The sequence below is a fragment of the Phocaeicola paurosaccharolyticus JCM 15092 genome, from assembly GCF_000613805.1.
Lineage (GTDB): Bacteria > Bacteroidota > Bacteroidia > Bacteroidales > Bacteroidaceae > Phocaeicola > Phocaeicola paurosaccharolyticus.
Genome location: NZ_BAJR01000003.1, coordinates 115,343 through 164,023 on the forward strand (window position 1 = coordinate 115,343; position 48,681 = coordinate 164,023).

Here is a 48,681-nt window from a genome sequence, read left to right on the forward strand (position 1 = left end):
TCCTATCTTTTCAACATTATATCCGGCAGTAGCTGATCCCTTATAATCATATCCATTTACATGGGCAGTGACCTCACATCTTACAAATCCAGGTTTGTTTAATTTGCTATTTACAACAGCTGTTCCGTCTTTCAATACAATATTATCTCTTTTTTCAGAAGTGTTCGTTTCCTGTTGTATAGTGTAATCTATTACAGCGTCCTTTAAAAGATTTTCTGCCTTGTATACACTTATAGTAAATTTGCAGCTCTCTCCTGTCTTGTATTGCCAGTTATCATGATTCAAACTTACCGACACTCTAATCTCATTACCTCTTATCTGAGATGAAATAGGTGAACAGATAAGTGCAATAAGTAATAATAGAATAATTTCTCTTCTCATATTATATATATTTTATACAAAAATAGATTTAATGATTTGCTTAAGATGATACTAATTTATCTATCTATCTCAAATTAAATTGATTGATGTCAGTAAAATAGTTTATGTAAATAAAGATTATAGTAATATATAATCATTATATTTGTATATACAATAAAGCACTATGAAGAAGACAAATAACATAATAAGAGAGATAACTCCATTATCAGATCGTGATTGTTTTTATATAGCAGATAGGTTTAAGAATGAGTTTACTTATCCTATTCATAGTCATCCGGAATTTGAACTAAATTTTACAGCCCATGCTAATGGTGTAAGAAGAATCGTTGGCGACTCCTCAGAGATAATTGGTGAGTATGATATGGTACTAATAACCGGCAAGGATCTTGAACATGTTTGGGAACAGGGGGACTGCACTTCAGATAAAATTAGGGAGATTACCATTCAATTCTCTCCAGACCTCTTCTTTAACAACTTTATTAAGAAGAGTCAATTCGATAGTATTAGTAAAATGCTTGAAAAGGCACAGAGAGGAATATGTTTCCCTACTGAGGCAATCATGAAGGTTTACTCCACACTTGATACACTCTCTTCTGAGAAAGATGGATTTTATGCGGTAATAAAATTTCTATCCATCCTACATGAACTTTCTCTCTACGATGATGTGCGTGAATTGTCAAGTTCTTCTTTTGCTAGGATAGAAAGTTCAAGTGACAGCAGAAGAGTTTCTAAAGTACAAAAATATATAGAGGATCACTATAAAGAGGAGTTACGCCTCAATACACTATCAGAATTGGTTAATATGACTCCTGTTTCATTTAGCCGTTTCTTTCACCTTAGAACTGGGAAGACCCTTTCTGACTTCATTGTCGATATTCGTTTAGGGTTTGCAACAAGAATGCTTGTAGACACATCGACTTCTATTGCTGAAATATGTTATGATTGCGGATTCAATAACCTTTCAAATTTCAATCGTATTTTTAAGAAAAAGAAAGGTTGTTCTCCAAAAGAGTTCAGAGAAAACTACACCAAGAGAAAGACATTAATATAACAGATATTATCCTCTTTGGCTGTTTATTATTCGGATATTATATTTGTTAGTAAATTTAAAGTTAAAAAAAACAAGAACTGATTAACATGGAGAATTATTCGCTTTATTTGTCATCATTATTCTAGAATAGATTATTATAAATTATCAAAAACAGATTGTGTAGTATGAAAAAGTTAATTATGTGTGTTGTGATGATTGCTGCTATGGGTTCATATTCAGCAATTAATGCTCAGAAAGTTGCAAAGACTCAGAAAGTAGCAAAGGCAGAACAATGCTGCAAAGCTGATAAAAAAGAGTGTGCCAAAGCTGAAAATAAGTCTTGCTGCAAAGCTGATAAAAAAGAGTGCGCTAAAGCTGAAAATAAGACTTGCTGCAAAGCAAAAGAAGGTGTAAACAAGGCTGAGAAAGCTAGCAACAAAAAAGCAGAAGTGAAATAAATTCTTATAGAATCTTAGTAAAGGACCGCTTACATTATGTAATGTTGGTCCTTTTTTTATTATATATTGGTCATGATTTTGCAATTAAATGGGACCAGATTTATATTATGCCGGCATTTTTTATAGTAATTGTAAAATCTTAATTATCTTTGAACACTAAATTATAGTAATATGAGTGACAACATTAAACAAATAGCCGAGAGACTAAAAGGACTACGTGAAGTATTAGAAATTACCCCGGATGAAGTTGCGCAAAGCTGTAACATCAATATTGATGATTATTTAGCAATGGAGAGTGGAAAAAGTGATATATCTGTTAGTACATTGCAAAAGATTGCTCGAAAATATGGCATTACATTAGATGTTCTTATGTTTGGCGAGGAACCAAAGATGAACTCATATTTTCTAACTAGACGTGATACTGGAGTCTCTGTGGAACGTACCAAAGCGTATAAATATGAAGCTCTAGCTTCTGGATTCCGTAGAAGAATTGTAGACCCATTTATCGTCACAGTTGAGCCTAAGCCAGAGGATACACCTATATATCAAAACTCTCATGAAGGTCAGGAATTCAATTATATTCTTCAAGGTAAATTGCTTCTTGAATTTAAAGGTAAGCATATTATACTTAATGAGGGTGATAGTATATATTTTGATTCATCAGTTCCCCATGGTATGCGTGCCTTGGATAACAAACAGGTGAAGTTCCTTGCAATAATTATGTAATTAGGTATTATATGATAGAAAATTTTTTAGATAAAGTAGATTTTACTTCACAAGAAGATTTTAAGAATAATCTTAAGATAAAAGTACCAGAAAACTTTAATTTCGGTTATGATGTTGTGGATGCCTGGGCAGAAGAAGATCCTGAGAAAAAAGCCTTATTATGGACAAACGATAAGGGAGAGCATATTCAGTTTACTTATGCTGATTTAAAGAAATATACAGATAAAACAGCTTCTTATTTTCAAAGCCTTGGAATAGGCAAAGGAGATATGGTTATGCTGATTTTAAAGAGAAGATATGAATTTTGGTTCTCTATTATTGCTCTTCATAAACTTGGTGCAGTTGCAATACCTGCTACGCATCTTCTTACAAAAAAGGATATAGTTTACAGATGTAATGCTGCAGGAATTAAGATGATTGTAGCCGCAGGAGAGGGAGTAATAACACAACATATTTTCGATGCTGTTGCCGATTCTCCAACACTAAAGACTCTTGTAAGTGTAGGCCCTGAATATCCTGAAGGCTTTTTTGATTTTCACAAGGGCATTGAGAATGCTGCACCATTTGTACGCCCTAAGAATGTAAATGCAAACAGTGATATTTCATTGATGTATTTCACTTCCGGAACAACAGGTGAACCTAAGATGGTTGCACACGATTTTACATATCCATTAGGACATATCGTTACAGCTTCTTTCTGGCATAACCTTCACAAAGATAGTTTGCATCTTACTATAGCCGATACTGGTTGGGGTAAGGCAGTATGGGGAAAACTATATGGTCAGATGATTGCCGGAGCAAATATATTTGTATACGATCACGAGAAATTTACCCCTGCCGATATCTTGGGTAAGATTCATCAATATCGTATCACATCACTTTGCGCACCTCCTACAATATATCGTTTCCTTATAAAAGAGGATATTAGTAAATATGATCTCACTTCTCTAGAATATTGTACAACTGCCGGTGAAGCACTGAATTTCTCTGTATATAAGACTTTCAAGGAGATAACAGGAATACGTCTCATGGAGGGTTTTGGACAGACTGAGACAACTCTTACTCTTGCTACATTCCCTTGGATGGAACCAAAACCTGGAAGTATGGGAGTTCCAAATCCACAGTATGATATAGACCTGATTACTTCAGACGGACGTTCTGCAGAGGATGGTGAACAGGGACAGATTGTGATAAGAACAGATAAGGGAAAACCTCTAGGTCTGTTTAAAGAATATTACAGAGATAAAGAACGTTCTCAAGAAGCTTGGCATGATGATATTTATTATACAGGTGATGTAGCATGGCGAGATGAAGACGGATACTACTGGTTTGTAGGCCGTGCAGATGATGTTATAAAGAGCTCAGGTTACCGTATCGGCCCATTCGAAGTGGAGAGTGCACTTATGACTCATAAAGCTGTTGTTGAATGTGCCATAACAGGGGTACCTGATGAGATAAGAGGACAAGTGGTTAAGGCTACTATAGTATTAAGTAAAGAGTATAAAGGCAAGGAAGGTCCTGAACTTATAAAAGAGATACAGGATCATGTTAAGCGTGTTACTGCTCCATATAAATACCCTAGAGTGATTGAGTTCGTTGATGAACTTCCAAAAACGATAAGTGGTAAAATCCGTAGAGTTGAAATTAGAGAAAAAGATAAATAATTAATTATTAACTTTCAAACTTTGTTCTGTCAGTATGATACGTAATCTTTTTTTGATTGTATTGTTTTGCCTTGCATCACTACAGGGTATGGCTCAGAACTTGGCACCAATAACATGGAGCGCCTATGGACTAACTTTTAAAGCTCCCAAAGGAATAGGAGTGGAAGAGGATACAGAAGAGACTTTCTTGCTTAACAATAATAACTTCTATATTACTATTCAGGCTTTGGATTCTGATGGTATGACTAAAGATGATCTTGAAAAGGAGTTGTTGGGACTTGCTGATGAAGATGGTATGACTAAACGCTCTTCTACAAAGAAGTTTGACTTACCTCAATTCTATGGAATCTTTGTTCACGGTAGTTGTGATGTAGATAAATGTTGCTATTGTTATTTGATGACTAAGGCAGCAGGAAATGTATTCTTTGTATCTGTTATCCATTCTAATGGAGAAGAGGCGATAGCAGAAAGCATTCTCAAGAGTTTCAAGATGGATGAAGAATAGTTCACAAAGTTTAATAATATAAAAAATAGGGCCCTTTATTTAAAGAGCCCTATTTTTTATATCTTATTCAATTATAGGAATTTATAAACATATCCTTAACTTTAGGATACTTATCCAATGCCTTTGGATATTTATCCTAAGCTTTAGGATATTTGTCCTAAGCCTTTGGACAAACAAAACTTGTCTAAATATTTAGATTTGTATTGATTATCAAGCCAATTTGCCTGTTGATTATAGCTTATAATTATTATATTATGATGAATCATTTTACAAAGCTTTTGAAACATATATATTGTCTATTTATATTGAAATAAATAATCTTTGCAAGAAATAAAATCTAAAAATCTATTAGAGATAATGAAAGCACTAAAAACCACTATTACATTAGTTGCTTTACTGATGATCTCTTCAGTAATGGCACAGCCTAAATTAACATTGAAGGTTGATAAGGCAGAAAAAGAAGTTAGTCCAACTCTTTATGGACTAATGACAGAAGAAATAAACTATTCTTATGAGGGTGGACTTTATGCCCAGCTTATAGGAAACAGTTCTTTTAAAGAAGATCGCAATGGAGCTAGACAGGCTTGGGGACGTTGGAAACCAGGTGGTCCAAAGTACTGGAATGTTACAGATACAATAAACTCTCATATCAGCTTGGCCATGAATGATGGCATCAACAGAGCAAATCCTGTCTCTTTATGTTTTGAGGCGAAAGTAGGTTCTACATTAACAAATGATGGATTCTGGGGGATTCCCGTTAAACCTAATGAACATTTCGAAGGGGCTTTTTTTGCAAAGGGTAATTCCGATGCGCCTATGTCAGTTATTGTTAGTTTAGTCAGCACTGACGGGAAAACAGTATATGCAAAACAAGAAGTTAAGAATATAGATAAAAGTTGGAGCAAACACTCTTTTATCCTTGATATTCCAGGAGAGATTAAAGCGACAAAAGATGTAAAATTCCATATAACAGCTTGCCAGAGTGGTAAATATTGGCTTTCACGTGTAACCCTCTTCCCAGAAACATTTAAAGGACGCAAGAATGGACTTCGAAAGGATCTTATGCAGATGATGTGTGAGATGCATCCTAAGTTCTTGCGTTTCCCTGGAGGTAATTATCTGGAAGGAAATGATTTCCGTAATCGCTTTGACTGGAAGCGAACAATTGGTGATCCTGATGAACGAGTTGGACACATGAGCCCATGGGGTTATCGTTCTTCTGATGGTATGGGACTTCTTGAATTTCTTCTTTGGGCTGAAGATGTTGGTGCAGAACCATTGCTTGGAGTTTTTGCCGGTTATACTCTTAATGGAGATTATATAACAGCTGATTATCTTGATGGATTTGTTAATGATGCACTTGATGAGATAGAATATATTATCGGTGGAGTTGATACAAAATGGGGAGCTCAACGTGCTAAAGATGGACATCCTGAGCCATTCTCATTAAGATACGTAGAGATTGGTAATGAGGACTTCTTTGATAGGAGCAATAGCTATCCTGGTAGATATAAAAAGTTCTATGAGGCAATAAAAGCTAAATATCCTAACTTACAGATTGTATCAACAATAGATGCTAAGATGATGGCCGATCAAGCAGAAAAATCTGGAGTTAAAGATATCAAACTTGATGTAATCGACGAGCACTATTATCGCAATACTGAAAGTATGTATCGCGCAGCAAATCAATATGACAGCTATGACCGTAAAGGACCGAAGATATTCTGTGGAGAATGGGCATCTCGTGAAGGTAAACCTACTACAAATATGAATGCTGCTCTTGGAGATGCTGCATGGATGGCATGTATGGAACGTAATTCAGACATTGTAGTTGCTCATTGTTATGCACCTCTTTTTGTAAACGTAAATCCGGGAGCAATGCAGTGGGAGAGTGATCTTATAGGTTATGATGCAATTTCTGCATATGGCTCTCCATCATACTATGCACAGTGCATGTTTGCAGGTAATGTAGGTGATAAAATAGTACCTGTAGAGGCTTCTGATATTCCAACTCTGACATTTGGCAAAGATAAATTACCTCAGATATACTATTCCGCTACAAAAGATTCAAAGAATGGTAAGATTTATCTTAAAGTAGTTAATGGGGGAAGTACAAAATCGGATATAATTGTTAATGTAGATGGTGCAAAGGTTAAGAGCAAGGGAATAAAGAGTGTTCTTTCTTCAGAAAAACCGGAAGATACAAACTCTATAGATAATCCTAAGAAGATAGTACCTATAGTTTCAAAGCAGAAGGTAGGAAATAAATTTAACCTTACTCTCGCTCCATACTCGATTACAGTATTAGTTATGTGATTATGAATAAATAAATAAGTATATATTTTTAAGTGTGTGAATGTATTTTTTTATCATTAGTTTAAATTTAAGTTTAATAGGTCGTTATTCATTAACGGCCTATTGTTTTTTAATAACATTCTATTATTCACTTTACGGATTATAAAATATATGTAACAAATCTCAATGCCTGTAATGAAATAAATAGATAATTTTAAAAAGTTTATTATACAATGGCACTTTACTATGAAAAAACAAACTTTCAAATTCGTTACATTACTTCTTTTTGAGATTGTCTTTAATGTTGCATTTTTTAAAGGATTTGCCCAAAATGGATATCTCTATACTTCAGAACAATTGTCCAGTAGCTGTACAACGTCTATTGTTCAGGATAGATATGGTTTTATTTGGATAGGCACAGAATATGGCCTTAATCGTTTTGACGGATATCGCTTTAATCAATATTTTAATCAGATTGGAGATAATAAATCTTTAATAAGCCATGATGTAATAACTATGCTTGTATCAAGCAAAGGAGAACTATGGTTAGGGTGTGGAAAAGGATTGTGCCGATATAACTATTCAGACAACAGCTTTGAGCGTTTTGCTTTTCCATACAATGTTTCTCCAAGAGTTACACATATCATAGAATCTCCAAAAGGTGAAATAATATTTGGTACTGCCGGATTTGGACTCTTCTGTATCAAAAATAATAAAATTACATCTTTAATTCCACCCTTAAGAAAGGTAGAAAAGGGTTTCTTTAGCCGTATTTTTATGGATGCTGAAGGATATTTATGGCACTCCGGAAATATGTCTTTATTGATAAGAACTAAAATTGGAGGAGATAGGAAGAATGATGTTATCTATAACATGAAGTATGGTCTTGCAACATCTTTCATAGATTATGGTAAACAAGGTTTTATAGCTGTTTGTACTAAAGGGTTGATGAGATATGATTATGCTACCCATACCTTTTCGGATGCAGGTTATGATCTAACTCAAATGGAAGGTGCAATAATAGAGAGGTCTAAACTGAGTAAAGAGGGAAATATATATTTAGGAATGAGGGGAAATGGACTCTTCGTAATAAATAAAGGGGAGAAAGTAGTAAAGAGAGTTAGTATTAATGATAAGCCTGTCATGGAGTCAAGCATTGTTAATAACATCCTTATTGATAAGAGTGATAATATATGGCTTAGTTGTTACCGTAGTGGACTTTATGAGATAAATAGATCGAAGGAGCCATTTGGAAATTGGATTTTAGAGGATGAAAACAATCCTACCGGTAAAAATATTTCTGCTATAGCACCATTATATGGAGGTGGATATATTGCTGCTTCTTACAATGGAAGTATATATCACATCTCTCCATTTGGTCATACGTTGGAAGTTCACGACTCTCCTTATGGTATAAATAGTATGATTCCAGATGGCGAGGGAGAGTACTGGATGAGTGGAGTCAACACATTATGGAAATATAATCCGAAAAGTAATAAACTTACCAATAAATATACCGACAAGAAATACGAGTTTACACACTTTGGAATAGACAAAAAACATCTATATATATCATTGGTTGGACATGGCTTTATGATGATGGATATTAAAAGTGAGGAGAAGAGGGTAATTAATAGTGGCGATGATTCGAATACTGAAGGCTCCCTGTGTAATGGATGGATAATGAATTTCATGACAGACAGTTCAGAACTTATTTGGATTTCTACGGCAGATGGCGTATGCTGCTTTAACCCTGCAAAGAATAGTTTCAAAACCTTCGGATGGAGAAATATTGTGCCTGGGACATTATGCTATGGAACAGTAGAAGATAATTATGGGAGAATTATTATAGCCTCAATCAGAGGACTCTACTGCTATGACAAAAAGAGTAATAAGATAGGGCGATTACCTAATACTTCAGAACTTGATAATTTGCATATTTTGGGCCTTAATATAGATAGCATGGAGACATATGGATAACCTCTTCGCAAGGATTATGGTACTATAATGTGGAGACTCATAAACTTGTGAACCATATTAAGGATAATGGTTTAAAAAAGACAGAATATGAGATTGATGCCTCTGTTAACATAGATGGAAATGATCTGGCATTCGGAACAGACAAAGGAATACTGTTTTTCAAACCTGATGAGGTGTTGAACAAAAAGAAAGATCCGGGTAATGTTTTCCTGACCGCTTTTACTATTGGTGGAAAGTGGCAAGATATTGTGAATTATGAATTTACTATACCATGGGATGATAATACATTTATGTTTCAGCTGTCTACTTTGTCGTATGACAAAACTGAGAATGTGACATATAAGTATAGAATAAACGAAAATAGTAAATGGATTTGCGCTATAGATAAGGGGAATACATTCAGTTTCAACAATATCAAGCCGGGGAATTATATTTTTGAGGTGAAAGCTGTAGTAAATGGAGTTGACACCCCTGTAAAGTATATAAAGATATCAATAGAGTCTCCATGGTACTCAAGCAATGTAGCATTTATAATATATGCATTGATAGTACTCGCACTTGTTTACTCATTTTATATCTATTATCGCAGAAGATTGCAAAGCCGTTATGAGGAGCAGAAGATGAGATTCCTTATTAATGCTACTCACGATATACGTTCCCCTCTTACATTAATAATGGGACCATTGAAAAAGTTGAGAATGATGGCTGTGGATGAGGAGAGTAAGCATTATGTAGATATTATAGGACGTAATGCCGACCGCATGCTAACTCTAGTAAACCAGATTCTTGATGTAAGGAGACTTGACGAGAACCAAATGAATATTCATTGTGAACGTACAGACCTTGTGACATTGGTAAACGGAATAAGTACTCTTTTTCAATTCAATGCGCGTGAACGTGGTATTAATATAACTCAGTCCAGCAACAGACAAAAGATTGAGGCTTATGTTGACCGAGCTAATTTTGAAAAGGTAATCACAAACCTTTTGTCGAATGCACTGAAATATACTTTTGATGGTGGAAATATTGAGATTAATCTAAAGGCTGAAAATAAGATGGTAGCCATAGAGGTTATGGATGATGGAATAGGAATCTCAAAGGATGATATTCCAAAGCTCTTCGACCGTTTCTACCTTGGTAATAACTCTAAAGGGTATAATGTGGGAGGAACAGGAATCGGTCTCAATCTATGTCGTCAGTTGGTAACCCTTCATGGGGGAGAGATAAGTGCAAACTTGCGCTCAGATGGAAAGAGAGGATCTTGTTTTACCATTTCACTTCCTTTAGGAAAGAAACACCTAAAGCCAAATCAGTTGAATGATAACGAGGATGAAATCAATGGACTCAAAGGTCGCTATCGTGCCAGCCGTAATTTCAAAATTCTTGTTGCAGATGATGATATTGAGGTTGCAAGGTATATAAAGCTTGAATTAGGAGAGTGGTATAGAGTAGATATCGTTTCTAATGGAAATGATGCTCTTAATGCACTATTCAACGGCCAATATGATCTGCTGATAACAGATGTTGTTATGCCTGTTATGGATGGAGTAACCCTATTGAAACGTATTAAGGGAAATCCAAATATAAGTGATATACCGGTAGTTCTACTTACATCAAAATCTGCCGTTGAGGATCGTTTGGATGGACTTCGTTACGGAGCAGATGCATATATAGCAAAACCATTTAATATAGATGAATTGCATGTAACTATCGATAACCTTGTAGATAACGTACGTAGGCTAAGGGGTAAGTTCTCGGGGAACCAGTCTCAAGAGGGTAAGGTTGAAAATGTAGAGATGAAAAGTAATGACGATTCACTTATGCAGAGTATAATGAATTCAATAAACAATAACTATACCGACCCTGAGTTTAATGTAGAGAGGTTAGCTGCCGATCTTGCAATGAGTCGTGTACAGCTCCATCGTAGAATGAAGGAGATTACAGGAGTCTCATCAAGCGAGTTTATAAGGAATATAAGACTCAAACAAGCTGCAAGGTTGATTAAAGAGAAACAGGTTAATGTGAGCCAGGTGGCTTATGCTGTAGGATTCAACAGCCATGCTCATTTCTCTACTCTGTTTAAAAAATATTATGGTATGTCACCAAAAGATTATGCGGACAATGGTACAGAATAGGTGTATATATCATTCAAATAATTACTAGAAGAAACTGAAAATTAAAAAGATATGCTAAGAAACTATTGCTTTTTGACTTTACTTATATTTTCAATGTATGCTGGTGCACAGATAAATATAAGTTATAAATATTCCAGAGATAATTTCCCAATTTGTAATAATGGTAATACATTTCACTTAGTGGTCTCTGCAAATGAGGAAATAAGTGTAAAGAATATTGTCTCTATTTTTGCTGATGATATAGAGAGGGTGACTTCTATACGTCCTGTTATATCAAATAGTCCCAAGGGAGATAATGTCATCGTTATCGGAACTCTTGGCAAGAACCGTTGGATTGATGAACAGGTTGCTAAAGGCAAATTGGATGTGTCACAAATAAAAAACGGTTGGGAACAATATATTATAAAAGTTATTGATACACCTGAGCAAGGAATAGGAAGAGCTTTGGTAGTGGTGGGAAGTGACCGCAGAGGTACTGCCTATGGCGCATTACACATATCCGAAAAGATAGGTGTGTCCCCATATTACTGGTGGGCAGATGTTCCAGTGGAGAAACACTCCGCCTTGTATCTATCAGGTGAGGTAATATCTAAAACCCCTTCAGTTAAATATAGAGGTATATTCATAAATGATGAGGATTGGGGACTGAAACCTTGGTCTACATTTAATTACGAGAAGAATCTGGGAGATATAGGACCGAAAACATATGCAAAAGTATGTGAGCTCGTGCTCCGTCTTCGTGGTAATATGCTTGCTCCGGCAATGCATACATGTACGGGAGCATTCTATTTTCATCCTGATAGTAAGGTTGTTGCCGACTCATTCGGTATAGTTATATCTACCTCTCATTGTGAACCTCTTCTAATTAATACTGCTGCACCATCGGAGTTTAATATCAAACGTGATGGTGACTGGAACTATGCAACAAATGACTCTGTAATCAGGGAGAAGTGGAACAGGCGTATGGAGGAGGCTTCACAATACGAGAATATCTATACTGTGGCTATGCGTGGTCTGCATGATGCCGGACTTCGTGGGCGACTTCCTATGAATAAGCAGGTTGAAGTCCTGACAAGAGTTATAAAAGATCAGCGTTCAATTCTTACAAATCATATATCTAAGGATATTGAAGATATCCCTCAGATTTTTGTACCATATAAAGAGACAATGGATGTCTTTGAGAATGGATTACAAATTCCGGACGACATAACCCTGGTATGGGTAGATGATAACTATGGATATATAAAAAGAGTTAGCAATCTTGAAGAGCAGAAGCGTAAGGGAGGATCGGGAGTATACTATCATCTCTCATATTTAGGGGCTCCACACGACTATCTATGGTTGAACACTACATCACCTTTACTGATGTATAAAGAGTTGATGAAAGCATACAATACAGGTGCCGACAGATACTGGCTACTTAATGTGGGTGATATAAAGCCTTCAGAACTTGGCATGAAGACGTTCTTTGATTTGGCATGGAATGTTGATGAATTTGATGCCAACAGTATAAATAAACATCAGCCTCTTTTTTTAGGTGACCTATTCGGAAAAGAATATATCAAGGATTTTCAGACCCTACTTGATGAATATTACAGACTGGCATGGAGTCGTAAGCCTGAGTTCATGGGATGGGAGAGAGAGTGGGATGATAAAGAACATACCGGACTGAAAGATACTGAGTACTCATTCAGTAATTATGGAGAGGCTCAATCAAGATTAAGCGACTATAAAAAGATATCTTATAAGGTAAAATCTATTATGGATAAGTTGCCTATGAATAGACGTGCAGCATTTTTTGAGATGATTGCATATCCTGTTATGGGCTCTTATCAGATGAACAGAAAATTCCTTATGGCACAACTTAACCATGAGCTTTTAAAGGAGGGTAATAATGCAGGAGCTAACTGGACGGCAAAAGAGATGGAGCTATCGTACGATAGTATTTCAGTTCTTAACAGCCAATATAACTCTATGCTTGGAGGAAAGTGGAAAGGTATGATGGAACTGGCTCCCGGATGGTGTGCTCTGTATCAGAATAAACCTGCGGTGACTTACACAGATGGAGTTAAAGAGAGAACAGTCGATTTAAAAGTCAAGAGCGAGAAACTTGATAGATGTTTTGTTCTTGACTTAACCAAGATAAATAAAAAAGATGAGTCTAACGGGCACAAATTCTCTATCATAGAAGGTATGGGATATGATTGGCATGTCCTTCAGCTTGGTGAACCTACAGATAGACCTGCCGATGCAGGCAATATAAATGGTGACAGAGTGGAGTATAGATTGCCAAAAATAGAGAATGACTCTATAGAAGTGACTATCTATAGCGTTCCTTTCTTCCCGCTTTATCAGGGACGTAATACCGATATTGGTATCTCTGTGGATGGATGTATACCTCAGATATTTAGAAATAAGTTCAAGGAATATGATCTTACCTGGAAGAATCAGGTATTACGTAATGGTGCTGAAGTACGTCTTAAATTTGCCATAAATAAGAGTCTTAAAGAGCATAAAATATCATTCATCTGTGGCGAACCGGGTATGATGATTGAGAAAGTTCTAATCAATTGGGGTGGATTGAAAAGATCATATTTAGGTCCTGATAATTATTGAATTTCAGCTATGTAACATATTGAAAAGGGAATGAAATATATATTATAATTGATATCAATTAATTAGGTATATTTGGTGTCTGTAATTAATACTATGAAACAACTACTTATTTTATTCTCTATGTTATCTCTTCTTTTTTCAGAAGGAGCATATGCCCGAAAGGTTAAGGAGAGCAATATTGTTTTTGGCAATACTATAGATCCAAAAGAACAGATTAAAGAGTCGAGGAGATTGGCCAAGAGGTTAATCTCTGAGAAGGGTGACAAATGGAGAGCTAAGGGTGACCAACATCGAAGCTACTATTTCGATGAGGCAAAGAGAACTCTTCCTTATCGTATATGCGTTCCTGACAGTTGGGATGGGAAATCTAAACTTCCATTGGTACTCTTCTTGCATGGCGGCTGGAACGATGAGAACTCATATCTAGATCAGAATGATAAACAACTAGTGAAGTTGGCTAATGAACATGGGTATCTTCTAGTCTCTCCGTTAGGAGGAGATGCATCCTATGGAAATGAGCTTATGCTACCTGGAGTTTTTGGAAAAGATGAAGTGATAAGGAAAATTATTACTAATATCACTCCCGAAAGGAGAAAAGCTCAGATTATAAGCGAGAAGGATATAATAAATGTTCTTGAAATTGTCATGACAGAATACCCTGTCGATAAGAAAAACCTTTTTCTTATGGGACACTCAATGGGGTCTGGTGGAACATGGTATCTGGGAGCTAAATATTCCGGATATTGGAATGCATTGGCACCTCTTTCGGGACCTTTTGTGACTAAGGAGGGATATCCATGGGAGAATCTTCGTAAGAAACCGATATTCTATACAGAAGGTACAAAGGCTGGAGCATCACTCTCGGGAAGTAGAGAACTAAGCAGGTGGTTGAAGGAGAATAATTTCAACTTTAGATATAAGGAAGTGGATGGTGATCACGGCTCAATGGTACCGATGGTTTTACCTGATATATTTGATTTCCTGGATAGCTGCAGGAGATAAAAATAGAAAAACATATAAAAAATCATATTATGATTAATCTTAAATCATTATTACGAAATAGTCTTATTGTCTCTACTCTTATAGCCGGCAACTCAGCCTTGGCACAGGAGTTTAAAGTTAAGGTAAACACAGATAAAGAACCTATCTGTGAAGGTAAGTATAAGCAGACAGCAGAATCTCTTGCCGACTATAAGTGTCCGGAGTGGTTTCGCGATGCAAAGTTCGGTATATGGGCTCACTGGGGACCACAATGTCAGCCTGAAGATGGTGACTGGTATGCTCGTGAGATGTATATTGAGGGAAATAGCCGATACCGATATCAGATTGACGCTATGGGACACCCGTCAGAATTTGGCTTTAAGGATTGGATTCCATTGTGGAAGGCAGACAAATGGGAACCTGAGAAGTTGATAGAACTCTATAAAAGAGCCGGAGCAAAATACTTCTTTGCTATGGCAAATCATCATGATAACTTCGATATGTATGATAGCAAATATCAGCCATGGAACTCAGTTAATATGGGACCAAAAAAGGATATCATTGGAACATGGGCAGCTATATGCAAACGTGAGAGACTTCCTTTCGGTGTGAGTGTACACGCATCTCATGCATGGTGCTGGATGGAGACTTCAAGAGGTGCCGATACTAAGGGAACTCTTAAGGGTGTGAAATATGACGGATGGCTAACAGAAGAGGATGGTAAAGGAAAATGGTGGGAAGGATATGATATCCAGGACCTATACGAACAGCGTCATCCATTGAGTAAGAATAACAGACACTGGGAGTGGGATACAAACGAGGTTACATGTCCTGATCAGGCTTATTGCGATAAGTTTTATAACCGTACTGTTGATCTGATAAACAAATATAATCCTGATTTACTATATTATGATGATACATTCCTGCCACTCTACCCGGTATCGGATGCAGGTATTGCAACTGTTGCTCATATGTACAACAAGAGCATGGCAGAGAACAATGGAAAAAATAAGGCAGTTGTCTTCGGTAAAGTTTTGAACAATGAACAGAAGAAGATGATTGTATGGGATGTAGAGCGTGGTGCTCCTGATGAGATACAGGAACTTCCTTGGCAGACATGTACATGCATAGGATCATGGCACTATGATAAACATGTATATCTGAATGAGGGTTACAAGAAACCTGAAGATGTAATCCGTATGCTGGTTGATGTTGTATCTAAAAACGGAAACCTTCTTCTTAATGTTCCAGTAAAAGGTAATGGTTCTATTGACCCTCTTGAAAGAGCAGTAATCGAGAAGATCGCAGATTGGATGCAGGTTAATGGTGAGAGCATCTTTGGCACACGTCCATGGAGAGTATATGGTGAGGGACCTTCTGTAGATGTTAAGAACCCAATCAATGCACAAGGCTTTAATGAAGGACGAGTAAAATGGTCATCAAAAGATATCCGTTTCAACAAGAAGGGTAAAACTCTATATGTTACTTTGTTCGGCGCTCCTGAAGAAAATTTCGCAGTGAAGAGTCTTGCTAAAGGTGTAAGCAAGGATAAGGTTAAGAGTATACAACTTCTTGGTTCTGATGAGAAGGTTATGTGGAAACAGACTACTCAGGGTGTTGAGATAGTTGCACCAAGCAAAGCACCATTCAAAGAAGCTAACGTTTATAAATTTGTTTTGAAATAATTTGTTATAATATGAAAATAAAGCTGCTAATAACACTTGCACTTCTATCAATTACACATGTTTTTGCTGGTACTCCAGTGAAAACTTATGAGCAGAGGTCATGGAGTGCTGATAATGGAAATGGAACATATACAAACCCACTCTTCTATGATGAGTTCTCAGACCCGGATATCATACGTGTGGGTAATGATTACTACCTTGCCGGTACTACAATGCATACCGTTCCAGGTATAGTTATCCTTCACTCTACAGATTTGGTGAACTGGAAATTTGCATCATATTGTTTTGATGAATTTGATGACCTTTCATCTGAGTTCAGACTTGAAAATGGAAAAGATGTATATGGACAGGGTATATGGGCTCCATGTATACGTTATCATAAAGGGAAATTCTATGTCTTCTCCAACATAAATGGTCATGGACTTCAAGCTTATATTGCTGATAATATTAAAGGCCCTTGGAAACATGTAAAGGTAGAGGGAGACATATACGACCTTTCTGTACTTTTTGATGATAACGGTAAGATATATGCTATTCATAAGTATGGAAATGTTACCTGTACAGAACTTAAACCTGATTTAAGCGGTCCGGTTGAAGGTACTTCACGTGTCATTATCAAAGAGGGTAATGCAATGGGAGAGGGACATCATGTTTATAAGATTAATGGCATGTACTACATCATATCTGCAGACTACTCGCCAATGGGAAGAATGCAGTGTGCCCGTTCAAAGAGTATATATGGTCCATACGAGACCTGTGTTATTAGTGCAAGAGAGTCTTTTGGCTATGGAACAGCCTGGACAACTGGTAATGTAGGCTTGGGAGGGAAAATTCCTGAGGATGGATATAAGTTTACTCAGAATAGAGCAAATGTAGACAAATTAGGTCCGGCTACAATTCACCAGGGAGGTATTGTTCAAGCTGCAGATGGTTCATGGTGGGGTGTCTCTATGCAGGATTTCAATGCTGTGGGACGTACAACATGCTTATCTCCTGTTACATGGGTTGACGGATGGCCATATTTCGGATTAGAGAAAAACTTAGGACGCTCACCGAGAACATGGTTCAAGCCAAACAATAGTAATCCTACTCCACATGCTCCTTATGAGAGATGCGATGACTTCAATGGTGATAAATTGAAACCGGTATGGCAATGGAATCATAACCCTGTAAAAGGGAAATGGGCACTGGATAAGAAGAAGGGGGTACTGAGATTGCATTGTATGCCTGCAAACCAATTTATGAAAGCTAAGAATACGCTTACTCAGCGTGCTATGGGACCTATTTCAATGGCTACAGTAACTCTCGATGCTTCTCATCTGAAGAAAGGCGATAATGCCGGACTTGGAATACTTAATGCACCTTACGTTACTCTGGGAGTTGTAAAAGGAGATAAGAAACTCTCTATGCGTTGGTACGATCAGAATACCAATAATGAGATCGTTGATAATGTTGATGCCAAGAAGATATGGTTGCGTGTTTGGGGAGATTATGACAAGAGCCAGGTTAGGTTCTCATATTCAACAGATGGTTATAATTGGAAGATGATAGGTGATACAACTATAGTATCTTATCAGATGAGGACCTTCCAAGGTGCAAGATATGCGCTCTACTCATTCAACACAGCTATGGTAAATGGTGGATATGCCGATTTTGACAACTTCATTGTTGATGAACCTTTGGCAGACCGCTCAAAGAACATACCTCTTGGAAAGAGCATCACAATCAATAATATTGCTATTGGAAATCTAATGTATGCAATGCCTCATGGTATGATGCATGATGCTGCTCCATTCTCTAAAAACGCTAAATCAAATCAAGCTAAGTTCACCGTTATCGATAAAGGTAATGGTAAGATAAACCTTAAGTGTGCAGATGGTCGCTTTGTCATGATCACCGGTCAAGGTCTCTCTGGAGATGTCCGTTTCACTGATGATGCTAATAAAGCGGAAGATTTTGTATGGCAGGATATGCTCAATGGAGAGTTCATGCTGTTGTCGATGACAACACAGAAGTATGTATACAAGCATCCTGTTGATGGAAGCCCTTATGCCGCTGATTGCCAGGGACCTGATGCAAACAGGAAGAATGGTTGTGTATTTACTTGGCAAGTTGCCGAATAATGAATAATTAAGAATAATACTTTTCTTCATAGAATTTAGGTGGTAATATATTCTGTGCAATTAGCAGATATGTTATCACCTATTCTTTCAACATAGACTTTGCTTATTAGGCAAATTTTAATGAATAATTGGCGATTAGCAGATAAGAATAGATTTTATAGGACGTGGAGTAATCTACGTCCTAAATGTTTCTATTTATAAGCTCGTATTTCTTAAAAAAGGAATAAAGAGAGACGAATAGAAAATCTTTATGTAGTTTTATAGCTGCTAATTATAATATTATGAGAAAACTACTTCTATTTATTTCATTATTCTTATCACTCTATTCTCAGACAAATTCACTTTTGGCTGTGAATTTAGATAGAGTCAATAATACCACAAAGTCTAATTATAAGGCTGATAAAGTTGATTTATCATTAAGGAAACAGTCCTTTGACAGAAACTGGCTCTTCTCTCTTAATGATAATCAAGAGGCAAAAAGTATTAAGTTCGACGACGCCAGCTGGCGCATAGTTAATCTGCCACACGATTGGAGTATTGAAGGAAAGATTGATGCAAAAAATGCTATGGGTAATGACGGAGGTTATTTCCCTGATGGAATAGGCTGGTACAGAAAAGAGTTTTTTATTCCCAAATCGGTAAACGATAAGGAGATCAGTCTCTATTTTGAAGGGGTATATATGAACTCTGAACTCTATGTCAATGGTAAGTTAGTTGGGAAACATCCCTATGGTTACTCCTCTTTTATTTTTGATATTACCTCTTACATAAAAGCAGGGGAGAAAAACCTTGTTGCGGTGAGGGTAGACAATAGCCAACAGAAAAATTGCCGTTGGTACTCAGGGTCCGGAATATATCGCCATGTGTGGCTCATGTCTGCAAATTCAGTTCATATACCACATTGGAGTACACAGATAACATCTCCTTCTGTCGATAAGGATAACTCTTCAGTTAAGATATCAAGTAAGGTAGCAAATGATAGCAAGGCAGATAAGTCATTATCATGCATCTTCTCTCTCTTGCGAAAAGGGGTAAAGGTGGCAGAAGCTAAATCCTCTCTAATGATACCTGCAAACTCTGCTAAGGAGTTCACTTCATTGGTAGAAGTCAAGAATCCGGAGCTATGGAGTCCTGGAAATCCTGCACTATATGACGTAAAGTTGGAGATAATAGATGAGAAAGGTAAGGTAGCAGATACATTTACTGAGATATATGGTATCAAGAAGATAGAATATGATTCTAAATCCGGTCTGAGACTTAATGGGAAAAGTTTGAAACTTAATGGTGGTTGTGCACATCATGATAATGGCATACTCGGTGCAGCAGCTTTCGACCGTGCTGAGGTTCGCCGTGTTGAACTACTGAAGGAGGCCGGCTTCAATGCCGTGCGAACATCACATAATATTCCATCCGAAGCATTCCTTTATGCGTGCGATTCATTAGGACTATTGGTTATTGATGAGGCTTTCGACGGATGGAGAGATGCAAAGAATAAATACGATTATTCCACAATATTCGATAAGTGGTGGAAGGAAGATATAGAGAGCATGGTACTACGTGACCGTAATCACCCATCAATATTCTGTTGGAGTATAGGCAATGAGGTTATTGAGAGAAAGAAGTTGGAGGTGGTTACTACTGCCCATAAGTTGGCTACACATATCCGTTCTCTTGATGGCACACGTCCTGTGACCTCTGCATTGGCAAGTTGGGATAATGATTGGGAGATTTACGATCCTCTTGCGGCAGAACATGATATTGTGGGCTACAACTATCTTATTCATAAGGCAGAGTCAGATCATGAGAGAGTTCCATCAAGAGTGATGATGCAGACGGAATCTTATCCTAAGGATGCGTTCTCCAACTGGTGCATGTTGACAGATCACTCATATATTGTCGGTGATTTTGTATGGACAGCTTTGGATTATCTTGGTGAGTCAGGTATTGGCCGTTTCTATTACGACGGAGAGAGCGCTGGAGAACATTATCAGACTAATCATTTCCCATATCATGGTGGCTATTGTGGTGATATAGATATCTTGGGATGGCGTAAGCCTATCTCACATTATCGACAATTGCTTCATTGTCCCGATAAGAAGATCTATATAGCGGTTAAGGAACCTGATGGATATTTTGGTAAGGTAAGACTTACTTCATGGTCTGTTTGGCCTATGTGGGAGAGTTGGAACTGGCCCGGACATGAGGGTAAAGATATTGATGTTGAGTTATATAGTCACTCTCCTTTAGTAGCACTCTATCTAAATGATAAGCTGATAGATAAGAAGAGTGTAGACCGTAGTAGTGAGTTCAAAGCTGTTTTCACAATTCCTTACCAAGTGGGTACGCTAAAGGCAGTAGGCATGGACAAGGCTGGCAATGTAATAGAGAGTACTATACTAAAGTCGGCAGGAAAGGCTGCTTCTTTACGACTTACCCCCGATCGTTCGACTATTAAGGGAGATGGTCAAGACCTCTCTTTTATAACCGTTGAGGTAGTAGATAAAGATGGAGTTATAGATCCAAATGCAGAAATTGATATCACAGCATCTATTAAAGGAGGTACTATTCAGGCTATAGGCAATGCAAGTCTGAAAGATACTATCCCTTATGTTGGCAATAGTTGCAAGACATGGAAAGGACGTGCTATGATTGTAGTAAGGGCAGACCAGAGAAAGGGTGACATATCTCTTACCGTTAACTCGGAGTTATCGAAAAATAATCTGGTGATTAAGAAAAGGTAAACCTATAGATATAAAAATAGCCCTCGATATTGAGGGCTATTTTTATATTAATGCAGATTGTCCGTCTGTTAATTACTTAGCATCTTTATTTTCCATCCACTTTTTTACGATTGCCATAATTTTCTCCTGAACAGGAATCATATCTTTTGTTAACTCCGGCACAACTTCTGACATGTTTGAGGCCATTTTGCTAAGTTTCATTCCGACAGGTGTCTCATAAAACTTGTTTATCTCCCTGATTTCTGAAATAGTAAAGTTCTTTTTATAGTAAGGAAGTAACTTATTTGTAAGTAAGCCCTTCATTGATGCAGATAAAGTATCTGAAATTTCTTTTACCATACCTTCAGGTGCATTTGGCATTGATTGTTTTAGTTGCTCAAGCATTGTGGAAGGCAGTTGATCTATGGCCTCTATTGCTCCGCTCTTTTTAAGCATCTCGAAATACTCCTTATCGAACTTCTCATTATCTTGTGCCATCATGGCAGAAGAGATGCAAATTAAAGTGATAATAGAAATAAAAACTCTCTTCATAATAATTAAATTTAAAGTTAATACAGCTTTTAGTTTGGCGCAAATATATGAATAATAATTACATAGAGACTATAAATAGACTATTTTTTTTTGGTAAAAAAATATTTCATTTTAATATGATTTTATTGTTTAATGGGAATGCATAACCTAATAATCAAGGCTTCCGGCAATGATACAAAAACTCTTCTTACTTTTGTTGCTGAGTAAAAAATGCACAACCAAAGACTCAAGGTTTCCAACAATATTATTATAACTTTTCTTACTTCTTAATGTTAAATCGGAAAGCTAAAGGTTCATTATTGATGCCTTTTGGCAATGTAACCTTTACCTTATCTCCCTTTACAGAGTACTTCACACTCTTTCCTGTCTGAAGGAGAGTCATATTTCCTGTTGGAATATTTCCGCTCCACTCGATAATCTGTGGAAGCTTTTCATTCTCTGGAAGAGCATAGAGAGCATAGATGGTCTTCTTGTTCTTGTTAGCTGTGAACCATACGTTTCCCTCGTGGTATATAGCAGCATTCCTTGTAGAATAAATAGCTTCTCCATTTTTGTTGAGCCATTGTCCTACTTGGTGCAGACGTTTCGCAACTTCTGCCTCAATAATTCCATCAGGAGTAGGACCTACACCAAGAAGAAGGTTGCCACCTTTAGCTGTTATCTCAATAAGAGAGTTGATAACATACTGAGCAGATTTGAATGGCGCATTAGCTATCCATCCCCAGTCATTACCAAGGGGTATACAACTCTCCCAAGGGTAGTTGAGTTGTGTAGACGGAATTCCTCTCTCAGGAGTCTGATAGTTCTCATTCTTACCTTTTATTGTTCTGTCTACAGCTATAAGCCCCGGATGTCTCTTTCTTACATCAACAAGAACAGAGTCAAGGTTGAAGTCATAGCCTGTTATCCATCCGCCATCTAACCATAGTATGTCCACTGGACCATAGTTAGTTGTAAGTTCATTCAACTGGTTCTGAGTAAATGTCTGATAGTTTTTCCACCAATCAGGATGACGCTCCTTCTTGTAGTTTATATGACGGTTGGGAGTGGCAAAATAAGGGTTCCAGAACCACTCTGTATGCCAGTCAGGCTTTGAGAAGTACTCACCAATCATGAACCCTTTTTCACGGAAAGCATCAAGAACATATTTAAGCACATCTTTTTTAGGGTTGTTCTTGAAAGGTCCTTTAGCGATAGAGAAATCTGTATATTTTGTATCATACATACAGAACCCGTCATGATGCTTTGTTGTGAAGACCATATATTTCATTCCGGCATCATCCATTACGTCAGCCCACTGCTTTGGATCGAAGTTCACCGGGTTGAATGAGTCTTTAAGACCGAAATACCACTTTTTGTAGTCATCGTAAGAAATGTTTTTCTTCCTTGGAATCCATTCCTCGTCCTCTGAACAGAGTGACCATGACTCAACTATTCCTGGAACAGAGTATAGTCCCCAGTGGAATAGTACACCAAATTTCTGGTCTTGCCATTTATCAAGTTTTCTGAGAACTTGGTTGTCTGTAGGCCACATATAGCCATTCTCTTCGGATTGCTGGTGAACAAATCCTTGAACTTCTTGGGCATTCAGTGATGGTATATGGCATAAAGCAACTAAGACTATACCGGCAAATAGCTTATTTATGATTTTCATTTTTTATTGTTTGTAATTTATATTTCTAGTTGAGTTACTCTTACAAAAATAAGAAAATAATTATACTCGAAATAAGAGACAATAGCTTAAATATCACTTAATAAACAATACATAGTACTTGTTTAGTTCCTTTCTGTTTCATTGATCTATGCCAAGTTACTTCTTGTTTGTCATCTGAAATGTCAGATTTCCTCCTCCGATGATATCTTCATGAGTGATATAATTCTTATCATATTTCTCCCCGTTTAGTGTAATTGACTTAACATATTTGTTCTCCTTAGAGATACCTTTTGCTATTATAGTAAATTTCTTGCCATTTTGTAGATTGATGACAATCTTCGGCATTTGTGGAGCACCAAAGATGTAGTTTCCACTCACTGGATCAACAGGATAGAATCCCATAGCCGACAACATATACCAAGCTGACATCTGTCCGCAATCATCATTACCTGAGAGACCGTCAGGTTTTGGTTTATAGAACTTATCGAATATCTCTCTTATAAGTTCCTGAGTTCTCTCCGGTTTACCTGCCATTGTATAGAGATAAGCTACGTGATGGCTTGGCTCGTTGCCATGTGCATATTGTCCTATAAGTCCGGTTACATCTGCCTGTTCAGTCTTAAGTTCTAAAGTGAATAGTGAGTCAAGTTTTGTTATAAACCTATCATTACCTCCGAAGAGTTTTATAAGTCCCGGAATATCATGTTGTACGTGCCAGGTATATTGCCAAGCATTTCCTTCTGTATAGTCACCACCAACGCTCTCAGAGTGACCAACCATACTTGGATTGAATGGTGATTTCCAACTTCCATCAGAATTTCTTGGGCGCATGAAACCTGTCTGAGTATCGAACAAATTCTTATAGAAGTCAGCACGCTTACCGAAATATTCAGCATCCTTTTTCTTACCCATTCTCTTTGCCATGTCTGCTGCTGCATAGTCATCATATACAGATTCCAAAGTCGAAGAGACTGATTCTGCAGGAGTTTTGTCTGAAGGCAGATATCCATATTTCATATAGTCTTCCCAGTTCGATTTTAGCTTATGAGATTCTGTCTGAGTACGCTTGATTATATTGAATGCCCTCTCGGCATCGAAGCCTCTGAAACCTTTGCGGTAAGCCTCTGCTACAACGGATACACCATGGTTGGCAACCATGCAGTAGTTCTCTTTTCCCCAAAGAGCCCATATAGGAAGGAATCCTTGCACCTCACCCTGCTCAACCATAGATGATACAAACTCGTCAACCTTTTCAGGAACTACTATTGTGTAGAAAGGATGTGCAGCGCGGTATGTATCCCATAGTGAGAAAGTTGAGTAGAACTTTCCTGTCTCAGCTTTTACTATTGAATCAGCAGCATTTCTGTACATTCCGTCAACATCCGAAATCTGATTTGGTTGTATCAGAGCATGATAGAAACTGGTATAGAAATTGATTTTCTCATCATTGGTACCTGTCACATCTATCCTTCCTAGATAGCTGTTCCATGTATCTTTTGCATCTCTTTTTACCTTGTCGAAGTTCCAGTCTATAATCTCTTTCATAAGATTCTTTCGGGCACCCTCAACGCTGGTTGTCGAAAGAGCTACCTTCATTAAGAGTTGCTCATCTTTGTTGAGCTTGAATGTCGCAACAATTCTCTTTCCAACTTCCCCTTCAAGCTTTTTCAAGTTAAGAGTATCAATTACAGGATGATCAAATTTCATGACAAAGAAATAGTCCTGATCTACCCATACGCTATTTCTTACATGGCCACTTAGAGTATATTCATCTTCCCATTTTGTCTCACACAAACTGACATGCGAATGATACTGCTTCTCATTCCACGAAGGACCGTGCTGGAGATCTATCAACAATGATGCTGAGTCGGGTGAGTGGAATGTATATCGGTGCATAGCTGCGTGAGTTGTAGCTGTCAGTTCAGCTTTAGTATCCGGTTTATTAAGTTCAACGCTATAGTATCCCGGAGTGGCTCGTTCGCTCTTCTTATCGAATCCGCTTCTGAAATCTTCAAGTGATTTAAGTCTCTTTCCGTTTACAGGCATAACAAGTATATCTCCAAGGTCCATACATCCTGTCCCGTTGAGATGAGTCTGAGTGAATCCCCATATCAGAGAATCGCCATAAACATATTCAGAGCAATATCGCCATCCCACTGCACCTGTGACAGGGCTGGCCTGTACCATACCGAATGGTGTGGTAGCACCGGGAAAAGTATGTCCGTTATCTGCATTACCGATAAAAGGGTTTACATACTGAGTGTAGTCTATGGATCTGTTTCCTTGGTTGGATTTGCATCCTGTAATCTGTAGAGTAAGCATCAAAGATAATATGCTTAGATATAATTTTTTCATATAAAGGTGTTTAGATATTATCGACAAATATACACTAATTATGATAATGTGTTAATGTATATTATGGTTATATATTTACATTTTAAAAACTTTTGTGAAAAAATTGAGATTAAGGAAACCTATTTTCGCAGAATAAGTTATAAAAACAAAGTTATAGGGATTAAAATTTTTATATTTGTCTTTCTAACAGGAAAAAATATGGAAAATCAGTACAAAAAGATTGCTGTTAAAATAGGTAGCAATGTGCTTACACGAAAGGATGGAACTTTGGATATAACGCGTATGTCTGCGTTGGTAGATCAGGTAGCCGAGCTTCATAAACAGGGTGTCGAGATTATACTTATCTCATCGGGAGCAGTTGCATCAGGAAGAAGTGAAATCAAACCATCGAAAAAGTTGGATAGCGTAAACCAGCGTCAGCTATTCTCAGCTGTAGGACAGGCTAAACTAATAAACAGATATTACGAGCTTTTCCGTGAGCATAAAATAGCAGTAGGTCAAGTACTGACTACAAAAGAGAATTTTTCTACACGCCGCCACTATCTCAACCAGAGAAACTGTATGATGGTCATGCTCGAGAATGGAGTTATTCCAATTGTCAACGAGAATGACACGATCTCGGTTACCGAACTTATGTTTACTGATAATGATGAACTTTCGGGTATGATAGCCTCTATGATGGATATGGAGGCACTTATTATACTTAGTAATATTGATGGTATATACAATGGTAAGCCGGGAAGTCCCGGAGTAGAGATTATTCGTGAGGTGGCAAAAGGTAAGGATCTCTCAGATTTCATTCAGACCGAAAAGTCTGGATTTGGACGAGGAGGTATGCTTACTAAGACAACAATAGCCAGGAAAGTAGCCGATGAGGGTATCTCTGTTATCATTGCTAATGGAAAGAGAGATAATATCCTTGTAGACCTACTTAAATCACCGCAAAAGACATTGTGTACACGATTTATTGCTGACAATCAGAATGTGTCAAGCGTGAAGAAATGGATTGCACATAGCGATGGATTTGCAAAGGGTGAGATTCATCTTAGTGAAGATGCTGTTAAGGCACTGACCGGTAAGAAAGCTAAAAGCCTGCTTGCCGTAGGTATTGTGAATGTGGTAGGAGATTTTGAGAAAGACGATATAGTGAGAATTTTTGACATTAAGGAAAGACAGATAGGTGTTGGCAGAGTGGCTTTCAGCTCTTTAGAAATAGAGAAGATGAAAGGATTGCATGGATGTAAGCCTGTTGTTCATTACGACTATTTATATCTTGATTAAGTTAAGCTATGTACAATATAGAAAATCAATTAAGTAATGTAAGAAGAGCTGCCAAACAGTTGCAGTTTCATACAAAGGAGCAGATTAATGACCTGCTTAATGACCTTGCGGATGTTGCTCAGGATAATGCGGAAATTATTCTTCAGGAGAACAGGAAAGACCTTGATTTGATGGATCCTGCAAATCCTAAATACGATCGCCTTAAACTTACAGTAGAGAGGATAGGAGATATTGCTCAAGGCATACGTACTGTAGCTCGATTAAACTCACCAGTAGGACAAGTTCTCGACAAATGTGTCCGTCCAAATGGATTGGAGATAAAGAGAGTTTCTGTCCCCTTCGGAGTTATCGGAATAATATATGAGGCACGTCCTAATGTGACACTCGATGTATTCTCTTTATGTCTTAAATCAGGTAATGCCTGTGTGCTTAAAGGTGGTAGTGATGCCGATTTTTCCAACCGTGCTATAGTAGAAGTTATAAAGTCAGTTCTCAAGAAACATGGTTTCAATGAAGATACCGTGTTGCTTCTCCCGGCAGGACACGAGTCCACTACAGAGCTCCTTAATGCTCGTGGATATGTCGATCTGTTAATACCAAGAGGAGGAAGAGGATTGATAGATTATGTCCGCGAAAATGCTAAAATACCTGTCATTGAGACCGGAGCAGGCGTATGTCACACCTATTTCCATAATGATGGAGATGCCGTGATAGGAATGATGCTTATTAAGAATGCTAAGACAAGAAGAGTGAGCGTCTGCAATGCTTTAGACTGTGTTCTGGTTGACAGAAAACGTATTGCCGATCTGCCGTCACTTTGCAGTGGTCTTCAGCACGACAATGTAATCATCTTTGCAGATGACGAGGCATACGATGTGATGAAGAATTTCTATCCTAAGGAACTTCTGTTGCATGCCGACGAGAGTACTTTCGGCATAGAATTTCTGGACTATAAGATGGCTATAAAGGTTGTCGATGGAATAGAAGAGGCTACAGAGCATATCTCAAAATATGGATCCGGACATAGTGAATGTATCATTACCGAGAACAGGGAGGCAGCTTCATATTTCCAGCGTGCTGTTGATGCAGCATGTGTATATGTTAATGTTCCTACATCGTTTACCGATGGAGCTGAGTTCGGACTTGGTGCAGAGATTGGAATAAGCACTCAGAAGCTACATGCACGTGGACCAATGGGACTCAAAGAGTTGAATACATACAAGTGGATAATTGAGGGACATGGTCAGATAAGATAATAAATAAACGTTGTAATTATGAGATACTATACTAATGTAAAAGATTTGGGCGATTTGAACCTAGCTCTGGCAGAAGCATCCGAAATAAAGAAAGATCGCTATAAATTTGAAGCTTTAGGCAAACACAATACATGTCTGCTTATATTCTTCAATAACAGCCTGCGTACACGATTGAGTACACAGAAGGCAGCAAGAAATCTGGGAATGGATGTTATTGTGCTGGATGTTAATCAAGGAGCTTGGAAACTGGAGACAGAACGTGGTGTTATTATGGATGGAGACAAGAGTGAACATTTGCTCGAAGCTATTCCTGTCATGGCATCATATTGCGATATTATCGGTGTAAGATCATTTGCAGGACTCACAAACCGTGATGACGACTATACAGAGAAGGTGCTTACTGAGTTTATCAAGTATTCAGGAAAACCAGTCTTCTCTATGGAGGCAGCTACCGGTCACCCTCTTCAGGCATTTGCCGATTTGATAACTATCGAGGAGTATAAGCGCAAAGATCGTCCTAAAGTAGTTCTTACTTGGGCGCCACATCCTCGCGCTCTTCCTCAGGCAGTGCCAAACTCATTTTCCGATTTCATGAATGAGGCAGATGTAGATTTCGTTATCACACATCCTCATGGATATGAGCTAGATGAAAAGTTTGTTCGCGGTGCTAATGTGGAGTACGATCAGATGAAGGCATTCCAGGGAGCCGACTTCATATATGCCAAGAACTGGTCTTGTCCCGGTGTCACAACTCCTGAGGATTATGGTAAGATATTGTCAAAAGATATGAGTTGGACAGTAGATACTGCCCATATGGCTGCTACAAACGATGCCTTTTTCATGCATTGTCTTCCTGTAAGAAGAAATATGATTGTGAGCGATGATGTTATCGAAGCTCCTACATCACTTGTTATTCCGGAAGCTGCCAATCGTGAGATCTCTGCAACTGTTGTGTTAAAGAGAATGCTTGAGGCACTATAATATAAAGTAAAAAAAAGATTGAGGCAGGAAGTTTTTCGCTTTCTGCCTTTTTTGTATGAAAAAGGAGAAAACTTTTTGTTTTCATAAACTTGTATGAACTGTTTAAATATAATCTAATAGGCTATTATAATAAAAATATTTTATTGATTCATCTTCTCAAAACAATCTTTTAAGAGTATGGATTATTTGTATATCAGGACAAATTCTTCACTCTACAGCTGAAGTTTATATACTCTTCAGCTGAGAAGTATATAAACTTCAGTGATATCTATATGCTTTACAGCTGTTGAAAATTAATTATATTGTTTACTGATAAAAATCGTCTTTGGCAATGCATTAATTACTTCAGCAATATGCTCCTAAATTATTGGATAAAAAAAGCATATTGTAGGAATAGAAATGATTTTATAGTATCTTTGAAGCCAGAAATTTAATTTTATGATAACGTTTAAGGACTTTTTTTCATTCAAGAACAACCGCTTTTTCTGGATTAATATCATTGCAATGATATTGGTGGTTATAGTTGTTATTTTCGGTGCTTTGAAATGGCTTGATTCATATACAAGACATGGAGATGCTATCGAGGTTCCAAATGTAAAGAATATCAACGTAGATGAAGCTGAAGTAATGCTCAATAACAGAGAACTGTCCCTTGTTGTAATAGATTCTACCTACAAAAAAGACCTTCCTACAGGAACTGTATTGGAACAGAACCCTGTGCCCGGCTCTAAAATAAAGAAAGGAAGAGCTATTTATGTTACCATAAACTCGGACAGAGTGCCATTGGTTGCTATCCCTGATATTGTAGATAACAGCTCTTTGCGCCAAGCCGAAGCAAAACTTAAAGCTATGGGCTTTAAACTTACTGAACCTCAGTATATAAGTGGAGAGAAAGACTGGGTATATGGACTTTCATATAGAGGACGACAACTCAATACAGGTGATAGAGTTCCTAGAGAGGCTATACTTACACTTACTGCCGGAAATGGTAGTGAAGCTGTGGAGGAAGATTCTACACAGATAGATGAGATGGGTGTTGATGAGGGCGAGGCAGAAGTAGATAAGTCTTGGTTCTAATTTTTGCTTATGATGAAAGATGAGTTTGATGAAATAGACGACACTCTGGATGATATTGAACCTTTAAATGATGGTTCGCCGGAACTGTATGAGCACTTCAGAGTGGTCGTAGATAAAGGACAGACACCTGTCCGCGTAGATAAATACCTCTTTGAACGCTTAGTTCATTCCTCACGCAACAGAATACAAAATGCAGCCGATGCCGGATTTGTGATGGTAAACGGTAAGCCGGTCAAGAGCAGCTATAAGGTACGTCCTCAGGATGTGATAACAGTTATGCTTGACCGTCCTCGTTATGAAAACGATATTATCCCCGAAGATATTCCCCTTGATGTAGTTTATGAAGATAGTGAACTGATGGTTGTCAACAAGCCTGCAGGCCTGGTGGTGCATCCTGGATGTGGTAATTATAATGGTACTTTGGTAAATGCTATTGCCTGGCATCTGAAAGATAATCCTAAGTATGATCCTAATGATCCTCAGGTGGGACTTGTTCATCGAATTGATAAGGATACATCTGGACTTCTTGTTATAGCGAAGACTCCAAATGCGAAGACCAGTCTTGGACTACAGTTCTTCAATAAAACAACCAAACGTAGATATAGGGCTCTGGTATGGGGCATAGTAGATCAGGATGAGGGTACTATAGTAGGAAGCATTGCGCGCAATCCAAAAGATAGAATGCAGATGGCGGTGATGAGTGATCCTACCTTAGGTAAACATGCTGTGACACACTATAGAGTGCTGGAAAGGTTGGGATATGTAACTCTTGTGGAGTGCATTCTTGAAACCGGAAGGACTCATCAGATTAGAGTGCATATGAAACATATAGGTCATACGCTCTTTAATGATGAACGCTATGGTGGAAGTGATATTTTAAAAGGTACACATTTTAGTAAATATAAACAATTTGTAAATAACTGTTTCGAGACTTGTCCTCGTCAGGCGCTACATGCTATGACATTGGGATTCGTACACCCCAAAACTGGGGAGGAGATGTATTTTACATCCGAATTACCTCAAGACATGACAGAGTTGATAGACAAATGGAGAAACTATATTAGTAACAGAGATCAGTTATGAAACGTACTATTGCAATAGTAGCTGGAGGAGATTCAAGTGAACTCCCAGTTTCTCTGCGCAGCGCGCAGGGATTATTCTCTTTCATGGACAAAGAGAAATATAATTTGTATATTGTCGAGATGGAAGGGCATCGTTGGGAGGTAAATCTGGAAAATGGCCAGAAGAGCCCAATCGACAGAAATGACTTCAGCTTTGTGGAGAACGGAACAAGGAAGTCTTTTGACTTTGCATATATAACAATACATGGTACTCCTGGAGAGAACGGACTTTTACAGGGATACTTTGATATGATGAATATACCATATTCTACATGTAATGTTTTGGTTTCTGCCATAACTTTTAATAAATTTAGCTGCAATCAATATCTTAAGAGCTTTGGAATAAAGGTATCCGAATCGATCCTACTTCGCAAAGGTCAGAAGATAAATGATGAAGATGTAGTGAACAAAATAGGGCTTCCATGTTTTATTAAACCAAATGCAGGTGGCTCAAGCTTCGGCGTTACTAAGGTTAAGAGCGCAGAGCAGATTCAAAAAGCTATTGAAAATGCTATGAATGAGAGCGACGAAGTGATGATTGAAGCATTTATGAAAGGAACTGAAATTACTTGCGGATGCTATAAGACAAAGAATAAATCTGTAGTATTCCCAATAACTGAGGTGGTAACAAGTAATGAGTTCTTTGATTATGATGCCAAATATAATGGTCAGGTACAGGAAATCACTCCTGCACGTCTTAAGGAAGATACAGCGGAAAGAGTTCGTACTCTTACTTCGGCTATATACGACATCCTGGGATGTAATGGAATTATACGTATCGACTATATCATCACCGAGGGCGAAAAGATTAATCTACTTGAGATCAATACTACCCCTGGAATGACAACTACCAGCTTTATACCTCAGCAGGTGAGAGCTGCAGGTCTTGATATCAAGGATGTATTGACAGATATCATTGAAAATAAGTTTAACTGATAAAACCTTTCTATCATGAAAATGCCAGCCGAATTTGACGAGATTCGTCCTTACTCTCCGGAGGAGCTTCCTCAGGTTTTTGAGGAACTTATAGCAGATCCTAATTTCCGTGCTGTCACAGAATCAATAATACCTGATGTCCCTTTTGAAATGCTTGCTCAAAAAATTAGGCAATGCAAGACAAACCTTGATTTTCAGAAAACATTCTTCTATGGCTTACTTTGGAAGAATGTAAAGGAGCATGCTGATGGCATGGATATAGATTGCAGTTCTATAACAGATAGGAGTGTAAGCTATACTTTTATATCAAATCATCGTGATATTATACTAGACTCAGCTTTCTTGTCTGTTCTTCTGATTGACAACAATTTCGACACTGTTGAGATAGCCATTGGTGATAATCTTCTTATCTACCCATGGATAAAAAAACTGGTACGCATTAATAAATCGTTCATCGTAAAACGTGGATTGAGTATACGACAGAAACTGGAGGCTTCTACTCTGATGTCACGATATATGCATTTTGCCATAAATCATAAGCATGAAAATATATGGATAGCTCAGAGACAGGGAAGAGCTAAAGATTCGGATGACCGTACCCAGGAGAGTGTTCTCAAGATGATGACAATGGGTGGAGAGGGTACCATATCCGAAAGATTGATGGACCTTAACATTATGCCTTTGTCAATATCATACGAGTATGATCCATGCGACTATCTTAAAGCTAAAGAGATGCAGCAGAAACGTGATAATCCTGATTTTGTGAAGAGTCCTGAAGATGATCTTTTGAATATGAAGACAGGACTTTTCGGCTATAAAGGGAAGATACATTTCCATACTGCTCCTTGCGTGAATAGCTTTATCAGGGATATAGATCCTTCTGTAAGCAAAAATGAGATATTTACAATATTAGCAGAGAAGATAGATAAAGATATTCACTCTTGTTACAGAATATTTGCCGGAAACTATATTGCATATGACTTGTTGAAGGGTGGAAACAGATTTGAGGATAAATATAGCTCTCAGGAGAAAGAGAATTTCTTGAGTTATATTGATGCTCAGATTGCTAAAGTTGACTTGTCTGAAAAAGACTACGATTTTCTTAAAGAGAAGATGTTGATAATGTATGCCAATCCACTTATCAACCATTTAGTCGCAATAGAGTGATGAGATCATATCTTTGGTACATAGCAACTACTGTTTTATCATTGACATTGCTCTCTTCGTGCAGTAAGGATGAAGAATATGTATATCCTGACCTATATAATGAATTTGTAGATTTTACTACGAATGGTGAAGGAACGGTATATATGATGACTACTGATGCTGGAGAGAATTGGAATCTGCCTACAATAAAGGGTCTAACCGGGTTGAAGCCGGATTCAATATATAGAGTGGTTGCTAAGTTTGTGCCAGGTTCATCCGAGAATGATAATATGGCAACACTCTACTCTTCACAGGGAACATTATCTCCTGTACCAGTTTCGGCATCAAGGTTCACTGTTGTAAAGACTGATCCTGTAAAGATACAGAGTATATGGCGAGGTGGAGAGTATGTGAATATTGTTTTGAACGTACTTGTAAAAGATAAATCTCACAAGTTTAACTTCATTCAGAATTCATTGTCGGATACAGGAGAGGGTGGTAAGAAGAGGTTGAGCATAACTCTATATCATGACAATAATGATGATGTCTTGGCATTTTATCGTACTGTATATCTCTCTGTTCCTTTGTGGGCATACAAAGAGAGACTTAACAAAGGAGATGAGGTGGAGATTAATATCAATACATACGATAAAGGAGTAGTAAAGACTATATTGAATTATTAACTCAAATACCGAAGATTATTATGCGTTTAAGTTTTTTCATTCTATTTGTTTTCGTGCTCGTAATAGGATTGTGGGCATGTACCGGTCAGAAAAAAAGAGATGATTTTGTAAATCTTGATTCTTCAAAATTTGCAACCTTACTCAAAGAAAACGCTGATATTCAGTTGCTAGATGTCCGTACTGAAGCTGAATATGCTGAGGTACATATAAAAGGTAGTAAGAATATCAATCTATTTGACCCTGATTTTGCTGCCAGGGTTGTAAAGGAACTCGATCCTAAATATCCTGTGGCTGTATATTGCAAAAGCGGTAGAAGAAGTCTTAATGCTGCTGGCATACTTGTTGAGAAAGGATTCAAAGTATATAACCTTGATAAGGGAATAAGCGGATGGATTAATAATGGAATGCCTATAGAATATTAAGCTTACCATAGATATAAAAAGAAAAGGAGTAAAGTGATCAGCTTTACTCCTTTTTTTATTCTTAGAAAAATAAATTCTTATTTTCCGTTGTATTCGTCAGAAACAGTCAATTTCTTACGACCTTTAGCACGACGGCTAGCTAGTACTCTACGGCCATTAGCTGTAGCCATTCTCTCACGGAAACCGTGTTTGTTTTTTCTCTTTCTGTTAGAGGGTTGAAATGTTCTTTTCATTGTATATACTAATTTTATGTTATATCTTTTGGATCATATTCGGGCTGCAAAATTAGTCACTTTTTTGAAATAAACAAAGAGTTGAATCAATTTTTACTTATTTACTTTTGCGTTTTTTATTGATTTACATTACTTTTGCACTCGGAAAAGCATAACAGTGCATTATTAGGTCTATAATAATAATCAAATATAAAAGGTAAATTTTATGATTAATGCTCAAGACATTAAAATCGGAACAGCTATCCGTATGGATGGTAAATTGTATTTCTGCATTGACTTCCTTCATGTAAAACCAGGAAAAGGAAATACTTTCATGCGTACTAAACTGAAAGATGTTGTTAACGGATACGTTTTGGAACGTCGTTTCAATATTGGTGAGAAGTTGGAAGATGTACGTGTAGAACGTCGTCCACACCAATACCTATATATGGAAGGTGACGAATATATCTTCATGAATCAGGAGACTTTCGATCAAATTCCTATCGCAAAGAATCTTATCAACGGTGTTGATTTCATGCTTGAAGGTATGGTAGTTGAGGTTGTTTCTGATGCTTCTACTGAGACTGTACTTTATGCTGATATGCCTGTTAAAGTTCAGATGAAAGTTACTTATACTGAGCCAGGTCTTAAAGGTGATACAGCAACAAACACATTGAAACCAGCTACAGTAGAATCGGGTGCTACAGTTCGTGTACCTCTATTCGTTAACGAAGGTGAGATTATCGAAATCGATACTCGCGACAGTTCTTATGTTGGACGCGTAAAAGCTTAAGATACTTTTTACAATATTGGGCGGAACTTCTTGCAAGCTCCGCCTTTTTTATTTTCCTTTGTTATAAATCAACAAGAGATGAAATACTCATTCATAATACCAGTTTACAATCGTCCTGATGAGGTGGACGAACTGCTTGATAGTTTAAGCCGACAGACAAATAAGGAGTTTGAGATTATTATAGTAGAAGATGGGTCTCAGAAACCTTGTAAAGATGTTGTTGAGAGATACAATAAAAAGGTAGATGTTCACTACTATTTTAAGGAGAACAGTGGACCTGGGGATACCAGAAACTATGGTGTCTCTAAAGCTAATGGTGAGTATGTAATTATACTTGACTCAGATTGTATCCTGCCTGAGACATATCTTGAGATGGTAGATAAGAGCTTGAATGAACATCCTTGTGATGCTTTTGGAGGTCCTGACAGAGCACACGACTCATTCACTGATGTGCAGAAGGCGATTAATTATGCTATGACCTCTTTCTTTACGACAGGAGGTATACGTGGAGGCAAGAAGCAGATGGAGAAATTTCATCCACGTAGTTTTAATATGGGGGTTAGAAGAGAGGTCTATCAGAAGCTGGAAGGATTCTCAAAGATGAGATTCGGAGAGGATATAGATTTCAGTATTCGTATATTCAAGGATGGATACAGATGTCTGCTTTTCCAGGATGCATGGGTGTGGCATAAAAGGAGAACAGATTTCAGGAAATTCTTCAAACAGGTATACAATTCAGGTATTGCCAGAATAAACCTCTATAAGAAGTATCCTGAGTCGTTGAAGATAGTTCATCTTCTTCCTGCCGTTTTTACTATCGGTACATTAGGCATTATATTGCTCAGCCTCTTCTGTTGGTACACCATCCTTTTACTTTTGCTCTATTCAGTGATAATATTTGTTGACTCTTCAATAAATAATAGGAATGTATATGTAGGACTAATTTCTGTTTTTGCTGCTTTCATACAATTGATAGGATATGGTACAGGCTTTATATCTGCTTTTTGGCAAAGATGTATCCTGAAAAAGGATGAATTTTCAGCTTTTAACAAGAATTTTTACAAATAATAAATCTTTTTTACCCTCTTATTTGTTTATTATTTAAATATGTCTTTAAATAATGAACAAAAAGTTGTCTATAAACAGTTGGGCTATTGAGGATAGACCTCGCGAAAAGATGATTATGCATGGTGCCTCTTGCCTCTCAAATGCAGAACTTCTAGCTATACTCATAGGCTCCGGAAACAGAGATGAGAGTGCCGTGGATCTTATGAAGAGGGTTCTGGCTAATTATCGAAATGATCTTGTTTTACTTGATAAAGCATCCTTTGAAGAGTTATGCTCATTTAAAGGGATAGGCTCTGTAAAAGCTATAACCATACTTGCAGCTCTTGAATTTGGGAAGAGAAGGGCTAACACTTCCCCACAGGATGGTGTGGTAATAAGATGTTCAGACGATATTTATCATCTGTTCTACCCTCAGATGTGCAACCTTGGCGTAGAAGAGTGCTGGATACTTTTGCTTAATCAAGGTGCAAAGGTGCTTGAGAAGATAAAAATCAGCTCGGGCGGACTTACTGCCACGCTCGTTGATGTACGCTGCATAATGCGTGATGCTCTTCTTAAAAGGGCTACATCACTTGTAGTGTGCCATAACCATCCATCAGGGAATGTACATCCCAGTCAGGATGATGATAACATTACTATGAAGATACGTGATGCAGCAACACTAATGAACATTCGCTTGCTTGACCATGTTATTTTAACTGATGGCAACTTTTATAGCTATGCTGATGAGGGAAGAATATAGAAATTAATTATTTTTGTACTATAAATATATTATATTATGAATACTGAGGAACGCTTAAGAATTGAAGAGAGAATTGTAGAGATGTTGAAGACTGTATACGATCCTGAGATACCGGTTGACATATATAACTTGGGGTTGATATATAATATTGATCTGCACGATGATGGTGAAGTAGTTATAGATATGACTCTTACTGCTCCAAATTGTCCAGCAGCAGATTTTATTATGGAGGATGTTCGTCAGAAAATTGACTCTATTGATGGAGTTACATCATCTGTGATCAACATTGTTTTTGAACCTGAATGGGACAAAGATATGATGAGTGATGAGGCCAAATTGGATCTTGGCTTCCTATAATTGAATTATACAAGAATAAAATATGAAGAATATATATTTCCTCTCGGATGCACACTTAGGGTCAAGAGCAATAGAACATAGCCGTACTCAGGAGAGACGGTTGGTGAATTTTCTTGACAGCATAAAGCACAAAGCTTCTGCGGTATATCTGTTAGGAGATATGTTCGATTTTTGGTACGAGTTTAAGTTTGTTGTACCGAAAGGTTATACCCGATTCCTTGGTAAGATATCAGAACTCACTGATATGGGAGTGGAGGTACACTTCTTTATAGGTAATCATGACATATGGTGCCTGGACTATTTTGAGAAGGAGTGTGGTATGATTGTTCATAAGAAACCTGTAACATGTGAATTATTTGGAAAGGAGTTTTTCCTTGCTCATGGCGACGGCCTGGGTGATGTAGATCCTAAATTCAAAATGTTGCGCAGAATGTTCCATAGCAAAACATTAAGAACTATCTTCTCATGCTTACATCCACGTTGGAGCATGGATCTCGGTCTTGAGTGGGCTAAACATAGCAGGTTGAAAAGAGAAGCGGGAAAAGAACCTGATTATCAAGGAGAGGCATATGAGCCTCTGGTGATCTTTTCAAAAAAATATCTCAAAACACATCCCAATATAAACTATTTTATCTATGGTCATCGCCATATAATGCTTAATTTGATGCTTAGCAGAACATCATCAATGCTTATTTTAGGCGACTGGATAAACGAGTTCTCTTATGCTGTCTTCGATGGCGAGAATATCTACCTAGAGCAGTTCATAGAGGGAGAGAGTCTACTTTAATAATCCATAAGTTTATTTGTACTTCTTATCTTTATCGTCCCATTTCAGTACTGTGATTTTTACAGGAGATTGTGAATAGTCATACTGTGTAAGTTCGTGGTCAACCCAAATATTATAACGTGAGTCCCATTCCAAACTCTTCATCTCTATAACATTTCCTTCGTCATTATATTTGAACTCAATCATACGGTATGGAGTTAGAGTGTTTTCTACAGATTCACATATCATACGTTTTACAATCTGTCCCTTTTCATTTTTAGTATCATTAGATACATAACTGTTGGTTGCTGCATCAGCAGATAGGTTTATAGCTATCGCTGCAATAAGTGCTACTAATACTCTTTTGATAATCATAATCTATATTTTTATTAATTCATTTATGTATTAGACGTAGCATTTACCTGAAAAGTTTCAACATTTGTAATAAAAAAAGAGAATCCTGCTCAGCTGATAGCCGAACAGGATTCATAAAATATAGTTATTAGGTATTACTTATTTCGTAGTATATTCATTGTATCACTTGCAATCATCAACTCTTCATCAGTAGGGATGACAACAACTTTGACCTTTGATTCCGGAGTAGATATGATAGCCTCTTTGCTACGTATCTTAGAATTCTTCTCAAGATCTATCTGAACTCCCATATATTCAAGTCCTTCGCAAACTCCTGAACGGCAAGTGCTTTGGTTCTCTCCAACACCACCAGTGAACAATATTACATCTACGCCGCCCATAGCTGCTGCATAAGAACCGACATATTTCTTGATTCTGTAGTTGTACATCTTGTCAGCAAGTATAGCCATTTTGTCTTCACCTACAGCTACTGCACTCTCAAGTTCACGCATATCGCTTGACTTACCGAAGATACCAAGTACACCACTCTTCTTGTTTAGTAGGTCTGATACTTCACTTGGAGTAAGTCCCTCTTTTTCCATAAGGAATGTAACAGCTCCGGCATCGATATCACCGCTTCTTGTACCCATCATAAGACCTTCCAATGGAGTCAGTCCCATACTTGTATCGATACATTTACCATCTTTTACAGCTGAGATAGAAGCACCGTTACCAATGTGGCAAGTGATGATTTTAGAGCCTTCAACAGGTATGTTCAAGAATTCACAAACTCTCTGAGATACATATCTGTGAGATGTTCCGTGGAAACCGTAGCGACGGATACCATATTTCTTATATAGTTCATAAGGTATAGCATAAAGATATGCATAATCAGGCATAGTCTGATGGAATGCAGTATCGAATACACCGACTTGAGGAACGTTAGGAAGAATTGCTGTTATTGCATTTACTCCCTTAAGGTTTGCAGGATTATGAAGAGGAGCAAGATCGTTGCATGCTGCAAACTCCTTAAGAACTTCTTCGTTAAGAAGAACAGACTTGCTGAATTTCTCACCACCATGAACCATACGGTGGCCTACAGCTTGATTTCGTCAAGAGATTTAATAGCTCCATATTCAGAGTTTGTAAGAGTCTCAAGAATAAATTCTACACCTACAGTATGTTCTGGTATATCCTTTTCAAGAATTTTCTTCTCTCCGTTAGGTAAAGTGAATTTCAAGAAAGAACCATCAATACCAATTCTCTCTATACCTCCGGAAGTAAGAACAGCTTTTGATTCCATATCAAATAACTTGTATTTGATTGATGAACTTCCGCAGTTGAGTACTAATATTTTCATTATATATATTAATTATTAATTGTTTTCTTTAGCTGCAATTGCCTGATTTGATGTGATAGCAATCATTTTATAAACATCGTCAACGCTACATCCGCGTGATAAATCATTAACAGGACGAGCGATACCCTGGAGGATAGGGCCAATTGCTGTTGCATTTCCAAGACGTTCTACAAGTTTGTAAGATATATTGCCTACTTCCAAACATGGAACGATAAGTACGTTTGCGTGACCTGCAATTTCAGAATTTGGAGCTTTGCTCTCACCGATATGTGGGACAAGCGCTGCATCAGCCTGCAACTCTCCATCTATTTTTAACTCTGGCTCCATCTCTTTAGCTATCTTCAAAGCTTCAGTAACTTTGTCTACCACTTCATGCTTTGCAGAACCTTTAGTGGAGAAACTAAGCATAGCAACACGTGGCTCTATTCCTGCTACAGCTCTGGCTGTTTCAGCTGTACATACAGCAATCTGAGCTAATTGGTTAGCATCAGGTACCGGAGTAACAGCTACGTCACCCATAACAACTGTACCATGTTCTCCATAATCTGGAGCTTTTGTAAGAAGAAGCATTGCACCAGAAACACAAGTAATACCAGGTGTGGTTTTAATAATCTGAAGTGCTGGACGAAGTACATTTCCTGTAGTATTTCTCGCACCGGCAAGTTGACCATCAGCATCGCCAGCCTTTATGATAAGGCAACCAAGATAGAGAGGGTCAATAACAAGTTTACGAGCATCTTCAATTGTCATTCCCTTTTTTTTACGGAGCTCAAATAGAAGTTCAGCATACTCTTCCATCTTTGGATGATTTTCAGGGTCAATGATTGTAGCTTTGTTGATGTTACCAAGGCCCCATTTTTTGCTAGGTCCATAATCTCTTCAGGGTTACCCAATAATATTAGCTCTGCAACTTCATCTGTAAGAATTTGATTTGCTGCTTTTAATGTACGTTCTTCTGTTCCTTCAGGAAGGACAATGCGCTGCTTGTTCGCTTTTGCGCGTTCGATAATTCTAGAAATAATATCCATTATTGTATATTGATTTAATTTCTTTATAAACGATGTAAAATGAAATCGAATGCAAAAATAGGTAATATTTTGCAATATCAACATTGCAAAATAGATATTATTTAGTTTCTTGATATATAAAAAAATTAATTTTATATTCTTATCATTTGAATACGTAACTTTGTGCTGTTTTTACAATAAACTATTATTTTATGGTACGTCAATGTGCAATTCTTTTCGGTTGTTTGGCGCTGGGGGAATTGATTGTTTTTCTTACAGGTATAAAGTTGCCATCAAGCATTATAGGCATGATTCTTCTCACAAGTTTTCTTAAGTTTGGTTTAATCAAATTAGAATGGATAAAAGGTCTATCCGATTTCTTAGTAGCAAATCTTGGATTCTTTTTTGTTCCGTCAGGAGTAGGTCTGATGTTGTTTTTTGATATAATAGCAGCTCAGTTTTGGCCAATAGCGATAGCTACTTTTGTAAGTACGGTACTTGTTCTAGTAGTAACAGGATGGACTCATCAAATAATGCGTAAAGGAAATGGAATATTTAGAAAATAAGTTTTTCCTTCTTGCCATTACGTTTGGCATATATTTTGTTACTAGAGAACTTCAGAGGAGAAGTGGATGGGTCTTGTTAAATCCTATACTTATTACGATTGCGCTTTTGATAATATTCTTGAAGAGCTTCGATATAAGTTATGAAACCTATAATGAAGGAGGATATCTTATAGAGTTCTGGTTAAGACCAGCTGTTGTTGCACTTGGAGTGCCACTATATCTGCAACTTGAATTGATAAAGAAACAGATAGTGCCAATTGTTGTTTCTCAGCTTATAGGTTGTATGGTAGGCATCGTTTCTGTGGTTATAGTTGCCAAGTTGTTTGACGCATCACCTGAGGTGATATGCTCGTTGGCACCAAAATCGGTTACTACTCCTATTGCAATGGAAGTATCAAAAGCAACCGGTGGCATCCCTTCACTGACAGCTGCTGTAGTTGTGGTTGTTGGACTCTTCGGAGCTATATGCGGATTTAAGGTGCTCCAGATAGGTAGGGTAGGTAGCCCTATAGCGCAAGGTCTTTCGATGGGGACAGCAACCCATGCCGTTGGAACGTCTGCTGCTATGGAGATAAGCTCAAAATATGGCGCATATGCAAGTTTAGGTCTGACGCTTAATGGAGTTCTAACTGCCATTTTTACACCAATTGTCTTAAGATTAATGGGAGTAATATAACAAAAAGAGTAGCTATTTTGTTATATATAATAATATTAACACTGAAAGAATAAAATTTATGTTGTCATTTAAAGAATTTTCTGTTGAAGATAAAGATTTAATACAATCATATATATTGGATAAAGACCGTTTTAACTGCGATCTTTCCTTTACAAACCTCTGTAGTTGGAAGTTTTTATATCAGACAAAATATGCTATTGTAGATGGCATGCTGATTATCAGATTTTATATTGGAGAGCAGTTGGCTTATATGATGCCTATTGGCGATGGTAATCTTAAGAGTACTATTCAGTTGATGATGAATGATGCCGAGAACATTGGCTCAAATCTTATTATTATTGGTTTGAATGAGGAATTAAAGGAGGAGATGGAACGATTATTCCCTAATCGTTTTGAATATAGTACAGATAGAGATTTCTCTGACTATATATACTTGCGTTCTGATCTTGCCACTCTTAAAGGAAAGAAATATCAGCCAAAGAGAAATCACATCAATAAGTTCAAGACACTTTATCCTAATTATAAATATGTGGAACTTACCCCTGAACTTGTTCCGGAATGTCTTAAACTCGAGGAGATATGGTGCAGGGCAAACAACTGTGAGGAGCAGGCTGAGCTTGGTGCGGAGAGCACATCTATGAAATTTGCACTGAATAATATGGAGGCGCTAGGCTTGAAGGGTGGTATACTATATGTAAATGATGAAATCGTTGCATTTACTTATGGTGGTATTATAAATAATAACACATGGGATGTATGTGTTGAAAAGGCCGATACAAATATCGTTGGTGCTTATCCTATGATTAATTGTGAATATGCAAACAGTATTGACGAGAAGTTTATATACTTGAACAGAGAAGAGGACCTAGGTCTGGAAGGTCTTAGAAAAGCAAAACTATCATATCATCCAACAATATTACTTAACAAAATCATAGCAAAGCTAAAATAGGCAAGTTAGTTGACCGAATGATGAATCAGAATGAAAAAGAAGAGGTAAAGTCACTCTGGAAAAAATGTTTCAACGACAGTGATGAGTTTATAGAGCTATATTTCAGCAAGCGTTATACTGACGAAATAAATATGGCTATATACGAGGATGGTAAGGTTATATCTGCCCTTCAGATGATACCTTACAAAATATCATTACGCGGAGAAACAATAAATGCATCATATATCTCAGGAGCATCAACAGACCCTGATTACAGAAATCGAGGAGCAATGGCTAAGCTGTTGTCAGATACTCACAAAAAGATGTATGAGGAAGATTTGCTTCTCTCTTTTTTAATTCCTGCCGAAGAGTGGCTAATAGCTTATTATTCTAAATTTGGTTACAATTCTATATTCTTTTCAAAATATATTGAGCAGCAAAATAAAAACTTAGTTGTAGATACTTCTTTAAATATAGAGATCTCTGATACTATTAATGAGAATGTTTATAACTATTTATCAGAGAAGATGCTCTCTATTACTTGTGCAGTGCAGCATAGCTTTGAGGACTTTTCTGTCGTCATGGAAGATATTAAGTTGGCAGGAGGTAATATTGCTGTAGCATCAAGGAACGAGACTATATGTGGTGTTACTTTTGCTGTTCCTGTTGATGATAAAGTGGCTATAAAGGCCATAATAGCCGACTCTATAGAGGTGAGAGATTCTCTGTTTGCTAAATCAATGGAACTATTTAATGCGAAAACGGTTATCTATAGAACATTCAAAGGTGAAAACTTGTCGCCTTATGGTATGGCAAGAGTGATAAACCTTGATAGTCTACTTTCTGTATGGGCAAAGATAAATCCTGATAGGTTTATGACATTTTATGTCTCCGATGATAAAGACATACCACAAAACAATGGATTATTTGTCGTAGACAACGGTCATAGTTATCACTATGTAGATATAGTTGAGGCTTATGAAAGCGGTGAGGAAAGTGTGGTGAATGAACTTACCAAATTGTATGGTAAACTTGATGATGGTTCATCAACTGATTTAAGTCCTATTAAAGTGGAGGAATACAGTATAAATAAGGTCGTCAAACTGCTGTTTAACGACCTATATCCATATATGAGTTTGATGATGGACTAATCATTCTTCAGTATTAAGTAGTCTCTCCAACTCCTCAGCACTAAGATTTATATGTAATTGTCCTTGATAAGCCACCGATATTTTACCTGTCTCCTCCGAAACAATTATTGCCATAGCATCTGTCCCTTGAGCGATGCCCATGGCTGAGCGATGACGTAGTCCAAGCTCTTTTGGTATGGTAAGATCGTGCGATACTGGTAGGATACATCCTGCAGCCTGAATTCTCTGATGGCTAATTACCATTGCCCCGTCATGTAAAGGGCTGTTTTTGAAGAATATATTCTCTATTAGCAACTGGCTAATATCCGCATTTATAGTCTCTCCTGTAGCAGTTATATCGTTCAAAGGCATTAACTTTTCTATAACAATCAAAGCTCCCACTTTGCTTTTACTCATGCTCATGCATGCAAGAACAATAGGCATTATATCTTTTCTTTCTTCGTTTTCTTTCTGCTCTCGCATAAAGAATCTTGATAATCTTCTCATCCCTTTATGAGAACCAAGAGTTACAAGGAATCTTTTAATGTCATCCTGGAATAGGATGATAAGAGCAAGTGCACCTACGCTGACCAATTTGTCGAATATTGAGCCAAGAAGTCTCATCTCCAAAATCTGGGACACCAATATCCATATTCCTATAAAGATAAGTATACCTATAAAAATATTAATGGAGCCCGATGCTTTCATGAGCCTGTATGACTGGTATAGAAGATAAGCAACCAGTAAAATGTCTATTATATCTTTTATGCTAAGGCCTATAAACATTATTAAATTGTTTTATTTCTACATTCTTGCATTTTCTCAAATATTCTCACATTCTCAACTGCTTGTCGTACATCGTGCACACGGAGTATGTTTGCTCCCTTCATTAGTGCTATAGTGTCTATAACTGTTGTCCCATTAAGAGCTTCTTGTGGTGTAGTGCCAAGAAGATTGTAGATCATTGACTTTCTAGAAACTCCAACAAGTATAGGAAGGTCAAAAATCTGGAATTCTTCCATATGGTTAAGCAGTTCATAGTTATGTTCTATAGTTTTGGCAAATCCGAAACCTGGATCTATAATAATGTCCTTAACTCCTAAATCGCGAAGTTTCTGCACCTTTTCAGAGAAGTAGTATAGCACCTCTTTCAGTAAATTGTCATATTTTGGAGTATCCTGCATATTCTGCGGTGTCCCTTTCATATGCATAATTATATATGGCACACCAAGAGAGGCAATCGTAGGAAACATCTCTTTATCCATCTCTCCTGCAGCAATATCATTAATGATATCCGCATTATATTCCTCCACGCACATTCTTGCTACATCAGCCCTGAATGTATCTATAGATACCACTATATCTGAAAATTCATTTCTTATGATTTCTAGAGCAATCCTCAATCTGTTCATCTCCTCTTTTGGTGAGACATCATCTGCATTTGGACGCGATGAGTAGGCACCTAAGTCTACTATTGAGGCTCCTTCATCAATTATCTGTTTCACTCTCTCAATAATCTCTTTGGATGTCTGTTTCCTGCTCTGTGCAAAGAATGAATCGGGAGTTACGTTAAGTATTCCCATCACTTTTGGAGAGGAAAAATCCATGAGCTTACCATTCACATTGATATATTGTGGATTAAATTCTTTTATCATATGGGCTTATTGTATATACAAAAGTAAATAGAAATATCCACCTATTTGTTATTTAATAATTTTTTTTTTCAGTTATCTTTGTTGTAATTTTAAAAGAATGATATAAAGATGGATATATCTACTTTATACAAATGTTTTACGGAATGTGGCTCTGTAACGACCGATAGCCGTAATTGTCCTGAAGGTTCAATGTTTATTGCCTTAAAGGGAGAATCATTCAATGGTAATGATTTTGCTATAGCATCCTTGGATAAAGGATGTCAGTATGCAGTTGTTGATGATAAAAGATTTCAAGAAGAATCTAATCCTCGCATACTTTATGTAGATGACTGCTTAAAGGCACTTCAGCAACTGGCCAACTATCATCGCAAGAAGTTGGGAACAAAAGTGATAGGTATCACAGGTACTAATGGAAAGACCACAACAAAAGAGTTAATAGCAAGTGTGTTGAGTCAGCGCTATGATGTTTTGTACACAGAGGGTAATTTAAATAATCATATAGGTGTTCCTCTTACTCTTCTTCGTCTCACTCCAGATCATGAGGTTGCAGTGATTGAGATGGGTGCTAATCATCCTGGAGAGATAAAGATGCTTGCCAATATTGCAGAACCGGACTATGGTCTGATTACAAATGTTGGGAAGGCACATTTGGAAGGTTTCGGCTCTTTTGAAGGAGTAGTGAAAACTAAAGGTGAACTTTATGATTTCTTGCGCTATTCAGGCAAACATATTATATTCATTGATAGAGATAATGAGAACCTTGATAAGATATCACAGGGACTTGTAAGGATAGGTTATGGAACAAAAAATGAAGCAGGGCTATATATAAGTGGCAAGTTATTGTCTTGCTCGCCATATCTATCATTCGAATGGGGACATGAGGGACAGACCTACACTGTAGATACTCATCTTATTGGAAGTTATAACCTAATGAATGCTCTTGCCGCTATAACTGTAGGAAGATATTTCAGTGTATCTGCAACTTCTATTAAAGAGGCTTTGGAGAACTATATTCCAAGAAATAATCGCTCTCAACTTACTACAACTGAAAGCAATATGCTTATTGTTGATGCTTACAATGCAAATCCAACAAGCATGATGGCAGCTTTGGAAAACTTCCGACTAATGGATGTGACTAAGAAGATGGTGATACTTGGTGACATGAAGGAACTGGGTGAGGGTAGTCATGAGGAGCATAAAAAGATAGTGGATTACATTGATAATAGCCATTTTGAGAGGGTTATATTAGTTGGAAAAGAATTTCAGGCAGCTACATCTTCTTATGAACATTATAACGATGTAAATGAACTGATTAATAATCTCAAGAATGATAAACCTATAGGTTATTACATATTAATTAAAGGTTCCAACAGCATGAAACTTAGTTCTATAAAGGATTTTCTCTGATTCAATTAAATTAAATATATTAAAAGAGGATTGCTTGGATAACAGACAACCCTCTTTTTTTTAACTATATGATATATATATTCAAACATGATTAAAGCGCTTTTTTTGATATTGATGGTACATTGGTTAGTTTCAATACCCACGAGATACCCAATTCCACAGTGGAAGCATTGAAGAAGGCTTCTGCTAGTGGAATAAAAATTTATATATCTACCGGGCGACCTTTTCTACTGATAAACAATCTAGATTCAATATCGCAACTTATAGATGGATATATTACTACTAATGGAGCTTACTGCTTTATAGGTGATAGAGTGGTTAGTAAAAAACCAATTGATAAAGTTGAAGTGGATAAGTTTATTACATATGCAGATAAATATGATTTTGCATCTATAATGGTGGGGAAAGATAAGATCTCTGTATACAATTCTAAACCTATAGTCGATGATATTTTCCGGAAGATTTTAAATGTTGATTTCTGCTTCGGTGAGGGCAGGCTTGAAGAAGGTGAAGATGTGTTCCAAATAACCCCATTCATAACTCCGGAGATTGAAAGTGAAATTATAGGAAACCTTTCCGGTGTCTTTGCAGCTAGATGGCATCCGGCTTTTACCGACGTAACTGCTAAGGGAATAGACAAAGGTTCTGCCTTAGAGAAGATTGCCTCTTTCGGCAACTACTCTATATCAGAGACTATGGCTTTTGGTGATGGTGGAAATGATCTTACCATTATTAAGAAGGCCGGGATAGGTGTAGCTATGGGAAACGCAGGAGATGAACTTAAAAGATCGGCCGATTATGTTACATCCTCTGTTGATGATGATGCATTTTAAATGCCTTGAAACATTTTGATGTGATATAGTTTTTATCAAAAAAAGAAGATATATAAATATATTT

At 37.3% G+C, this 48,681-nt stretch carries 41 protein-coding genes and 2 pseudogenes (1 of these 43 running past the window's edge); 33 read left to right on the plus strand and 10 right to left on the minus strand.

The window, feature by feature from the left end:
* Positions 1-381: the start of an acetylxylan esterase gene (locus JCM15092_RS17880; RefSeq protein ID WP_369384638.1), read on the minus strand. 435 nt of this gene lie to the left of the window's left edge; 381 of the gene's 816 nt are visible here — the first part of the coding sequence; its start codon is at positions 379-381; its stop codon lies beyond the left edge, outside the window.
* Between the two features lie 163 nt (positions 382-544).
* Here JCM15092_RS17880 and JCM15092_RS02855 point away from each other — a divergent pair, with 163 nt between their 5' ends.
* The 13 genes from JCM15092_RS02855 (at position 545) to JCM15092_RS02910 (ending at position 21,320) form a co-directional block, all read left to right on the plus strand.
* Complete coding sequence (locus JCM15092_RS02855; RefSeq protein WP_024993336.1) at positions 545-1,432, plus strand: AraC family transcriptional regulator; 888 nt, start codon at positions 545-547, stop codon at positions 1,430-1,432.
* Positions 1,433-1,596: 164 nt separating this feature from the next.
* Positions 1,597-1,869: a hypothetical protein gene (locus JCM15092_RS14725; RefSeq protein ID WP_051532464.1), complete on the plus strand. Its 273-nt coding sequence runs from the start codon at positions 1,597-1,599 to the stop codon at positions 1,867-1,869.
* 171 nt (positions 1,870-2,040) lie between these two features.
* Positions 2,041-2,595, plus strand: a complete 555-nt coding sequence (locus JCM15092_RS02865) for a helix-turn-helix domain-containing protein (protein WP_024993338.1) — start codon at positions 2,041-2,043, stop codon at positions 2,593-2,595.
* Positions 2,596-2,606: 11 nt separating this feature from the next.
* Positions 2,607-4,259 (plus strand): AMP-binding protein, encoded by a 1,653-nt coding sequence (locus JCM15092_RS02870; RefSeq protein ID WP_024993339.1) that lies wholly within the window; start codon positions 2,607-2,609, stop codon positions 4,257-4,259.
* 34 nt (positions 4,260-4,293) lie between these two features.
* Positions 4,294-4,764, plus strand: a complete 471-nt coding sequence (locus JCM15092_RS02875) for an amidohydrolase family protein (RefSeq protein WP_084488423.1) — start codon at positions 4,294-4,296, stop codon at positions 4,762-4,764.
* A 357-nt stretch (positions 4,765-5,121) separates the two neighbouring features.
* Complete coding sequence (locus JCM15092_RS14730) at positions 5,122-7,080, plus strand: alpha-L-arabinofuranosidase family protein (RefSeq protein WP_034541471.1); 1,959 nt, start codon at positions 5,122-5,124, stop codon at positions 7,078-7,080.
* A 225-nt stretch (positions 7,081-7,305) separates the two neighbouring features.
* Positions 7,306-9,039, plus strand: coding sequence for a ligand-binding sensor domain-containing protein (locus JCM15092_RS16460; RefSeq protein ID WP_051532465.1), 1,734 nt, complete (start codon positions 7,306-7,308; stop codon positions 9,037-9,039).
* Between the two features lie 47 nt (positions 9,040-9,086).
* Positions 9,087-11,174 (plus strand): hybrid sensor histidine kinase/response regulator transcription factor, encoded by a 2,088-nt coding sequence (locus tag JCM15092_RS16465; protein ID WP_159101362.1) that lies wholly within the window; start codon positions 9,087-9,089, stop codon positions 11,172-11,174.
* A 72-nt stretch (positions 11,175-11,246) separates the two neighbouring features.
* Positions 11,247-13,790 carry a glycosyl hydrolase 115 family protein gene (locus JCM15092_RS02890; protein WP_204367503.1) on the plus strand — a complete coding sequence of 848 codons (2,544 nt, stop codon included), beginning with the start codon at positions 11,247-11,249 and terminating at the stop codon, positions 13,788-13,790.
* Positions 13,791-13,883: 93 nt separating this feature from the next.
* Positions 13,884-14,792 (plus strand): carboxylesterase family protein, encoded by a 909-nt coding sequence (locus JCM15092_RS02895; RefSeq protein WP_024993342.1) that lies wholly within the window; start codon positions 13,884-13,886, stop codon positions 14,790-14,792.
* 29 nt (positions 14,793-14,821) lie between these two features.
* On the plus strand, positions 14,822-16,456 hold the full coding sequence (locus JCM15092_RS02900) for an alpha-L-fucosidase (RefSeq protein WP_024993343.1): 1,635 nt from the start codon (positions 14,822-14,824) through the stop codon (positions 16,454-16,456).
* Positions 16,457-16,467: 11 nt separating this feature from the next.
* Positions 16,468-18,579, plus strand: coding sequence for a glycoside hydrolase family 43 protein (locus JCM15092_RS02905; protein ID WP_024993344.1), 2,112 nt, complete (start codon positions 16,468-16,470; stop codon positions 18,577-18,579).
* A 281-nt stretch (positions 18,580-18,860) separates the two neighbouring features.
* Positions 18,861-21,320 (plus strand): glycoside hydrolase family 2 protein, encoded by a 2,460-nt coding sequence (locus tag JCM15092_RS02910; RefSeq protein WP_024993345.1) that lies wholly within the window; start codon positions 18,861-18,863, stop codon positions 21,318-21,320.
* Between the two features lie 72 nt (positions 21,321-21,392).
* Here the strand turns inward: JCM15092_RS02910 and JCM15092_RS02915 are convergent, their stop codons facing one another.
* From JCM15092_RS02915 to JCM15092_RS02930, 3 genes are all read right to left on the minus strand, one after another.
* A complete protein-coding gene (locus JCM15092_RS02915) occupies positions 21,393-21,851 on the minus strand; it encodes a DUF2059 domain-containing protein (protein WP_084488425.1) in 459 nt (152 codons plus the stop codon).
* Positions 21,852-22,110: 259 nt separating this feature from the next.
* Entirely contained in the window at positions 22,111-23,505 is a 1,395-nt protein-coding gene (locus tag JCM15092_RS02925; RefSeq protein WP_024993347.1) for an alpha-L-fucosidase, read from the minus strand.
* 156 nt (positions 23,506-23,661) lie between these two features.
* A complete protein-coding gene (locus JCM15092_RS02930; protein WP_024993348.1) occupies positions 23,662-25,860 on the minus strand; it encodes a GH92 family glycosyl hydrolase in 2,199 nt (732 codons plus the stop codon).
* A 198-nt stretch (positions 25,861-26,058) separates the two neighbouring features.
* Between JCM15092_RS02930 and proB the strand changes: the two genes are divergently transcribed.
* From proB to JCM15092_RS02975, 9 genes are all read left to right on the plus strand, one after another.
* Positions 26,059-27,141 (plus strand): glutamate 5-kinase, encoded by a 1,083-nt coding sequence (proB, locus tag JCM15092_RS02935; protein WP_024993349.1) that lies wholly within the window; start codon positions 26,059-26,061, stop codon positions 27,139-27,141.
* Positions 27,142-27,149: 8 nt separating this feature from the next.
* Positions 27,150-28,397, plus strand: coding sequence for a glutamate-5-semialdehyde dehydrogenase (locus JCM15092_RS02940; protein WP_024993350.1), 1,248 nt, complete (start codon positions 27,150-27,152; stop codon positions 28,395-28,397).
* A gap of 18 nt (positions 28,398-28,415) precedes the next feature.
* Entirely contained in the window at positions 28,416-29,378 is a 963-nt protein-coding gene (locus JCM15092_RS02945; protein WP_024993351.1) for a Rossmann-fold NAD(P)-binding domain-containing protein, read from the plus strand.
* Between the two features lie 438 nt (positions 29,379-29,816).
* Entirely contained in the window at positions 29,817-30,455 is a 639-nt protein-coding gene (locus tag JCM15092_RS02950; RefSeq protein WP_024993352.1) for a PASTA domain-containing protein, read from the plus strand.
* Between the two features lie 12 nt (positions 30,456-30,467).
* Positions 30,468-31,538 carry an RluA family pseudouridine synthase gene (locus tag JCM15092_RS02955; protein WP_439645895.1) on the plus strand — a complete coding sequence of 357 codons (1,071 nt, stop codon included), beginning with the start codon at positions 30,468-30,470 and terminating at the stop codon, positions 31,536-31,538.
* The gene (locus JCM15092_RS02960; RefSeq protein WP_024993354.1) at positions 31,535-32,512 is read left to right on the plus strand and encodes a D-alanine--D-alanine ligase; all 978 of its coding nucleotides are present in this window, start codon (positions 31,535-31,537) and stop codon (positions 32,510-32,512) included. The genes JCM15092_RS02955 and JCM15092_RS02960 overlap by 4 nt, the downstream gene beginning before the upstream one ends.
* A gap of 15 nt (positions 32,513-32,527) precedes the next feature.
* The gene (locus JCM15092_RS02965; protein ID WP_024993355.1) at positions 32,528-33,679 is read left to right on the plus strand and encodes an acyltransferase; all 1,152 of its coding nucleotides are present in this window, start codon (positions 32,528-32,530) and stop codon (positions 33,677-33,679) included.
* Positions 33,679-34,341 carry a NigD1/NigD2 family lipoprotein gene (locus JCM15092_RS02970; RefSeq protein WP_024993356.1) on the plus strand — a complete coding sequence of 221 codons (663 nt, stop codon included), beginning with the start codon at positions 33,679-33,681 and terminating at the stop codon, positions 34,339-34,341. The genes JCM15092_RS02965 and JCM15092_RS02970 overlap by 1 nt, the downstream gene beginning before the upstream one ends.
* 20 nt (positions 34,342-34,361) lie before the next feature.
* Complete coding sequence (locus JCM15092_RS02975) at positions 34,362-34,763, plus strand: rhodanese-like domain-containing protein (RefSeq protein ID WP_408636502.1); 402 nt, start codon at positions 34,362-34,364, stop codon at positions 34,761-34,763.
* 77 nt (positions 34,764-34,840) lie between these two features.
* Here the strand turns inward: JCM15092_RS02975 and rpmH are convergent, their stop codons facing one another.
* Positions 34,841-34,996, minus strand: a complete 156-nt coding sequence (gene rpmH, locus JCM15092_RS02980) for a 50S ribosomal protein L34 (RefSeq protein WP_005840676.1) — start codon at positions 34,994-34,996, stop codon at positions 34,841-34,843.
* Between the two features lie 205 nt (positions 34,997-35,201).
* Between rpmH and efp the strand changes: the two genes are divergently transcribed.
* The 5 genes from efp (at position 35,202) to JCM15092_RS03005 (ending at position 38,722) form a co-directional block, all read left to right on the plus strand.
* Complete coding sequence (gene efp, locus JCM15092_RS02985) at positions 35,202-35,768, plus strand: elongation factor P (protein WP_024993358.1); 567 nt, start codon at positions 35,202-35,204, stop codon at positions 35,766-35,768.
* A 78-nt stretch (positions 35,769-35,846) separates the two neighbouring features.
* Positions 35,847-36,836 (plus strand): glycosyltransferase family 2 protein, encoded by a 990-nt coding sequence (locus JCM15092_RS02990; RefSeq protein ID WP_024993359.1) that lies wholly within the window; start codon positions 35,847-35,849, stop codon positions 36,834-36,836.
* A gap of 52 nt (positions 36,837-36,888) precedes the next feature.
* Positions 36,889-37,578 carry a RadC family protein gene (radC, locus tag JCM15092_RS02995; protein ID WP_024993360.1) on the plus strand — a complete coding sequence of 230 codons (690 nt, stop codon included), beginning with the start codon at positions 36,889-36,891 and terminating at the stop codon, positions 37,576-37,578.
* A gap of 36 nt (positions 37,579-37,614) precedes the next feature.
* Positions 37,615-37,935, plus strand: a complete 321-nt coding sequence (locus JCM15092_RS03000; protein WP_024993361.1) for an iron-sulfur cluster assembly protein — start codon at positions 37,615-37,617, stop codon at positions 37,933-37,935.
* Between the two features lie 22 nt (positions 37,936-37,957).
* Entirely contained in the window at positions 37,958-38,722 is a 765-nt protein-coding gene (locus tag JCM15092_RS03005; RefSeq protein ID WP_024993362.1) for a UDP-2,3-diacylglucosamine diphosphatase, read from the plus strand.
* 12 nt (positions 38,723-38,734) lie between these two features.
* On the opposite strand, the gene JCM15092_RS03010 is transcribed toward JCM15092_RS03005, so the two are convergent.
* The 3 genes and pseudogenes from JCM15092_RS03010 to pta form a co-directional block, all read right to left on the minus strand.
* Positions 38,735-39,076, minus strand: a complete 342-nt coding sequence (locus JCM15092_RS03010) for a DUF3836 domain-containing protein (protein ID WP_024993363.1) — start codon at positions 39,074-39,076, stop codon at positions 38,735-38,737.
* 134 nt (positions 39,077-39,210) lie between these two features.
* Positions 39,211-40,415: pseudogene (locus JCM15092_RS14740) on the minus strand (acetate kinase).
* 15 nt (positions 40,416-40,430) lie between these two features.
* A pseudogene (gene pta, locus JCM15092_RS14745) lies at positions 40,431-41,443 on the minus strand (phosphate acetyltransferase).
* Between the two features lie 191 nt (positions 41,444-41,634).
* On the opposite strand from pta, the gene JCM15092_RS03025 reads away from it, so the two are divergent.
* Genes JCM15092_RS03025 through JCM15092_RS03040 form a run of 4 tightly spaced genes read left to right on the plus strand, consistent with a single transcriptional unit; the run spans position 41,635 to position 44,743 of the window.
* Entirely contained in the window at positions 41,635-41,988 is a 354-nt protein-coding gene (locus JCM15092_RS03025; protein WP_024993364.1) for a CidA/LrgA family protein, read from the plus strand.
* Positions 41,969-42,664 carry an LrgB family protein gene (locus tag JCM15092_RS03030; RefSeq protein WP_024993365.1) on the plus strand — a complete coding sequence of 232 codons (696 nt, stop codon included), beginning with the start codon at positions 41,969-41,971 and terminating at the stop codon, positions 42,662-42,664. The genes JCM15092_RS03025 and JCM15092_RS03030 overlap by 20 nt, the downstream gene beginning before the upstream one ends.
* Before the next feature lie 58 nt (positions 42,665-42,722).
* Entirely contained in the window at positions 42,723-43,613 is an 891-nt protein-coding gene (locus JCM15092_RS03035) for a DUF2156 domain-containing protein (protein ID WP_024993366.1), read from the plus strand.
* Between the two features lie 17 nt (positions 43,614-43,630).
* A complete protein-coding gene (locus JCM15092_RS03040) occupies positions 43,631-44,743 on the plus strand; it encodes a GNAT family N-acetyltransferase (RefSeq protein WP_084488427.1) in 1,113 nt (370 codons plus the stop codon).
* Here the strand turns inward: JCM15092_RS03040 and cdaA are convergent, their stop codons facing one another.
* Together cdaA and folP are read right to left on the minus strand one after the other, a co-directional pair.
* Entirely contained in the window at positions 44,744-45,508 is a 765-nt protein-coding gene (cdaA, locus tag JCM15092_RS03045) for a diadenylate cyclase CdaA (RefSeq protein WP_024993368.1), read from the minus strand.
* A 2-nt stretch (positions 45,509-45,510) separates the two neighbouring features.
* Positions 45,511-46,377 (minus strand): dihydropteroate synthase, encoded by an 867-nt coding sequence (gene folP / locus JCM15092_RS03050; RefSeq protein WP_034541475.1) that lies wholly within the window; start codon positions 46,375-46,377, stop codon positions 45,511-45,513.
* A gap of 108 nt (positions 46,378-46,485) precedes the next feature.
* On the opposite strand from folP, the gene JCM15092_RS03055 reads away from it, so the two are divergent.
* A complete protein-coding gene (locus tag JCM15092_RS03055) occupies positions 46,486-47,784 on the plus strand; it encodes a UDP-N-acetylmuramoyl-tripeptide--D-alanyl-D-alanine ligase (RefSeq protein WP_024993370.1) in 1,299 nt (432 codons plus the stop codon).
* Between the two features lie 161 nt (positions 47,785-47,945).
* Positions 47,946-48,617: a Cof-type HAD-IIB family hydrolase gene (locus JCM15092_RS14750; RefSeq protein WP_369384640.1), complete on the plus strand. Its 672-nt coding sequence runs from the start codon at positions 47,946-47,948 to the stop codon at positions 48,615-48,617.
* Positions 48,618-48,681 lie beyond the last annotated feature (64 nt).

What these genes read in the sequence shown, in the direction of transcription:
- JCM15092_RS02855 (WP_024993336.1), top strand. Translation starts at nt 545, where the DNA reads ATGAAGAAGACAAATAACATAATAAGAGAGATAACTCCATTATCAGAT.
- JCM15092_RS14725 (WP_051532464.1), top strand. Translation starts at nt 1,597, where the DNA reads ATGAAAAAGTTAATTATGTGTGTTGTGATGATTGCTGCTATGGGTTCA.
- JCM15092_RS02865 (WP_024993338.1), top strand. Translation starts at nt 2,041, where the DNA reads ATGAGTGACAACATTAAACAAATAGCCGAGAGACTAAAAGGACTACGT.
- JCM15092_RS02870 (WP_024993339.1), top strand. Translation starts at nt 2,607, where the DNA reads ATGATAGAAAATTTTTTAGATAAAGTAGATTTTACTTCACAAGAAGAT.
- JCM15092_RS02875 (WP_084488423.1), top strand. Translation starts at nt 4,294, where the DNA reads ATGATACGTAATCTTTTTTTGATTGTATTGTTTTGCCTTGCATCACTA.
- JCM15092_RS14730 (WP_034541471.1), top strand. Translation starts at nt 5,122, where the DNA reads ATGAAAGCACTAAAAACCACTATTACATTAGTTGCTTTACTGATGATC.
- JCM15092_RS16460 (WP_051532465.1), top strand. Translation starts at nt 7,306, where the DNA reads ATGAAAAAACAAACTTTCAAATTCGTTACATTACTTCTTTTTGAGATT.
- JCM15092_RS02895 (WP_024993342.1), top strand. Translation starts at nt 13,884, where the DNA reads ATGAAACAACTACTTATTTTATTCTCTATGTTATCTCTTCTTTTTTCA.
- JCM15092_RS02900 (WP_024993343.1), top strand. Translation starts at nt 14,822, where the DNA reads ATGATTAATCTTAAATCATTATTACGAAATAGTCTTATTGTCTCTACT.
- JCM15092_RS02905 (WP_024993344.1), top strand. Translation starts at nt 16,468, where the DNA reads ATGAAAATAAAGCTGCTAATAACACTTGCACTTCTATCAATTACACAT.
- JCM15092_RS02910 (WP_024993345.1), top strand. Translation starts at nt 18,861, where the DNA reads ATGAGAAAACTACTTCTATTTATTTCATTATTCTTATCACTCTATTCT.
- JCM15092_RS02915 (WP_084488425.1), bottom strand. Translation starts at nt 21,851, where the DNA reads ATGAAGAGAGTTTTTATTTCTATTATCACTTTAATTTGCATCTCTTCT.
- JCM15092_RS02925 (WP_024993347.1), bottom strand. Translation starts at nt 23,505, where the DNA reads ATGAAAATCATAAATAAGCTATTTGCCGGTATAGTCTTAGTTGCTTTA.
- JCM15092_RS02930 (WP_024993348.1), bottom strand. Translation starts at nt 25,860, where the DNA reads ATGAAAAAATTATATCTAAGCATATTATCTTTGATGCTTACTCTACAG.
- proB (WP_024993349.1), top strand. Translation starts at nt 26,059, where the DNA reads ATGGAAAATCAGTACAAAAAGATTGCTGTTAAAATAGGTAGCAATGTG.
- JCM15092_RS02940 (WP_024993350.1), top strand. Translation starts at nt 27,150, where the DNA reads ATGTACAATATAGAAAATCAATTAAGTAATGTAAGAAGAGCTGCCAAA.
- JCM15092_RS02945 (WP_024993351.1), top strand. Translation starts at nt 28,416, where the DNA reads ATGAGATACTATACTAATGTAAAAGATTTGGGCGATTTGAACCTAGCT.
- JCM15092_RS02950 (WP_024993352.1), top strand. Translation starts at nt 29,817, where the DNA reads ATGATAACGTTTAAGGACTTTTTTTCATTCAAGAACAACCGCTTTTTC.
- JCM15092_RS02955 (WP_439645895.1), top strand. Translation starts at nt 30,468, where the DNA reads ATGAAAGATGAGTTTGATGAAATAGACGACACTCTGGATGATATTGAA.
- JCM15092_RS02960 (WP_024993354.1), top strand. Translation starts at nt 31,535, where the DNA reads ATGAAACGTACTATTGCAATAGTAGCTGGAGGAGATTCAAGTGAACTC.
- JCM15092_RS02965 (WP_024993355.1), top strand. Translation starts at nt 32,528, where the DNA reads ATGAAAATGCCAGCCGAATTTGACGAGATTCGTCCTTACTCTCCGGAG.
- JCM15092_RS02970 (WP_024993356.1), top strand. Translation starts at nt 33,679, where the DNA reads ATGAGATCATATCTTTGGTACATAGCAACTACTGTTTTATCATTGACA.
- JCM15092_RS02975 (WP_408636502.1), top strand. Translation starts at nt 34,362, where the DNA reads ATGCGTTTAAGTTTTTTCATTCTATTTGTTTTCGTGCTCGTAATAGGA.
- rpmH (WP_005840676.1), bottom strand. Translation starts at nt 34,996, where the DNA reads ATGAAAAGAACATTTCAACCCTCTAACAGAAAGAGAAAAAACAAACAC.
- efp (WP_024993358.1), top strand. Translation starts at nt 35,202, where the DNA reads ATGATTAATGCTCAAGACATTAAAATCGGAACAGCTATCCGTATGGAT.
- JCM15092_RS02990 (WP_024993359.1), top strand. Translation starts at nt 35,847, where the DNA reads ATGAAATACTCATTCATAATACCAGTTTACAATCGTCCTGATGAGGTG.
- radC (WP_024993360.1), top strand. Translation starts at nt 36,889, where the DNA reads ATGAACAAAAAGTTGTCTATAAACAGTTGGGCTATTGAGGATAGACCT.
- JCM15092_RS03000 (WP_024993361.1), top strand. Translation starts at nt 37,615, where the DNA reads ATGAATACTGAGGAACGCTTAAGAATTGAAGAGAGAATTGTAGAGATG.
- JCM15092_RS03005 (WP_024993362.1), top strand. Translation starts at nt 37,958, where the DNA reads ATGAAGAATATATATTTCCTCTCGGATGCACACTTAGGGTCAAGAGCA.
- JCM15092_RS03010 (WP_024993363.1), bottom strand. Translation starts at nt 39,076, where the DNA reads ATGATTATCAAAAGAGTATTAGTAGCACTTATTGCAGCGATAGCTATA.
- JCM15092_RS03025 (WP_024993364.1), top strand. Translation starts at nt 41,635, where the DNA reads ATGGTACGTCAATGTGCAATTCTTTTCGGTTGTTTGGCGCTGGGGGAA.
- JCM15092_RS03030 (WP_024993365.1), top strand. Translation starts at nt 41,969, where the DNA reads ATGGAATATTTAGAAAATAAGTTTTTCCTTCTTGCCATTACGTTTGGC.
- JCM15092_RS03035 (WP_024993366.1), top strand. Translation starts at nt 42,723, where the DNA reads ATGTTGTCATTTAAAGAATTTTCTGTTGAAGATAAAGATTTAATACAA.
- JCM15092_RS03040 (WP_084488427.1), top strand. Translation starts at nt 43,631, where the DNA reads ATGATGAATCAGAATGAAAAAGAAGAGGTAAAGTCACTCTGGAAAAAA.
- cdaA (WP_024993368.1), bottom strand. Translation starts at nt 45,508, where the DNA reads ATGTTTATAGGCCTTAGCATAAAAGATATAATAGACATTTTACTGGTT.
- folP (WP_034541475.1), bottom strand. Translation starts at nt 46,377, where the DNA reads ATGATAAAAGAATTTAATCCACAATATATCAATGTGAATGGTAAGCTC.
- JCM15092_RS03055 (WP_024993370.1), top strand. Translation starts at nt 46,486, where the DNA reads ATGGATATATCTACTTTATACAAATGTTTTACGGAATGTGGCTCTGTA.